The sequence below is a fragment of the Colwellia sp. C1TZA3 genome (assembly GCF_007954265.1).
Classification (GTDB): Bacteria; Pseudomonadota; Gammaproteobacteria; order Enterobacterales; family Alteromonadaceae; genus Cognaticolwellia.
The window spans coordinates 1-57,671 of the sequence record NZ_VOLS01000020.1; the positions used below are offsets into that span (position 1 = coordinate 1).

The 57,671-nt window shown below is 39.4% G+C and carries 42 protein-coding genes and 3 riboswitches (1 of these 45 running past the window's edge); of the genes, 21 read left to right on the top strand and 21 right to left on the bottom strand.

Annotated elements, in window-relative coordinates; all coding sequences use genetic code 11:
- On the top strand, positions 1 to 207 hold a 207-nt coding region (locus ESZ39_RS17975), incomplete at its 5' end, for a hypothetical protein (RefSeq protein WP_223270290.1).
- A 41-nt stretch (positions 208 to 248) separates the two neighbouring features.
- Here ESZ39_RS17975 and ESZ39_RS07865 read toward each other — a convergent pair.
- Positions 249 to 974 (bottom strand): alpha/beta fold hydrolase, encoded by a 726-nt coding sequence (locus ESZ39_RS07865; RefSeq protein WP_146879366.1) that lies wholly within the window; start codon positions 972 to 974, stop codon positions 249 to 251.
- Positions 975 to 1,015: 41 nt separating this feature from the next.
- Complete coding sequence (gene moeA, locus ESZ39_RS07870) at positions 1,016 to 2,254, bottom strand: molybdopterin molybdotransferase MoeA (protein ID WP_146879367.1); 1,239 nt, start codon at positions 2,252 to 2,254, stop codon at positions 1,016 to 1,018.
- 230 nt (positions 2,255 to 2,484) lie between these two features.
- Positions 2,485 to 2,646, top strand: a riboswitch (molybdenum cofactor riboswitch).
- On the opposite strand from moeA, the gene moaA reads away from it, so the two are divergent.
- From moaA to ESZ39_RS07905, 7 genes are all read left to right on the top strand, one after another.
- A complete protein-coding gene (gene moaA / locus ESZ39_RS07875; RefSeq protein ID WP_146879368.1) occupies positions 2,633 to 3,604 on the top strand; it encodes a GTP 3',8-cyclase MoaA in 972 nt (323 codons plus the stop codon). (Overlaps the previous riboswitch by 14 nt.)
- Before the next feature lie 5 nt (positions 3,605 to 3,609).
- On the top strand, positions 3,610 to 4,302 hold the full coding sequence (locus ESZ39_RS07880; RefSeq protein ID WP_223270291.1) for a molybdenum cofactor guanylyltransferase: 693 nt from the start codon (positions 3,610 to 3,612) through the stop codon (positions 4,300 to 4,302).
- Complete coding sequence (moaB, locus tag ESZ39_RS07885) at positions 4,295 to 4,825, top strand: molybdenum cofactor biosynthesis protein B (protein WP_146879369.1); 531 nt, start codon at positions 4,295 to 4,297, stop codon at positions 4,823 to 4,825. Before ESZ39_RS07880 ends, moaB begins: the two co-directional genes overlap by 8 nt.
- A 35-nt stretch (positions 4,826 to 4,860) precedes the next feature.
- Positions 4,861 to 5,667 (top strand): molybdate ABC transporter substrate-binding protein, encoded by an 807-nt coding sequence (gene modA / locus ESZ39_RS07890; RefSeq protein ID WP_191321726.1) that lies wholly within the window; start codon positions 4,861 to 4,863, stop codon positions 5,665 to 5,667.
- Complete coding sequence (modB, locus tag ESZ39_RS07895) at positions 5,660 to 6,358, top strand: molybdate ABC transporter permease subunit (protein WP_146879371.1); 699 nt, start codon at positions 5,660 to 5,662, stop codon at positions 6,356 to 6,358. The genes modA and modB overlap by 8 nt, the downstream gene beginning before the upstream one ends.
- A 5-nt stretch (positions 6,359 to 6,363) precedes the next feature.
- Positions 6,364 to 7,584 carry a molybdenum ABC transporter ATP-binding protein gene (modC, locus tag ESZ39_RS07900; protein WP_191321727.1) on the top strand — a complete coding sequence of 407 codons (1,221 nt, stop codon included), beginning with the start codon at positions 6,364 to 6,366 and terminating at the stop codon, positions 7,582 to 7,584.
- Positions 7,577 to 8,323, top strand: a complete 747-nt coding sequence (locus tag ESZ39_RS07905) for a HesA/MoeB/ThiF family protein (protein WP_146879373.1) — start codon at positions 7,577 to 7,579, stop codon at positions 8,321 to 8,323. The genes modC and ESZ39_RS07905 overlap by 8 nt, the downstream gene beginning before the upstream one ends.
- Positions 8,324 to 8,459: 136 nt before the next feature.
- Here the strand turns inward: ESZ39_RS07905 and cgtA are convergent, their stop codons facing one another.
- From cgtA to rplU, 3 genes are all read right to left on the bottom strand, one after another.
- Positions 8,460 to 9,620 (bottom strand): Obg family GTPase CgtA, encoded by a 1,161-nt coding sequence (gene cgtA, locus ESZ39_RS07910; protein WP_146879374.1) that lies wholly within the window; start codon positions 9,618 to 9,620, stop codon positions 8,460 to 8,462.
- 168 nt (positions 9,621 to 9,788) lie between these two features.
- Positions 9,789 to 10,046, bottom strand: a complete 258-nt coding sequence (gene rpmA / locus ESZ39_RS07915; protein WP_146879375.1) for a 50S ribosomal protein L27 — start codon at positions 10,044 to 10,046, stop codon at positions 9,789 to 9,791.
- Positions 10,047 to 10,062: 16 nt separating this feature from the next.
- The gene (rplU, locus tag ESZ39_RS07920; RefSeq protein ID WP_077285540.1) at positions 10,063 to 10,374 is read right to left on the bottom strand and encodes a 50S ribosomal protein L21; all 312 of its coding nucleotides are present in this window, start codon (positions 10,372 to 10,374) and stop codon (positions 10,063 to 10,065) included.
- Positions 10,375 to 10,615: 241 nt separating this feature from the next.
- Here rplU and ispB point away from each other — a divergent pair, with 241 nt between their 5' ends.
- Complete coding sequence (gene ispB / locus ESZ39_RS07925; protein WP_146879376.1) at positions 10,616 to 11,587, top strand: octaprenyl diphosphate synthase; 972 nt, start codon at positions 10,616 to 10,618, stop codon at positions 11,585 to 11,587.
- Positions 11,588 to 11,732: 145 nt separating this feature from the next.
- On the top strand, positions 11,733 to 12,827 hold the full coding sequence (locus ESZ39_RS07930; protein ID WP_146879377.1) for an aldose epimerase family protein: 1,095 nt from the start codon (positions 11,733 to 11,735) through the stop codon (positions 12,825 to 12,827).
- A 577-nt stretch (positions 12,828 to 13,404) separates the two neighbouring features.
- Here ESZ39_RS07930 and argR read toward each other — a convergent pair.
- The 3 genes from argR to ESZ39_RS07945 form a co-directional block, all read right to left on the bottom strand.
- Positions 13,405 to 13,884 (bottom strand): transcriptional regulator ArgR, encoded by a 480-nt coding sequence (argR, locus tag ESZ39_RS07935; protein ID WP_146879378.1) that lies wholly within the window; start codon positions 13,882 to 13,884, stop codon positions 13,405 to 13,407.
- A gap of 123 nt (positions 13,885 to 14,007) precedes the next feature.
- Entirely contained in the window at positions 14,008 to 15,099 is a 1,092-nt protein-coding gene (locus ESZ39_RS07940) for an ACP S-malonyltransferase (RefSeq protein ID WP_223270292.1), read from the bottom strand.
- A complete protein-coding gene (locus ESZ39_RS07945) occupies positions 15,096 to 17,300 on the bottom strand; it encodes a dehydrogenase E1 component subunit alpha/beta (protein WP_146879379.1) in 2,205 nt (734 codons plus the stop codon). Before ESZ39_RS07945 ends, ESZ39_RS07940 begins: the two co-directional genes overlap by 4 nt.
- 211 nt (positions 17,301 to 17,511) lie before the next feature.
- On the opposite strand from ESZ39_RS07945, the gene ESZ39_RS07950 reads away from it, so the two are divergent.
- Together ESZ39_RS07950 and ESZ39_RS07955 are read left to right on the top strand one after the other, a co-directional pair.
- The gene (locus tag ESZ39_RS07950) at positions 17,512 to 18,342 is read left to right on the top strand and encodes a LysR family transcriptional regulator (RefSeq protein ID WP_146879380.1); all 831 of its coding nucleotides are present in this window, start codon (positions 17,512 to 17,514) and stop codon (positions 18,340 to 18,342) included.
- A 1,024-nt stretch (positions 18,343 to 19,366) separates the two neighbouring features.
- Positions 19,367 to 20,470, top strand: a complete 1,104-nt coding sequence (locus ESZ39_RS07955; protein ID WP_191321728.1) for a phosphotransferase enzyme family protein — start codon at positions 19,367 to 19,369, stop codon at positions 20,468 to 20,470.
- 101 nt (positions 20,471 to 20,571) lie between these two features.
- On the opposite strand, the gene ESZ39_RS07960 is transcribed toward ESZ39_RS07955, so the two are convergent.
- Together ESZ39_RS07960 and ESZ39_RS07965 are read right to left on the bottom strand one after the other, a co-directional pair.
- The gene (locus ESZ39_RS07960; RefSeq protein ID WP_146879382.1) at positions 20,572 to 22,425 is read right to left on the bottom strand and encodes a TonB-dependent receptor domain-containing protein; all 1,854 of its coding nucleotides are present in this window, start codon (positions 22,423 to 22,425) and stop codon (positions 20,572 to 20,574) included.
- Positions 22,426 to 22,480: 55 nt separating this feature from the next.
- A riboswitch (cobalamin riboswitch) is annotated at positions 22,481 to 22,655 on the bottom strand.
- A gap of 25 nt (positions 22,656 to 22,680) precedes the next feature.
- On the bottom strand, positions 22,681 to 23,133 hold the full coding sequence (locus tag ESZ39_RS07965; RefSeq protein ID WP_146879383.1) for a hypothetical protein: 453 nt from the start codon (positions 23,131 to 23,133) through the stop codon (positions 22,681 to 22,683).
- A 276-nt stretch (positions 23,134 to 23,409) separates the two neighbouring features.
- Positions 23,410 to 23,609, bottom strand: a riboswitch (cobalamin riboswitch).
- Between the two features lie 573 nt (positions 23,610 to 24,182).
- Between ESZ39_RS07965 and ESZ39_RS07970 the strand changes: the two genes are divergently transcribed.
- The 8 genes from ESZ39_RS07970 to ESZ39_RS08005 all read left to right on the top strand — a co-directional run bounded on the left by ESZ39_RS07970 (position 24,183) and on the right by ESZ39_RS08005 (position 40,474).
- Positions 24,183 to 24,995, top strand: a complete 813-nt coding sequence (locus tag ESZ39_RS07970; RefSeq protein WP_146879384.1) for a cobalamin-binding protein — start codon at positions 24,183 to 24,185, stop codon at positions 24,993 to 24,995.
- A gap of 1 nt (position 24,996) precedes the next feature.
- Complete coding sequence (locus ESZ39_RS07975; protein ID WP_146879385.1) at positions 24,997 to 30,663, top strand: ABC transporter substrate-binding protein; 5,667 nt, start codon at positions 24,997 to 24,999, stop codon at positions 30,661 to 30,663.
- Between the two features lie 744 nt (positions 30,664 to 31,407).
- Complete coding sequence (locus ESZ39_RS07980; RefSeq protein ID WP_146879386.1) at positions 31,408 to 32,445, top strand: helix-turn-helix transcriptional regulator; 1,038 nt, start codon at positions 31,408 to 31,410, stop codon at positions 32,443 to 32,445.
- Between the two features lie 873 nt (positions 32,446 to 33,318).
- Positions 33,319 to 35,169 carry a TonB-dependent receptor plug domain-containing protein gene (locus ESZ39_RS07985; RefSeq protein WP_146879387.1) on the top strand — a complete coding sequence of 617 codons (1,851 nt, stop codon included), beginning with the start codon at positions 33,319 to 33,321 and terminating at the stop codon, positions 35,167 to 35,169.
- Position 35,170: 1 nt separating this feature from the next.
- On the top strand, positions 35,171 to 35,674 hold the full coding sequence (locus tag ESZ39_RS07990) for a YfiR family protein (RefSeq protein WP_146879388.1): 504 nt from the start codon (positions 35,171 to 35,173) through the stop codon (positions 35,672 to 35,674).
- Positions 35,675 to 35,679: 5 nt separating this feature from the next.
- Positions 35,680 to 38,265, top strand: a complete 2,586-nt coding sequence (locus tag ESZ39_RS07995; protein ID WP_146879389.1) for an ATP-binding protein — start codon at positions 35,680 to 35,682, stop codon at positions 38,263 to 38,265.
- Positions 38,252 to 39,289, top strand: a complete 1,038-nt coding sequence (locus ESZ39_RS08000) for a two-component system response regulator (protein WP_146879390.1) — start codon at positions 38,252 to 38,254, stop codon at positions 39,287 to 39,289. The genes ESZ39_RS07995 and ESZ39_RS08000 overlap by 14 nt, the downstream gene beginning before the upstream one ends.
- Before the next feature lie 300 nt (positions 39,290 to 39,589).
- Positions 39,590 to 40,474, top strand: a complete 885-nt coding sequence (locus ESZ39_RS08005; protein ID WP_191321729.1) for a GGDEF domain-containing protein — start codon at positions 39,590 to 39,592, stop codon at positions 40,472 to 40,474.
- Between the two features lie 1,026 nt (positions 40,475 to 41,500).
- Here the strand turns inward: ESZ39_RS08005 and ESZ39_RS08010 are convergent.
- The 3 genes from ESZ39_RS08010 to ESZ39_RS08015 form a co-directional block, all read right to left on the bottom strand.
- Positions 41,501 to 43,192 carry an RluA family pseudouridine synthase gene (locus ESZ39_RS08010; protein WP_146879392.1) on the bottom strand — a complete coding sequence of 564 codons (1,692 nt, stop codon included), beginning with the start codon at positions 43,190 to 43,192 and terminating at the stop codon, positions 41,501 to 41,503.
- A 106-nt stretch (positions 43,193 to 43,298) separates the two neighbouring features.
- On the bottom strand, positions 43,299 to 43,511 hold the full coding sequence (locus ESZ39_RS17755; RefSeq protein WP_191321730.1) for a hypothetical protein: 213 nt from the start codon (positions 43,509 to 43,511) through the stop codon (positions 43,299 to 43,301).
- 378 nt (positions 43,512 to 43,889) lie between these two features.
- Complete coding sequence (locus ESZ39_RS08015) at positions 43,890 to 44,174, bottom strand: hypothetical protein (protein ID WP_146879393.1); 285 nt, start codon at positions 44,172 to 44,174, stop codon at positions 43,890 to 43,892.
- 707 nt (positions 44,175 to 44,881) lie between these two features.
- Between ESZ39_RS08015 and ESZ39_RS08020 the strand changes: the two genes are divergently transcribed.
- The gene (locus tag ESZ39_RS08020) at positions 44,882 to 45,991 is read left to right on the top strand and encodes a GGDEF domain-containing protein (protein WP_146879394.1); all 1,110 of its coding nucleotides are present in this window, start codon (positions 44,882 to 44,884) and stop codon (positions 45,989 to 45,991) included.
- A gap of 260 nt (positions 45,992 to 46,251) precedes the next feature.
- On the opposite strand, the gene ESZ39_RS08025 is transcribed toward ESZ39_RS08020, so the two are convergent.
- From ESZ39_RS08025 to ESZ39_RS08060, 8 genes are all read right to left on the bottom strand, one after another.
- Positions 46,252 to 46,503, bottom strand: a complete 252-nt coding sequence (locus ESZ39_RS08025; RefSeq protein ID WP_146879395.1) for a TIGR03643 family protein — start codon at positions 46,501 to 46,503, stop codon at positions 46,252 to 46,254.
- A gap of 1,016 nt (positions 46,504 to 47,519) precedes the next feature.
- Positions 47,520 to 49,070 (bottom strand): cryptochrome/photolyase family protein, encoded by a 1,551-nt coding sequence (locus ESZ39_RS08030; RefSeq protein ID WP_146879396.1) that lies wholly within the window; start codon positions 49,068 to 49,070, stop codon positions 47,520 to 47,522.
- Positions 49,071 to 49,161: 91 nt separating this feature from the next.
- On the bottom strand, positions 49,162 to 49,344 hold the full coding sequence (locus ESZ39_RS08035; RefSeq protein WP_146879397.1) for a DUF2256 domain-containing protein: 183 nt from the start codon (positions 49,342 to 49,344) through the stop codon (positions 49,162 to 49,164).
- A 6-nt stretch (positions 49,345 to 49,350) separates the two neighbouring features.
- On the bottom strand, positions 49,351 to 50,919 hold the full coding sequence (locus ESZ39_RS08040; RefSeq protein ID WP_146879398.1) for a cryptochrome/deoxyribodipyrimidine photo-lyase family protein: 1,569 nt from the start codon (positions 50,917 to 50,919) through the stop codon (positions 49,351 to 49,353).
- A gap of 6 nt (positions 50,920 to 50,925) precedes the next feature.
- Positions 50,926 to 52,272 carry a DASH family cryptochrome gene (locus ESZ39_RS08045; RefSeq protein ID WP_146879399.1) on the bottom strand — a complete coding sequence of 449 codons (1,347 nt, stop codon included), beginning with the start codon at positions 52,270 to 52,272 and terminating at the stop codon, positions 50,926 to 50,928.
- A 316-nt stretch (positions 52,273 to 52,588) separates the two neighbouring features.
- A complete protein-coding gene (locus ESZ39_RS08050; protein ID WP_223270293.1) occupies positions 52,589 to 54,307 on the bottom strand; it encodes a Mur ligase family protein in 1,719 nt (572 codons plus the stop codon).
- A gap of 173 nt (positions 54,308 to 54,480) precedes the next feature.
- A complete protein-coding gene (gene cphA, locus ESZ39_RS08055) occupies positions 54,481 to 57,300 on the bottom strand; it encodes a cyanophycin synthetase (protein ID WP_146879400.1) in 2,820 nt (939 codons plus the stop codon).
- A 233-nt stretch (positions 57,301 to 57,533) separates the two neighbouring features.
- Positions 57,534 to 57,671, bottom strand: the final stretch of a protein-coding gene (locus tag ESZ39_RS08060) for a cyanophycinase (protein ID WP_146879401.1). The gene runs 687 nt beyond the window's last position; the window shows 138 of its 825 coding nt (coding positions 688-825); the start codon falls outside the window, past its right edge; its stop codon occupies positions 57,534 to 57,536.

Genomic DNA, 57,671 nt, shown 5'->3' on the forward strand with positions numbered 1-57,671 from the left:
CTTACCTTGAATTATTTTTCCTGCGCACAACAAGATCACAAACTTAATGGAACTGGTATAATACCAATCCCATTAAGTTATTGCTCACTTGTACTAGTTAAAATAGCTCAAGGCTGTGTTGCTCTCAATCCCAATAGCCAGCTATTGCTTAATCGAGCGCCTTACCTTGAGTTATTTTTCTTGCGCACAACAAGATCACAAACTTAATGGAACTGGTATAACAACTTTGCAGCTAACAAAAAGTAGCGTTAACTGGCCAATAAATACAGTAGCATTGTAGCGAGCGCTTGCGGTGATTCTAACGGTAGCATGTGACCGGTATGAGTAATTTCTTTCAACGAGACATTGTTTGCGCCATGCTGCTCTTGTTTTAATGAGGCAAGATCAACTAAGTTATCCGTATCGCCAACGAGTAAGGTAATAGGTAGGGATAATCGAGTTAAACAAGGCAATAAATTGGGCCGGTGCATAGAAACCTTGAGTTGATGCAATAAGACATCAACACCGAGCTTGCGGTCCATAGCGACGATAACTTGCTTAATATCTTGATAAACTTGTGGGTTAAGTTGCTTAATTTCTGGGTGTAATAAATTATCAACACGCTTATCTGGAATACCACAATAACCACGCTGGCTTATGCAATCGATAGTACGTTTACGTTGCTTTATTTCTGCTACAGGTAAGTTTTTTGGAAAATTAGATACTATTAATAAGTGTTTAAGTTTATTTTCCAGCTTTAACGCTATCGCGCTAGCAATATAGCCGCCCAATGAAAAACCCACTAATATCGCCTTATGTTCAACAATTTGATCTGACAAGGCGCTAACCACTTCATCCATGCAACCAGTACTTGGGATCACCAAAGAGATCAACTGGTGATCTTCATGACATTGCTCTTTTAACAACTGCCATACCGGCAACCACAAATGCTGATCGCACATAGTACCGGGGATAAAGTAGATAGTTTGTGACATTTTATCCCCGGTAGCTTTTTTTAAGCGCTACTTTGTATAAATTATGATGCAAAGTAACGCTCAAACAAGCGCACATTAACCGTTTCTCCCGCTGGCACTCGGCCTTGCTCAGCAGGTAAAACGATGTAACAATTGGCTGACGAGATACTGGTTAAAATGCCTGAGCCTTGACTGCCGGTGCTATTAACCATTAACTCGCCTGTATTGTCATAAGAGAGAATACCGCGCTGAAAGTCCATGCGCCCAGGTGACTTTTTTAACTCAGTGATAGTTTTTGCTTTTAAGGTTATTGGCGGTGTTGCATGGCAATTTTGCAGCTTAACCAGTGCTGGCATGGCTAGTAAGTCAGCGGTTACCATGGCAGAAACTGGGTTACCCGGCAGGCCAAAAAAAACACTGTTCGGCAACTTACCAAAGGCAAAGGGCTTACCTGGTTTCATGGCTATTTTCCAAAAGGCAATTTCACCAATTTGTTCCAGCACAAGTTTGGTATAATCCGCATCACCTACCGACACACCGCCAGAGGAAATAACCGCGTCAGCTTGGGTATCTGCTTGAATAAACGCTGCTCTAATGGCGTTTTCATCATCAGCAATAACGCCAAAATTAATCACATTAACATTCAAGTTTTTTAACATCGCCGCTAGCGCATAACTGTTACTTTCAAAAATATCGCCGCTGCCTAAAGGCTCGCCTAATGCTTTTAGCTCATCACCCGTGGCAATTAATGCGACATTAAGTTGGCGAAATACTGTTAGCTGGTTAATACCAAGAGAAGCTAATACACCAATATCAATCGCAGACAAACGCCGACCTTGAGTAAAAACTATCTGCGCTTGCTTAATATCTTCACCAGCGTAACGTACATTGTCAGCCAATTTACTGTGCCCTAAAAATTTAACGCTCTCGCCTACTAGTTGACAATTTTCTTGCATTTCTACGCTATCGCAACCTACTGGCATTTTAGCGCCGGTCATAATGCGAATACATTCACCTGCACCACAAGTCCCTTGATAAGGCTGCCCCGCCATAGAGCGACCTGCCAAAACCAGGCTCGTTTGCTTTGTTAAACTGGTATGTGCAAAAGCATAACCATCCATGGCTGAGTTATTATGCGGTGGCACATTAATTGGGCTAGTTATGTCCGTTGATATTACCCTACCTAAGCTTGCAGCTAAGCTAATATTTTCAGTGTCGGTAATCGGGGTAATAGCCGCTAGCATTGTTTCTAATGCTTGTTCAAAGGGCATTAATCCAGGTGCTGAATAACAATCAACCATAATAAACTCTTCCAACTTATATTGTGTTTTATCTCGCTAGCTTTAACTAAACGCGTTAAGACAGCGCATTCAAGCAAGGTTTGATTTTACTTAGTTATCTAATTTTCAAATAATCATTATATTATTGAATGTCATTTACTTTAACCAAGGTCTTTCTCTGTTATAGTGATTACAATCATACTATGCTTGTAAGTAGATGATATAAAATATTTAGATAGATGATATAAAATATTATTTTTTTTCGCCGAGCTATCTTAGCTAAATTGGTTGCAGTGCAACTAGCATGCTGTTTTAGCCGTAAACCAAATTTAACTTTGAATTTGAGTTTGCCAGGGTTAACAAGGAAACTTGTTTACCTCCCGACTTTGGAAAGGTGACATGTTAACAGACAACTTCGGTCGCAAGTTTTACTACTTGCGCCTATCAATCACTGACGTATGCAATTTTAGTTGCGACTATTGTTTACCTAATGGCTATCAATGTGATAACGATAGAAAATTTCTCTCACTGCCTGAAATAGCCCGCTTAGCTTCGGCATTTTCTGCTATGGGTACGGAAAAAATTCGTATTACCGGTGGTGAACCTTCTTTACGTAAAGACTTACCTGAGATTATTGCGCAATGTAAGCAAACGCCAGGCATTAAAAAGGTTGCTATCACCAGTAATGGTTACAAACTTCCTGAGCATTTACCTGCTTGGTTAGATGCCGGCATTGATGCTATAAATATCAGTATTGATACTTTAGACCCAAGGCAATTTCATGCGATTACTGGCCACGACAAGCTCAAACATATCCTCAAAGGTATCGATATGGCGGTTGCGGCAGGCAATATCGATGTTAAAGTGAATACCGTATTAATGCGCGAGTATAATGGCTACGACATCGCCAGTTATTTAGCCTGGTTAAAAGACACACCAATAACCTTACGCTTTATTGAATTAATGCAAACCGGTGATAATAAAGAGTTCTTTGATGCTCAACACGTTCAAGGCTCACGCATAAAGCAAAATCTGATTTTAGATGGTTGGTTACCGGTGATTAATGACCGGGCGTCAGGACCCGCGCAGGAGTTTTATCACCCCGAATATGCCGGTAAAATAGGTTTAATCATGCCTTACTCAAAAGATTTTTGTAATACCTGTAATCGCTTACGAATAAGTGCGATAGGTAAGTTGCATTTATGCTTATTTACTGAACAAGGCTTGTCGTTGAAAGACTACTTGCAAAGTGATGATGTTGAGCCTTTAAAAGCGGCTATCACCAGTATGTTGACTGATAAAAAGCAAACGCATTTTTTACATGACAAGCTTACTGGCGCAACGAAAAACTTAGCTATGTTGGGTGGTTAATAGCGGTGGCAAACACTTTATTTCAACCCTGCTTAGGCGTGGTTTTAGCCGGCGGTAAATCTTCCCGTATGGGACAAAATAAAGCCAGCTTGCAACGGGGAAAACAAGACATGCTCAGTTATAGCATGTCTTTACTCAAGGCGGCTGGTAGCTCACAAGTACTGGTTAGTGGCGGTGAACAAGGTATTGGCGATCTCGTTGCAAACCTGGGCCCACTCGGTGGCATACAAAGTATTATCAAACAATTTAAACCCCAAGCACTATTGATTTTACCGGTAGATTTACCTTTAATGACCTCGGTAGAACTTGCAACATTAAAGCAAGTGGGCGAATTGAGTCAGCAAGCATGCTACTTTACTGATCATTACTTGCCTTTGTATTTACCGGTTAATGCCTTTGTTGAACAGTTTTTTCAACAACTTTTAACCAAGCCGTATTCACAAGCTTCATCACGACCTGATTCACCACTAAAGTCAGCAACAAGCTTTAGTCATGAACAAGTCAATACCAATAAAACAGCCAATAAAGCAGCCAACAAGCGAAATTTAACTGGGCCTTCTGTGCGCAGTTTGTTAGCGCAAATTCCGCATAAAGTGGTGACACCAAAAAACAGCAAGTGTTTATTTAATACCAATACGCCTGAGCAATGGCAACAGGCACAACATTTACTATCTTTGCAAAGGAAATCTCATGTCTAGCAAATCTTCTACTCATTGTGGCGATGACTTCGTGCCATTAAATATTGCTGTATTAACCGTTTCTGATACTCGAGAAGAGCACAACGACACCTCGGGCCAAGCACTGGTTGAACGATTACAAGCAGCGGGTCATACCTTAGCCGCTAAAGAAATTTCAAAAGACGATGTTTACCAACTACGCGCTGTAGTTTCTCAATGGATTGCTGATGACGCTATACAGGTAATATTGACCACTGGCGGCACGGGCTTTACCGCGAGAGACAATACACCAGAAGCGTTATTACCTTTATTTGACAAAAACATTGAAGGTTTTGGTGAGGTATTTAGAGCGATTTCTTTAACTGAAATTGGCACTTCAACCGTTCAATCTCGTGCCTTTGGTGGCATGGCAAATAGCACGGTCATTCTATCAGTACCTGGTTCAACCAACGCTTGTAAAACCGCTTGGGACAAATTAATTGTTGAGCAGTTAGATTCTAGCCATCGCCCATGTAACTTTGTACCACACCTAAAGTTTACCTAGCATTAGCTTTATCGATAGCACTTATGCAGACGTTAATGCCAAAACTACGACAAAAGTTACTCCCACTATGCATTATTTGGCTGGCCTTACACGCCAGCTGTGTCTCTGCACTCGAAAAACCCAAACAAACTAAGCCCTTACGTATCGCGGTGGCCGCAAACTTTGCACCGGCTCTTAAAATATTATTGGCTGAGATGCCAAAAAAAGATGCTATTGACCTGCAAATTATCAGCGCAGCAACCGGTACACTCTACTTACAAATAAAACACGGCGCACCCTTTGATTTGTTTTTATCTGCCGATTCAAGCCGTCCTGAACTACTTGAGCAAGAGCAGCTAATAATCGCTGATAGTCGCAAAACTTATGCTTATGGGCAAATTGCCTTGTGGTCGGCTACTCGACCATTATCTAGCTTAAGCGAGCTTAATCATTATTCAGGCAGATTAGCTATTGCCAATCCAGATACCGCCCCTTACGGCAAGGCTGCTCAGCAGGCGCTACAAAAACTATTGTTATGGCCGCAGGTGAAAAATAAATTAATCACTGGCATTAATATCAACCAAACCTTTCAGCAAGTTCGTAGTAAAGCGGTGCCGTTTGGCATTGTCGCGTACAGCCAATTAGCCATAAATAAATATCAGGGCATCATTATTCCACCTGAGTATTATCAGCCTATTGCTCAACAATTAGTCATTGTTAAATCTAGCCAACAAGTCAAATTAGCACAGCGGATCAGTGATTTTATTTTACAGGCAAGTAACCAAGAAAAATTAGTCCCACTCGGTTACTTACCGATACAATCGCTACAAAAAAATAGCCAGGTCAATACACAATATGACTGATATTTCAGCCGACTTACTCGCACTTATTACCACCTTGAAAATGGCAGCGGTGACTACCGTTATCTTGCTGATAATTGGTACGCCAATGGCATGGTATTTAGCAAAGTGGCAAAGTCGATTCAAAGTGTTTTTTGAAGCCGTGGTCGCTTTACCCTTAGTATTGCCACCAACCGTATTAGGCTTTTATTTACTCTTAGCCTTTTCACCCAGCTCCTTACCGGGACAGTTGTGGCAAAGTGCGACGGGTAGCCAACTCGCCTTTAGTTTTAGCGCCATTGTTATCGGCTCAGTGCTCTATTCTCTGCCCTTTGTTGTACAACCGTTGCAAAAAGCGTTTGAACAGCTCGGCGATCACCACCTTGAAGCCGCGGCTATGCTAGGCGCTGGCCCGATAGATCGTTTCTTTAGTGTGGTACTGCCGTTAACTAAAGCCAGCTTTATTACCGCAACCGTATTAGGCTTTGCGCATACCGTGGGTGAGTTTGGTGTGGTACTGATGATTGGCGGCAATATTCCGGGCGAGACCCGAGTATTATCTATCGCTTTATTCGATCATGTTGAAGCCTTTAATTACGCTAACGCCCACTTTCTCTCGGCTGGGTTATTAATTGCCTCACTGTTACTCTTGTCTTTGGTGTATTTATTAGGTGATAACCTCAATAAAAAGCACCAAGGGACTGTAAAGCTATGAGCAACATGAGCAACATAGACAAATCAAATAATTTAAACGATATAAGCGATGAACAGCTCACTGTTGAACAGCCAAAAAATGCTCCCCCTTCAACCTTAGCCTTGGCATTTAAATTGGCCTTCACTCATCTGGAAATAACGATTGAGCAAAACATTAGTATTTCAGCTATTACCGGTATTTATGGCAATTCTGGCTCAGGAAAATCGACCTTACTGCGCGTTATCGCCGGCCTTGAACAGCGAGCAAAAGGGCAGGTATTGTTAAATGGTGCAGTGCTACAAAATAGCAACAACAAGAGTTTTATTAAAGCTGAGAAAAGGCAAATCGGGCTAGTTTTTCAAGACAGTCGTTTATTTCCACACTTAAGTGTTTACCAAAATTTAGCTTATGGTGCCAAACGCCAAAGCAACCGCCAACTGAGCATTGAAAAGGTACTGGAGTTAACGCAATTAAAGCAACTACAGCATCAAAATGTCACGCTGCTTTCTGGTGGTGAAAAACAAAGAGTGTCGATTGCTAGAGCGCTATTAGCCGAGCCAAAATTATTGTTATTGGACGAACCTTTTAGCGCCTTGGATAAAAGCACTAAATCACAAATGTTAACTATTTTAAAAGCGATTCAACAACAGCTTCAGCTGCCGATGCTTTATGTCAGCCACAGTTTAAGTGAATTGCAATATATTGCCGATCAGTTGGTGGTAGTTTCGGCAGGGAAAATAAGCCAAGTAGCGCCAATTCACCAAGCGATTCACCAGTTAAACAGCCATAGTGAAACTAACCCTAAAACCAGTTTGCTATTAACTATCGCTGAGCATTTACCTGATTACGGCCTAACGCGACTATTACTACCCGCAAGCCAAAACACCAGCAAAAACACCAGCAAAAACTATAATATCTACTTACCGATACTAGAACAAGGCCATAGTCAGCGCTTAATTGGTCAGCAGTTGCCTTGCATTATTTATGCTCGAGATATTAGTATCAGTAAGACCAAACCTGAGCATAGCTCGATTGTAAATCACCTACCGGCAACTATTAGTGCAATACAACAGGGTAAAACCAATGCGTTAGTGACATTAAACACTAGCGAGCAGCCGTTTTATGCCCAAATAAGTTTATGGTCAGCAAAACGTATGGCGCTAACCACACAGTCAAGGGTGTATATTCAATTTAAAGCCAATGCAGTACATAGTTATCATTATACGGAGCCCACACCCTATGCTTAGCAACCAGGAAAAATTGCGTTTTAGCCGTCAAACCATGTTAAAAAACATTGGCGAACCAGGTCAACAAGCCCTTAAAAATGCCAGCGTGTTAATTGTCGGTGTCGGTGGTTTAGGTAACCCGGTTAGTCTTTATTTGAATGCCGCCGGTGTCGGCAATATCTACTTAGCTGATGGCGATAATATTGAACTTAGCAACCTACACCGGCAGATATTGTTTAACGAAACGGATATTGGTCAAAATAAAGCTGACACTAGTGCAGAGAAATTACAGCAACTGAATAGCAGTACCAATATCGAAGTGCTAGATGAAATGCTCGACGCAGAATTAGCTGATTACTATCTGCCACTGGTTGATTTAGTGCTTGATTGCACCGACAACATAAACACCCGTTACCTGATTAATCAAAAGTGTATTGAACATAAAAAACCTTTAATTATTGGCGCGGCAACAGGCTTTGACGGACAACATATGTTTGTTAATCCAAACATAACTGACAGCGCATGTTATCAATGTTTATTTCCTGCTAATAAGAAGCCACCAGAAAACAATTGCCAAACCATCGGCATATTAGGCCCGGTGCTGGCTATTATTGCTGGTATGCAAGCATTGCAAGCAATTAAGTTTTTAACCGGTAATTCAGTGGCAACAAATCAATTGAATATTTTTGATGGTTTAGATAATTCATGGCAGCAATTTACCCTAAAAAAACAGGTTAATTGCCCTATTTGCTCAGTATAAAATTTTATAAGTGACAATACGTTTACTTGGTGGGCTAGTGGCTTATTATTTGAACAAGCCACTGTCTAACACTTAGTACTAACGTTTAAGCCTATTGTTAAGGCTTAAACCATATTTAGTCTAGTTTAAGCTGGTATTACTTACGATATTCAACTTCTACGTCGTACTCGTCTTCGTCCCAATCTTCATCATCAAGATCATCTTCCAGTTCAGCAATGGTATCTTCGTGATAAGTATCCCATTTAAACTCAACCGTTTTACCATCAGCAGGTGCGGCTTCTTCCTCTGGCGGTAAGGCTTCAATAAAGCTCATTACGCCTTGGCACAAATCGTCAGTTCCGGTGCGATTAACCGCTGAAATACTACGAATTTCACCTTTCCAGCCTAAGCCTTCAATAACGCGTTCAGTAATTTCTTTTGCTTCTTCTTCAAGTAACAAGTCTAACTTGTTGAAAACTAACCAACGTGGTTTGCCAGCAAGTTCTGAAGAGTGTGTTTCCAATTCGCCAATAATGGTTTTGGCATTTTCTAGTGGATCTGAACAATCAACTGGCATGACATCAACCACATGTAATAAGATACGACAACGTTCTAAGTGTTTTAGAAACTGTGTACCTAAACCAGCGCCGTCAGCGGCACCTTCAATGAGTCCTGGAATATCAGCAATAACAAAGCTACGTTGAGAGTCTAAACGCACAACGCCTAAATTAGGTACTAAGGTAGTAAACGGATAGTCTGCTACTTTTGGCTTCGCGGCCGAAACACTGCGAATTAAAGTGGACTTACCTGCATTTGGTAAACCCAATAAACCAACATCAGCGAGTAATAACAACTCAAGTCTTAAGTTGCGAATTTCGCCTGGAGTACCATCAGTTTTTTGACGTGGTGCACGATTGGTACTACTTTTAAAGCGGGTATTACCCAAACCATGCCAACCGCCTTTTGCGACCAGTAACGCTTGCTCATGGTGAGTTAAATCACCGAGTTGCTCACCGGTGTCAATATCTGCGGCACGTGTGCCGATAGGAACTTTCAAGTACAAGTCTTCTGAGCCTCTACCGGTACAGTCACGGCTTCTGCCATTTTCACCACGTTTCGCGCGATGAAATTTTTCAAAACGGTAATCGATTAGTGTATTCCAGCTTTCATCAGCAATTAAGTAAACGTCGCCACCATCACCGCCGTCGCCGCCGTTTGGTCCACCGAACTCAATAAACTTTTCTTTACGAAAGCTAGCTAACCCATTGCCGCCATCTCCGGCTTCTACGCGAATTTCTACTTCATCTACGAATTTCATGGTGTTTTAAAACACTCCAAAATTTTATCTTCTGTCACATATTATAAATGATTTATTTCAAATAGTTTTGAAAAATGTCATTTTTTATACAATTTGTAACGAATAACTATAAATTACCTGCAAAAAAAAACCCTGCGTAAAAGCAGGGCTTTATAAGTTTGCGTATTGCTACTCAGCAACAATGCTTACAAACTTGCGGTTTTTAGGACCTTTAACTTCAAATTGTACTTTACCAGCAGATAAAGCAAATAGAGTGTGGTCTTTACCGATACCCATGTTACTACCAGCGTGGAAACGAGTACCACGTTGACGAACAATGATGTTACCCGCTAAAACAGCTTCGCCGCCAAAACGCTTAACGCCTAGGCGTTTAGACTCTGAATCACGACCGTTACGTGTACTACCCGCAGCTTTCTTATGTGCCATTGTAAATCGCTCCTAGTTAGCCGTTGATGCCAGTAATTTTCACTTCAGTGAACCATTGACGATGGCCCGCTTCTTTACGTGAATGCTTACGACGTTTAAATTTAACAATTTTAACTTTGTCAGCGCGACCTTGGTTTACAACCTCAGCAACAACTTTACCACCAGCAATGTAAGGCGCGCCTACATTGATGCTCTCGCCATCGGCGATCATTAAAACGTTTTCGAACTCTACTGCAGCACCAATTTCAAGTTCAATTTTCTCTAAACGAACTGTTTGGCCTTCAGTTACACGATGCTGTTTACCACCGCTTTGGAATACCGCGTACATAGCTACTCCGTACTGCGTCATCATCTATGGACGACGCTTAAATTTAAAATTATAGGGCGCGAATTCTACGCGAAGAAATTAATGAGAGCAAGTATAAAAGTAATGATTTATTGTTATTTTTACTAATTTAAAAACTTATCACTCAGAAAACTTCTATCGTCATGAATTTCGTGTAAAATTACCCCGTGAAATTACTAGTATTCTAACACTAAAGTATATCTAAGGTAACTTGTTACGTTCTATGAATATCAAAAATATCCAAACTCTGGCTCAACAAGACATGACAGCTGTCAACGATCTTATCTTTTCAAAACTTCATTCTGATGTGGCGCTTATTAATCAATTAGGCGTCTATATTATCAATGGCGGCGGCAAACGTATGCGCCCCCTACTGACAGTATTAGCAGCAAGAGCCATTGGCTATCAAGGCAATGAGCATTTACAACTTGCAGCAATCGTTGAGTTTATCCATACCTCAACCTTGCTACATGATGACGTTGTCGATGAGTCAAATATGCGTCGTGGCCGTGAAACCGCCAATGCTATGTTTGGCAATAGTGCTAGCGTGTTGGTAGGTGATTTTTTATATTCTCGTTCATTTCAAATGATGAGTGAACTACGCAACTTAAAAATCATGGATATTTTATCCGATGCAACCAATATTATTGCTGAAGGTGAAGTGCTGCAATTAATGAATTGTAATGACCCAAATACCACAGAAGATAGCTACATGAAGGTTATCTATTGCAAAACAGCTAAATTATTTGAAGCCGCCACGCGACTTGCTGCGGTTATTGCCAAGCAAGATGAAGCAACAGAAATGGCCATGCTAAATTATGGTAAACATTTAGGCACTGCCTTTCAGCTGGTTGACGACATTATGGATTATACCGCTGACGCAAAAGCCATGGGAAAAAATGTTGGAGATGATCTCGCCGAAGGTAAGCCTACTTTGCCACTTTTATATGCGATGGCACATGGTAATGAACAACAAAAAAATATGATCAGCAGCGCGATTGAGCATGGCGATGGTATGGAGCATTTAGACGATATACTCGCCGCGATGAAACAAACTGGCGCTTTAGTTTATACCCAAGATAAAGCCGAGCAAGAAGCGGATAAAGCCATTAGTGCCATTGCCATACTGCCTGAATCAGCATATAAACAAGCCTTAATCTCATTGGCGCATATAGCGGCTAATCGCAGTCATTAAGTATCCAGGCAAAAAAAACAACAGTTAGTTTTATCACTCACTGTTGTTTATTTAAATTAGTGCCTGACAATAATTTTGTATCGCTAGTAAAGCCATAAAAATATTTGCTATAGTGTCCTTATTATCGTCGATAGTGGTACAGATCATGCCAAATAAACCCAATATAAACCGCCTAAGCATTACTCAACAGGACTTTGGCACCTTAAGTAATGGCCAAAGCGCAGCACTTTTTACCTTATCAAATGCTAATGGTGTGCGAGTAAAAATTAGTAATTACGGCGGCATTATTGTTGCTTTAGAAACCTTAGATAAAAATGCGGTTTCAAGCGATATCGTGTTGGGCTACGATGACGTGGAATCTTATGAAAGCGACCCTTACTATTTAGGTGCTATTATTGGCCGTTATGCCGGTAGGATCGATCAAGGGCTGTTGTCTATTGACGATAAAATTTATCAGCTCGATATCAATAATAATGACAATCAACTTCATGGTGGCCATCAGGCGCTAAACAAACAACTTTGGCAGGCAACAAGTGAAAGTTTGGCTGAAAAGGTCAGCTTAATACTGCAACATACTAGTCTTGATGGTGATAACGGTTTTCCGGGTAATGTCGAGTTCAAAGTAAAATATAGCCTCAATTGCAGCAACGAATTATCAGTGGAATACTTTGCCAATACTGATAAAACCACTGTGATTAATTTAACTCAGCATAGCTATTTTAACCTCGCAGGACATCAATCTGGTGATATCTATCAGCACCAGATTCAAATAAACGCCACGCACTTTTTACCGATGAATGAAACTATTTACCCAACAGGTGAAATTAGAGCCGTGCTAAATAGCGCACACGACTTCAGCCAGTTGACGGCTTTAGCTAAAAATATTAACTCAGACGACGAACAAGTGGTTATCGCTAAAGGATACGACAATTATTGGTTAATCGATGATAATGCCATCCGTGGAGAGGTGTTTGCAGCAAGAGCCTTCGAGCCTAACTCTGGCCGGCAATTAACGCTATATAGCGATCAGTCCTGCTTGATTTTATACACAGCTAACTATATTAATGGCAGCCAAACCGGCAAAGAGCACTGCGTTTATCAACAACATTCAGCCTTTTGTTTTGAACCACAACGCTTAGCTAATCGTGTTACGGGTGCTAATATAAACAACACCATTGTACGGCCAGAACAACCTTTTTATAGTCAAACTCGCTTGGTGTTTGACACAGTATCGATATAGAGCCATGCTAATAACTAAGCCTTGTGGACAGGTATTTACGTTATTAAAGAGGCGGTTTAACATAATGAGCCGCCACACTAAATATACTTATAAATCAATGCGATGGACTAAAGCCTGACCTACAAAAACAATGACTTAAATTTACATTATTACCCGTAGGCTCGATGTTAGACGTCAGTCCATCAGGTTAAATAAAATTTAACCGTCTTCGCATCAATGCGAACGACAAAAACAATGTGCTGCAGATGTTTGTTGGCACATCTTGTTAATTACTTGCTTAACAGTTGACGGACTAAAGTCCGACCTACAAAAACAATGGCTTAAATTTACCTTATCACCCGTAGGCTCGATGTAGGTTGGACGTTAGTCCATCAGGTTAAATGAAATTTAACCGTCTTCGCATCAATGCGAACGACAACAACAATGTGCTGCAGATGTTTGTTGGCACATCTTGTTAATTACTTGCTTAACAGTTGACGGACTAAAGTCCGACCTACAAATACTGATAGCTTAAAACTATTTTCAGTTGATGTTTATGCCTATCAGGTTAAGCAGGCATTTAATATAGTAAGCTAAATTATTGTGTTGATACCCCTAACAACAAGCTGATATCTTTAGTTATTTCATCAATACGATGCACATCTGTTGGCGCGATAAAAATAGTATCGTCACCGGCTAACGTACCTAAAATACCGGTTGATTCACCTAAACTATCTAACATTCTTGAAATTAATGGCGCGCCACCAATCCCTGTTTTTAAAATAATCTGCATATTATTATGTTTAACACTGATCACCACAGATTGAATAGCTTGTTTTGATTTTGGTACCGCTAACTCGTCTGGCAGAATATAGACCACTTGATCATTAGCATTTCGCATTTTCACTGCGCCAAGTTTAGATAACAAGCGGGAAATTTTCGCCTGCGACATGTTCTTAAAGCTTTGCTCGGCTAAAGCATCAGCAAGTTGACTTTGCGAGCCATAACACTGTTCTTTTAGTAATGCTTTAAAGGCGAGTATTAACTCTGCTTCATTTTTTTTACGGCTTGTTATCATTAATTAACTCGAAACGGAAATTGCTTTTGTCTATTGTATAAAATAAATATTTTTTCGGCTATTTTATTTTACATGAAAATTGTAACCGCTACTTAGCCTAAAATAATACCTGTCGAAATCGACTTATTTTACAACCTTTTTACGTTGCTCTGCTAAACCCATAGCGAGTATAAAAGGATCTTGTTTTTGCTGAGCAATAAAGTCAGCCTTACTTTGTAAATTAAGCCAATGATGACTGATCAAGCTTTGGGCTACAGCACCGCCTAAGGTCGCACCTGGGCCTAAAATAATCAGCTTATCAGGTGCAAACTCTTTAATTGCCACTGCTATCGCTTTTGAAAAGTTATAAGGCTCAACAACTTGAGTAGCAAGCGTGTAACGATGTAACTGCTCAACGTCACAACTATAAGGTTGCCACACTTGTCCTAGACCGTCGATTAACGGTATTTCAGGGGCATTAAAAAGTTCAGCTGACATTAACGACATTGCACGTTTTGAGACATCACTAAGCAGCGGCGTATGAAAAGCCGCATGGTTAAACAAATGCATGGGGTAGCGGTCTTGCACTACAGGTAATAGGCTTTCTAAGGCTTTTAAACCCGCTTTATTACCGCCAAAAACAAGGTAGCCACCTAAATTAATTGACAGATAAACCTCACACCCACTTTGTTGATTTGCCTCTGCTAGCCATTGCATTATTTTTTGCTCTTGCGCTGGCTCAATTTGCCAATCGTCGTTAATGATCGGGTAAATCATTTGCCCGCCAATAAGCTCTGTCGTCATCATCGAGCCCATGGTATTAATTAACTCAATAGCTTTAGCTGGTTTTAAAGCGCCCGCTACAGCCAACGCGATATACCAACCCATCGAGTTTCCTGTCACTGCGACAATATCAAACTCGGCTTTATTAATCGCTTGAAAGTCTGCTAGCGCACAAGCATAAATAAGCGCAGAAGCATTTTCGCCCGCGGTATGTGTACGCATGCTATAATTTTCCATACCGTCAAGTTCAGAGACTTTTGTTTGTCCTTGGCACTCACGAAAATCATCAATCAAAGAAATTATTTCGGTTTTATCACTATGTAAACGCTGTAAATAACCTAATTCTTCTTTATTGTAAGTACCACGCCCTGGACAAATCACTACCGCTCTTTGCTTGGTGTTATGCATTTTTTTCACGCTTGTTTCAGCGCTATTTTTGACTGACGAATTCATTGGCACATCTCCTTGGCGGCAGCGATAATATTTTCAACCGATGGCAACACTTCATAAGCGGCCGCGCCAAGAGGTATAAAGCTGTCACTGGCAGTAACGCGTTTTATTTTTGGGCACTGGCTTATTTGTTCATGAATTAAGGTCACTAAGGCTTCACTAATTGAGCCGGTTTGACGACATTCGTCAACAATAATCACATGCTCACAAGCATTTACTTGCGCCAAAATACCTGGCTCATCTAGTGGTGCTAACCAACGTAAATCCACCACACGCACATCAATACCCTGCTCCGCTAACTTGGCTTGTGCTTGGCGCGATAAGTAATTGCCATTACCATAAGTTAAAATACACACTTGCTGACCTGAGCCTGCGACCTTAACGCCTAAATCAATGCTCTGATCTGCCAATGCTGGCGCTTGGTATTCAAAAGTCCATAAGCCATCACCTTCTTGATGTAAATCTTTCGCCATGTACAAGGCTATTGGCTCTAAAAATATCACCATGCGTTGCTGCTCTTGCGCTAAGCGCACACTGGCGCGCATCATTTCAACCGCGTCAGCGCCATTTGACGGACAAGCAATGATCAAGCCTGGAATATCACGAAATACGGCAAACGAGTTATCATTATGAAAATGACCACCAAAACCTTTTTGGTAAGCTAAACCGGCAATACGAATGACCATAGGATTGGTAAATTGGCCGTTAGAGAAAAATGGTAAGGTGGCCGCTTCACCACGAATTTGATCTTCCGCGTTATGCACATAAGCCAGAAATTGAATTTCAGGAATAGGTAAAAACCCGTTATGCGCTAAACCAATCGCGGTACCTAAGATCGTTTGCTCATCTAATAAGGTATTGATCACTCGGTTCTTACTAAAACGTTCGCATAGTTTAGCCGTAACGTTATAAACGCCACCTTTTTTGCCAATGTCTTCACCGCACATTACAATACTGGGGTATTCAGCCATCAAGTCCATCAATGTCCAATTAATCAATTTGGCTAAATGCTGCTTTTTAGGCAGATTATGTTGCTCATGACTAAAAATTGCTGCGCGAGTTTCATCACTGACCGCTATTGAACTTAGTGCTTTGTGGTTCTGGGGGACAATGCTCGCCATTATCGCCTCAGCGCTGGTCAGCTTTGCTTTGCTAGCGGCATTTTCAGCAATAACCGCAATACGACTTTCAACGTCTTGGTAAATTTTAATCAGCTCTTTTGACATTAAAATATTGTTTTCTAAAATAATGCGCGCGGTGTGTAGTAGCGGGTCTTGAAACTCTGTTGCGGTAATATCGGCGATATCACGGTAAACGAACTCAGCATCAGAGCCCGCATGGCCCAGTATACGCACGGTGCGAATATGTAAAAACACCGGTTTGCGTAATTCTCGAGCAATACGTTCGGCTTTTTTGGCGGTTTGGTAAGTATCTAAAATATTTAAGCCATCACAATAGAGGTAAGTTAAACCGGCTCTATTGGCATAATTAGCCGCAATCCAACCTTCCGGTGTTGCGGTTGAAATACCAATGCCGTTATCTTCACAGACAAAAACAATCGGCATAGGGATCGACTGATACGCCGCCCAAGCCGTGCTGTTAATTGCCCCCTGTGTGGTTGAATGATTCGATGAAGCGTCACCAAAATTACAAATAATCACGCCATCGTTTGGAATTTCGCCTTGATGCGCTAAACGCTCTGCTAGCGGAATACTAAAAGCAGCGCCCATGGCTTTGGGTAAATGTGAAGCTATGGTGCTGGTTTGCGGTGGAATAGCCAATGCTTTGCTACCCAGCACCTTATGACGACCACCAGAGATAGGATCATCTTTTGATGCGGCAAAAGACAACAGCATGTCGTATAAAATGGTTTGTCCCGGCACTTGCTTACTACGCTGAATAACAAACGCGGCACTGCGATAATGTAGAAATGCCATATCTGTCGGCCGAAATGCCTTGGCATAAGCGGCATTGCCCTCATGACCCGAGCTACCAATAGTATAAAAACTTTGGCCTTTTTTCTGCATCACCCGTGACTGCAAGTCAAGGTGGCGACTCATGACTTGCGTTTCAAATAGGTCAATAACTTCAGCTGAACTTAATCCAACATCACTAGGGCTTAAAACACAAGTTGATTTAGGTAACGTTCGAGCTCGAACAAAATTGATAAAATTTTCTTTCACCAATTGATTGCGATCAGACATCTTATCTCCACGGGGAATAGTTATTATTATGGTGGTTTAAAATTAGTGTTGTAAGACGATTTAAGATATTAAAAAATAAGCTAAAAAAAGTTATACAACATAAAGTGCAGAAATAATAAGCAAAAACTAGCCAAAGTTAAAATATTCTTTTCCTTTACCTGTTATAGTTTTTTTCTATACATATAAAAACACCAAAACAGCAAAGGCCGCTATGGATTTAAAGTCACTCAATTATTTTATTTCAGTATACGAACTAAAAAGCTTTAGTGCTGCCGCAAAAGCGTGCTTTATTGCCCAACCTTCAATATCGGCAGCAATAGCACAATTAGAGCAGCAACTTAGTGTGCAACTCTTTATTCGTCATGCCCGTGGTGTAACGCCGTCAGAGCAAGGGGAAAAGCTTTTTCCGTTAGCCAAGCAACTGCTAGGACAAGCGGGGGCAATCAAAAGTATTTTTTCAGAAAAAACTGATAAACAAGCATTTAACTTAGGAGTAACCCGAGGCTTAGGTGTTGAGCGCATGAGTCTGCTATTAAAAGATTTTACCTCCGCCAACCCCATGGTTGAGCTGACTTTAGTACCTCATACCGAAAAGGTTGACGCACGTATTATTTTAAAAGACGAACGCCATGAGAATGAACAATATATCAACATGTGGCAAGAAGACTACTTGCTGGTATTGCCTTATGATCACGTATTAGCACTCAAAGATACCGTAACTTTAAAACAGCTCGATGGCTTACCTTTTATTCAACGTACACCTTGCAGTGCTTGGAATAACTTACAAGATACCTTAGCGCTGGCCGGTATTAGTCTTGACGTGCGAGCAAAAATAACCACCATAGATTATGCCCTTGGCTTGGTCCATGCTGGTTTAGGTTGTGCATTTTTACCGGCACACAGTGAGATTATTAAGCGTAATGACGTGGTGTTTAGGCCAATAGTCGGCCTGCAACTGACCCGAGAAATTGTCCTCGCCTATACCGAGTCATCTAAAGCTATTAATAATTTAAAACGTTTAGCGCGTAAACATGGGCATTAAAGTGGGTTATCTCTGCTTGTTTTCTCATGGTTTCTTCCCTGTAAAGATAAAACCATCTCACAGGGAGAAAAGAATGAGAACTGCAGGAGGTAAAGCACAGCCAAATACAAGGTGCTTTTGTCTTTAAAATACCACCCTGGCAGCTCTTCAATACGTTAAATTTTTTCTCCTTGTTTTCTCATTGTTTCCTCCCTGTAAAAATCTTGCCTGAAAAGTATGACCTATAAAAATAAAAAATATCTCACAGGGAGAAGATAATAAGGACTGCAGGAGGTAAAGCACAGCCAAATACAAGGTGCTTTTACTTTCAGCTTAAGGCCCTTTCAGCCCTTAACCTCTTAAATACCTTCTCCTTCTTTTCTCATTGTTTCCTCCCTGTAAAAATCTTGCCTGAAAAGTATGACCTATAAAAATAAAAAATATTTCACAGGGAGAAGATAATGAGGACTGCAGGAGGTAAAGCACAGCTAAATACAAGGTGCTTTTACTTTGAGATTAAGACCCTTTCAGTCCTTAATCTCTTAAATACCTTCTCCTTGTTTTCTCATTGTTTCCTTCCTGTAAAAATCTTGCCTGAAAAGTATTACCTATAAAAATAAAAAATATCTCACAGGGAGAAGATAATAAGGACTGCAGGAGGTAAAGTACAGCCAAATACAAGGTGCATTTACTTTGAATTTAAGGCCCTTTCAGCCCTTAATCTCTTAAATACCTTTTCCTTCTTTTCTCATTGTTTCCTCCCTGTAAAAATCTTGCCTGAAAAGTATGACCTATAAAAATAAAAAACATCTCACAGGGGGAAGAGCATGAGGACTGCAGGAGGTAAAGCGCGGCTAATATAAAAATATTAATAGTAAATGAAGACTTTTCATCTTGGCGACTATCTCTTAATATGTTGATAACTTAACATTTCGACCACTTAATTTGTCGAACTCTTAATATGTCGAACTTTTTATATGGTCAAACTCTTCATATAAACAAAGTTTCGTGTATTTATAGTGCCTTATGGTCAATAAAAAATCATATGACTTCAGCCTTACCTTATAAATTACTCGCAAAAGTGTTACCGCAATTTGGTTATGCTATAGACGATTGCAAAATTACTTTGCTCGGCAATGGTCTGATCAATAACACTTACTTAGTGCAAACGACTAATAAAATCTTTGTCTTACAATGTTTAAACCAACAGGTTTTTAAGGCGCCGCTGCAGGTAACCCATAATGCCGACCTGATCAGCGCGCACTTAAAAATTAAGTCTGACCATAAAAGCTACCCTCTCACGCCAATTTATCAGCTGCGCAGCATAGATAATAAAAACCATGTCAAAGTACAAGGGCAATATTGGCGTAGCCTGCATTATATTCCCCAGTGTTATACCCTAGAGTCGATCACTAACCTCGATCAAGCCAGTGCGGTTGCCAGTGCCTTTGCACAATTTACTGCCGCATTCAGTGATTTTGACAGTGAAAATTTAGCTGAAATCATAGTAAATTTTCATGATTTATCAATGCGAATAAAGCAATTTCAACAAGCACTAGCAAACGCTGCAGATACATTATTAATAGCCGCTCAGACAAGCATTAACTTTGTTCAATCGCAGCAAGACTTTATCGACAGTATCGCTGAAATCACTAAAGACCTGCCGTTACGAGTTACCCATAACGACACTAAAATTAACAATCTACTTTTTAGTAAAGCAACCAAGCAGCCCGTGGCAGTGATTGATCTAGACACCTGTATGCCAGGTTATGTGATGCATGATTTTGGCGATATGATACGCAGCTGCTGTGCGTCAATTGCCGAAGATAGTGCTGAACTCGGTAATATGAGCCTTAATTTTGACATATTGACCGCGTTAACCAATGCCTACATTGCCGGTTTTAATGGCTCGCTCAGCGAAATTGAACGCAAAAGTTTAATATTTGGCATTAAGTTGATGCCGTTTATGCTCAGTATTCGATTTTTAACTGATTTTTTAAATGGCGATCAGTATTTTAAAACCACTTACGCCAGCCATAATTTAGTCAGAGCAAAAAATCAATTACAGCTGTATCGATTGTTTTGCCAACAAGAAACATTATTAACTAACATAGTATTATCAGCTCCCGCATCGAACACGCTCGGATAATATAAAAAAGGCACCCTACGATTACAGAGGGTGCCTTTTTTATTTAAAGCGCTCTTTCACAAAAGCTTTAAGCGACATTAACCCCGAAAGGTCAATACAACCTAGTTATGGTAAGTAATACCAAGATAAAGTGCACGTTCTTGGCTGTTGTAGCTACTCGCCGTTTGATACGCTTTATCTAATAAATTAGTGATACGAGAAGAGACACTAAAATTGTCAGATACATCGTAGTTCAGCCCTAGGTTAATTAATTGATAACTCCCTAAGTCAACCTTACCAATGCCAAATACGGCATCTTCTCTTGCGCCAACAAATTGATATTCTGCGTAAACATCTACTGCGCTCAGCGTTGTCACAAACTTATAGTTAAATTTTTCTTTCGCGCGACGAATTAGCTGCTCATAGCTTAAGCGCCCAGTACTGTCTGTGGTCGACTGATCTTCAGCATCGGTATAAGAGAGATTAAAGTCATGCACACCGCCAAAGCCAGCATAGTTGCCTGAGAGTTCAACACCATTAATTTCAACTTTTGCAAAATTTGCTGCCACACCATCTTTTTGACCAATTAGGTCATCAATTTTTGAACGGTATAAACTAACACTGGTATTAACCTGAGCAATTTTTGTTTCAAAAAACAACTCTACTGTTTCAGAAAGCTCTGAATCAAGTGTTGGCGTACCAAAACCTGGGTAAAATAAATCATTATAAGTCGGTACTTTAAAACCAGTACCATAATTAAGTACCACGCGAGTATCTTCATCAACTTTATGACCAACACCGAAGTTATAAGTATTTTCTGAGTTAACATCTTCAACACTGTCGTGTCTTAATGTCGCTTCAAATGTCCAGGCATTTTCAGTATATAAGGTATGAGCGAAAACACCTGTGGTGTCTCTTTCTTCTTTGTCAAAAATGATGCTACTTTTAGAGACATCGTCTTGATAATAATCAACACCAATATTAACTTGCAGATCATCAGAAAGTTGGCTGTTATTAACAATAGAATATTGATTGCGACGGGTTTCGAAAACCCCTTGTGAAAGACCATCACTTAAACTGTCGATACTGTCACGACTTTGCCCAACAGAAAAAACAGTCTGGTTATTTACACCCTTAATACTCGTGGCATAATTGGCACGAACTAACCACGCATGATTTTTAAAGTCAGAGCCATTATAATAACCGTCATATTCATTGTCGCCGCTATCACTTGATAACAACCACTCGACTGAAAAGTCTTCCGTTATTTTTTGCTGACCTCTAATCGCGACCGAGGTAAAGTCATAACCGTCATCATCAGTTTCCATACCTTCTTGCACATCATAACCATCACTTTCTTCTTTACTGATGCTGATAGTAGTTTGGCCATCGCCGTGGCTAATGCCTGCACCCGCTTTATATTTTTGATAGTTGTCAGTACCAAAACTAGCACCCGCAAACAACTCTCCTGCCGATAACTGACGAGTAAATATTTGAATCACACCACCAATAGCGTCTGAGCCCCACAATGCTGCACGTGGGCCTTGCACGATTTCAATGCGCTCAATCATCTCTGGCGAAATAGTATTTAAACTTGTGCCACCGGAGGTAGCAGAGCTAACACGCACACCATCAATTAGCACTAAGGTATGGTCTGAGTTAGTGCCGCGCATAAAAATCGACGCGTTTTGCCCTCTACCACCATTGGTTGCAATATCAATACTGGGTACTGTAGATAATAAATCTAATAAAGAAATTGGGTTAGCTAGCTCGATATCTGCACGTGTAATAACAACTTGGCTAGTCAGCGCATTATCAATGTTCAAATGTGAACGCGTTGCTGTTACGGTTAAGACTTCGATATCAGCTACTTTACTTTCAGTGCTTGCTGAAGCAATAAAAGCTGTCGACATAGCACTGATCACGGCAAGTGATAATAATGATTTTTTAAAAAAATTGTTTTGCTTAATGTTCATATGACCTCATTAACGATGCCCTCCGCACCATTTGTATTACCACGCTTAAGCGCGGTGTAATTAAGCAAGTTAAAGTGCTCGGACTAACATGGCTAAGCTTTCTATAAATATATCTTTATATAAATAAAACGCTTAAAACTATGATCACCATTGCGGGGGCAGTGAAAAAATCTCATTTTCTTCCCTCGAACTTACTATGTAAAACAGTCACCAAAGTATTCAGTTACTGTCGCTATTTATTTTTTTGTCACTAAGTCAATCATTTATGACTTGGCGTATCAATACCTTGATTAATAATGTTATGACAAACTCAACGTTATTAACAATGCTAGCAATGCTTTGGTGTAGCCAGCGAGCTTGGCCAAAAAGTTGACGAGAAAACTCGCCCATCGACACCCAAGCGTGACGTACTTGGTTACTTATTTGCTTACTCACTAAAAACATTAGTTTCTGCGCTACTGTTAGTAATATTAGCCACTCTTTGCTTGCTTTATTGTGCGCAATAGCAACACTTTCGTTAGCAACACTTTGCTCACTAGTAAAGTGGTCACCAATAAAGTGTTTGCCAGTAAAGTGGTCGCCATTAAAGTAGTCATCCGTAAAGTGCTGGCTAGCAAAAGTAGTTAAGTCAGGAGAGTTAAGCGGTAACTTCTGAGGGGCATAATTAGGCGTATAAAAAACCTTCGCTATTAGCTCAATGTTAGCCATTTACTCGGTTAAGTATTCGAGTTTAGCCAAGGCACCTAATGACTTAGCTTTACTCGCGATAGTCGCTAGAGTTTTTTTGAGTGTTCGTTACTAATCGTTTTAATATCAAACATTTCAACACCTAAATAATACCAAGCCAAACATCAGTTGGCCGATATATCTGATTAACGTCGATAAGGTTTAACGCTATAAAGAGCAAATTCATCTTCACCACTGAGGTGGTATAAATGAAAATAGATAAAATATTCAATGCCCGAGTAACCCGCTCGACGTGGTAACTAATGACTATAATTCACCTGGTATCCTGACTTACAGCATTTATATTCCTTCCCAAATCACTTGTTAACAAAAAGACTTAGTGGTTAGTATATCGCTCTGTTTACAGTTGCGGGTACAGTTATGGACTTTCACCACATTCCCAGCTTTATTTTATTACACTTTTAACACATAAAAAAAATAAACTTGAAGATAACATTATTTAATTAATGGCGCGATTATCGACAGCTAGAGCTAAATAGCAAGGTTTATTTTTTCTTCACTTAGCTGTTAAGAATATAAATACCTTCACTTTTTCAGCTTTATGTCAGCGTGATATAAGCTGGTTTTTCAGCATAACAGTTAACTTATTAGCTTTATTTTTCGTTTATGCCCGTTAAACTAAACAGCTCACTATTTATGGTTAAGGCATCCATTAAACCACTTAATTAATCAAATTAGTATTAAAGCCAATTTTAACCCCATAGGCGGCAAAATATAGCAAACAAGCTTAGCGCATTAAACACTTAATTATGATGCGTTAATATCGAGTATGCCGATAATAGCCAGTAAATTAATTAAAAAATTAATCATTGTGTCTCTGTTTTTGATAAAGTAAAAAACACTAAACATCATGACCACTAGCTGATGGCGAAACATTGTTCATGGTATTGCTTGTAATAGTGCTACTGATAACGCTGCTGACAATGCTGCTGACAATGCCTTTTCATAGCAAAGCAAATACCGATGACAAAACTGATCACAAGACCACAAGCAGTCAACAAGGAAATTACATGACCCCAGTACCTGAACCTAAATGGCCAGAGCGCATAATCTGTTTAACAGAAGAAACCACCGAAGCACTTTATTTGATGGGAGAAGACCACCGCATTGTTGGCATTTCCGCTTATACCATGCGCCCTGAACGGGCTCGAAAAGAAAAAACAAAAGTCAGTGCTTTTATCACAGCAAGAACCGATAAAATATTGGCATTAAAACCCGACTTAGTCTTAGCATTTTCTGACATGCAAGCCGATATTGTTGCTGACTTAATCAAGCAAGGCATACAAGTACATTGCTTTAATCATCGCAGTGTTAGCGAAATTTTGCAGATGATACGTACCTTATCGGGCTTAATCGGCCAGCCAGAAAAAGGTGACAAACTAGTCAACGATTTACAAAGTAATTTAAGCAAAATTAAACAACAAGCAGCTAAGTTACCTGCTCAGCCAAAAGTTTATTTTGAAGAATGGTTCGATCCTATTATTACGGGTATTGGCTGGGTAAGTGAGCTAATAGAAATTGCCGGTGGCATAGACTGCTATCAAGAGTTTTCAACACAATCATTGGCAAAAAATCGTATTGTAGCAGAGCCCAGTGACGTTATTGCCAAGCAGCCTGATATTTACATTGCCTCATGGTGTGGCCGTAAATTTGATCAAGACAAGGTTACGTCTCGCGAGGGCTGGCAAACAATACCAGCGATAAAAAATGGTGACATCTATGAAATAAACTCTACTGATATTTTACAACCAGGACCCGCCGCATTAACTGACGGCGTTGAACAACTCGCCAAAATCATCAAGCAATGGGCTGAACGCGCATAATATGTTAAATTTTTGCACCATTAAACACAGCTTAATCACAATATTGTGTACCTTATCTTTCATTTTTAGTGGCCAAGGTTTGGGGCAAGAACTTGATAAAGTGTCTATTCAACTTAACTGGCTGCATCAATTTCAATATGCCGGCTATTACGCAGCAAAAGAACAAGGCTTTTATCGAGCATTGGGCTTAGAGGTAGAGTTAAGAGAGTTAAAAGAATTCAAAGGTTCAAGCGCTATTGAAGATTATGTTGTCGACGGCAGAGCTGATTATGGCATAAATGATTCGAGTTTAATTGTTGCCAAAAATAATGGCAAACCCGTTGTTATCGTCGCACAAATATTTCAACATTCTCCCGCTACTCTCGCCACATTACGCTCTTCAGGCATTGCCCGTCCATTTGATCTAATTGGTAAGCGCATTATGATAGATGCAAGGTTGAAAAATTTTGCCCCTATTACTGCGATGCTTATGCAAGCAGAACAAGATATGTCAGCCTTTACTTGGCAAGAACAAAGTGACCGGTTTTCAGCGTTAACTACCGGTAAAACTGATGCTATTTTAATTTATGATACTAATGAACCGTTTGAGTTTGACCAAGCAAATATTGGTATATGGACAATTAGCCCAAGAGACTATGGTATTGATTTTTATGGCGACAATCTTTTTACCAGTGAGTCAGAGGTAAAAAACAACCCTCAACGTGTACAAGCAATGCGTCAAGCAACTATTAAAGGTTGGCAATATGCGCTCAACCATAAAGCAGAAATCATTAAATTAATTGCAGAAAAATATAATAGCCAAGGCAAGTCTTATCGCCACTTAGCTTTTGAAGCTGACGAAATTAGTAAAATAATTTTAGCTAAATTTATTCCTTTAGGCTCAATCGCTCGCACCCGCATGGAAAAAATAAGTGAGATTTATTATCAATTGGGTATGATAGATAAGCCTTTCATTCCCAATAATCTATTACTAGAAGACGCTATAAGTAGCTTTGCACCTAAACAACTTACCCTTGATAGCAGCACGTCATTAATTATTGTTATGGTACTGATATCACTGTTATTAATTTTCTCAACACTGCTACTACCAAGATTAATTAGTCAACAGCACCTAGCTTCCTTTATGGCATCAAAAAAATTCCCTTTTATCGTCCATGCGGTGTCGATATTAAATGTTGTAATTATTTTTAGTGTTATTTATTTATCCTTGCAAGACAATGAAAAAATTAGCCAAGCCAATATCAAAAAAGATCTTGAATTTGTCGTTGAAGCAACAAAAAACCGACTTAATGACTGGCTAAGTGAGCAAGAAAATTTATTAGAACAAATCGCTAAAGATCACAGCCTAATTAACCTCACTAAAAATTTACTGGTGCAATCCCCGATACACGACACGCTCATCACCGCGAGATCAATGGCGAATATTCGTCAATATTTGCGTCAAAAATTTCAACAACATAATATTGAAAGCCAGAGCTTTGCCATTATTAATCAAGACTTCATCAATATTGCCACTGCTCATAATGACAACTTAGGTAAAGTTAGCGTAATAGCCCAACAACACCCTGATATTATCGCCGCAGTTTTTACCGGAAAAAGTCGTTTTGTTCCCTCGATAGCACCTGATGTTAAGCAACCCGTTAGTCATTCGCTCGGCACGATAGATCAATACAGTATGTATATGATCACGCCAATCCTCGATGAAAATAATCAGGTTATTGCCGCATTGTCTATCCGCATTCAAGTTAGTGGCCAAATCTCTACTATTATACAACAAGGTCGCATTGGCGCCTCAGGCGAAAGCTACTTAGTCAGTCGACTAGGCCAACTACTTTCCAAAAGTCGCTTTGACGATGAATTATCATCACTAAACTATTTTCAAGAGCACAGCAAAAACAAGCAACTGATCACACTTAAAGACCCACAGGTTAATGTCATGCAAAACCCTGATGCGGTGATTAACAGCCAACAATTGCCCTTTACTTTTATGGCAAACCAACTGGTCAATAATGCCCGTTCAGACAACATTAGTTTAATCACCGACCATAAAATTTCCAGCAATGTCTTGGGTTATAACGACTATCGCGGTGTCACCGTTTACGGTGCTTGGTTATGGAACCATCAGTACGGCTTTGGTATTGCAACAGAGATTAATACAAATGAAGCGATGGGTGGCGTAAATTCACTACGTAATGAATTGATGTTAATTGCTTTTATTACTTTACTATTAACCTTAACCTCTAACGTATTTACACTCACAGTTGGCCAACGTTCAACAACATATATGCGCCACTCAAAAGCAGAATTAGAGCAACTCGTTGCGCAACGTACCGCTGAATTACATCAACGTGAACGCGCAATGTGGCAGTTATATGAGCATGCACCCGTTGCTTATGCGACCTTAAATGCTCAAGGCAAATTTATTAAACACAACCTTGTATTCGCACAAATGTTTAAACGCCCACGAGGCACGTTTTCCTCCTTAAATTGGCAAAGCTTTGTGGCGCCAGTACACTACGTACACCAAATATTTCAGACCAAATCTCGGCTTTTAGAGTGTGAAGTTCCAGTCAAAATAAATGACACAAAAACTATCGACACCATGATGTCTGCCCTTCCCGTTTATAATGAAGATAATAAGTTAACCGAAGTGCGGTTAACTTTAATAGATGTTACGCAAAAAAATGCCGCCAAAGCACAATTTGCCGCCTTAATGGAGTCAGCACCTGACGCTATATTGATGTTAGATAAACATCGAGAGCACAGCATTGTAAACTCGCAAGTATTAACCATGTTTGGCTACGAAAAAACTGAGCTTATTGGCGAAAAAATTGAGCGACTATTACCTGAAGAAACCAGCTTACATATTTTTCACCATTTACTGCATGAGCCTACCTTAGAAAAAAAGCTACTCGAGCTTAACGGTAGACGCAAAAACGGCAACGAATTCTTTGCCGAAGTAACGGTCAGCGCTGTTGATATTCATAATGATCGCTTTATTGTTGCCATTATTCGAGACATCACCAAACGCAAGCAACGTGACGCCGAATTAGCTGAGCACATTCTTTTCCAACAAGCACTGGCTGATACTATTCCATATCCGATTTTTGTTAAAGACCCCAACTTAAAATTTATTAACGTTAACAAAGCTTATGAACAAACCTTTAATGTTGAAAGAGCAGATATTATTGGTAAAACGGTGCTAGACCTCGCCTATTTACCAGTAGCAGACCGAAAAGCCTATCAAGCAGAAGATAGAGAAATTATTGCTTCAATGGGCATGGTGCGAAAAGAAATACCGCTGATTTACGCTGATGGCTTAGAACACACCACCATGTATTGGGCAAAAAGCTTTGCTAAAGTTGATGGCTGCGCTGGCGGCTTACTAGGTACCTTTGTTGATATCAGTGAACAAAAAATGGCCGAGCAAACATTGGCCCATGCAAAAGCATTAGCAGAAGAAGCCGTTAAAGCTAAATCTAATTTTTTAGCCAATATGTCGCATGAAATTCGCACGCCAATGAACGCTATTATTGGTATGTCAGCATTAGCATTGAAAACCAATTTAACACCTGAACAAAAAAATCATATCGCCAAGGTCAATCTCGCGGCCGAGTCATTATTAGGTATCGTTAATGATATTTTAGATTTTTCAAAAATTGAAGCCAATAAACTCGACATTGAATCCATCCCGTTTTGCTTAGATGACATTCTTGATAACCTCAGCATGATGTTAGTGGATAAACTTAACGAGACACAAACTGAGTTGATTTTTGATGTCGAAAATAACGTCCCCATCGACCTTATTGGTGACCCACTGCGCCTTAGCCAAATATTAACTAACCTCGGCAGTAATGCCGCTAAGTTTACCGAGCAAGGAGAAATAAAAGTTCATGTTTCGTGCCTAAGTAAGCATGATGATAACGTTACCTTAAAGTTCTCTATTTGTGACACTGGCATCGGAATGAGTGCGCAACAACAAGAAAAATTATTTCAATCTTTTAGTCAGGCCGATGCCTCAACAACACGAAAATATGGCGGAACCGGTTTAGGATTAGCAATTTGCAAACGCCTTGTTGAATTATTGGGTGGTGAAATATGGCTAGAAAGCGAAACAAACCAGGGTAGTCAATTTCATTTCACCCTTAGCTACCAAAGCCAATCACTGAAAGATATCAGCGCTAAAAAACTGAATTTAGCCTCAGTTGAAGATTTAAAAATCGCCTTAATCACCGACAATAAAATCTATAAAGCTATTTTACAGCGGATGTTAAGGTCATTAGGTTTTATCGTCGAGAGTTATAGCTCTGTCGCCGAAGCGCTGCCGGAGCTAAAAGACAAAACCAAGGTTTTTGATGCCTTAATATTTGACCTTATCAATTGCAGTGATAATCAACACTGTAACGATTTGGGCTTAATTCTAGCTGCTCACATTGGTTTGCCCATATTACATATTCTCCCTAACAAGCAAAAAATGTCAGAGCTAGCACTTAAAGGCGATGAAAAATATTCCACCCTTTGTAAACCAATAACCTCCTCTAATTTACTCGACAGTCTATTACTAGCTTTGGGTCAGGAAAATCTGCGTAGTGTGCAATATAACTTTTCGCCACGTGAAGTCCCCTTGGCAATAGATACACTACAAGGTGCAAAAATATTACTTGTTGAAGATAATGAAATAAATCAAGAACTAGCGACTGAGTTATTAAATCAACATGGCATTGCAGTGGTGGTCTCCAATAACGGCCAAGCCGCTATAGAGCGCCTTAACCATGAGCACTTTGACGCGGTATTAATGGATGGCCAAATGCCAGTTAAGGACGGCTACACCACCACACGTGAGTTGCGTCAAGACCCTCGCTTTATCGACTTACCTATCATCGCTATGACCGCCAATGTGCTGGTGGGCGATCGTCAAAAAGCGCTAGACTCAGGCATGAATGAACATATTGGCAAGCCTATCAATACCAATGAATTATTTGTCAAACTGTCAAAGTGGGTTAAAGCTAACCGTCCAAGTAATACCCATACTGTAGATAAAATAGCGAAAACAACAAACAATAGAGCCCAGCCATTAGCTAATAAAAATAAACCGATGACTATTCCTGAACTCGACGGCATCGATATAAAAGCAGGTTTAGCAATAGCGCAAAATAATCACACACTATATTTGCGCTTACTGCTTAAATTTAAAGCTAACTATGTCAATGCTATGACACCAATAACCCTGGCATTTAACCACCATGACTTTACTCACATAGAACTACTAGCACATACCCTAAAAGGTGTTGCAGGCAATATTGGTGCTACACCGCTTTGCAAGCTTTGCCAACAGTTAGAAAGCAACGCTGTTCAACGTGATATAAAACCACTGCTTTTAGCACAGTGCCAAGATGAACTCAGTCGTATTCAACTTGCACTAGCAACACTTGAGCCTCAAGAGCCCATTGATATAAATTTTGATATTTCAACCTGTAAGGCACTTATAGCTCAATTAATCATTGATGTAGAACATTGTGATGTTGCCGCTATTGATACCCTGTATAGTTTACTGTCAATGACCCAACAGCAAACCTATTATCAAGCACTAAAGCACATTATGGCAAGAGTGGCCGTTTATGAATTTGACGACGCCGCAATACTGCTAAAAAAAATTGATATTTCGTAAAAAAATCACGCCAATAGCAATAGCACATAAACTATTGAATATTAAAGACTGTACGTAAATTATTGAGTCAAACTAGTGAATGGAGCTGTTATACCAATCCCATTAAGTTATTGCTCACTTGTACTAGTTAAAATAGCTCAATGCTGTGTTGCTCTCACTCCCAATAGCCAGCTATTGCTCAATCGAGCGCCTTACCTTGAGTTATTTTTCCTGCGCACAACAAGATCACAAACTTAATGGAACTGGTATTAGTTGAAACTGTTAAATAAAATTAGCCGCTAAGCGGTAACAGGATAAATGCCGAAGAATAACCACAATATTCACTCTCCTTACCAAGACGACTTTTTTAGATATAAAACGAAGTATTAAAGTTTGTTGATACAAAAGTGGCCATAATAAAATTATATTTTAATAGCTATTTTTCTTGATGATATAAAAAAGCAGATGCAACCAGGGTCACTTCATAATTAAAAAGCTAAAATTTTCTCAACATCATGATCTAAATAAATTTAATAGCTAGGTAACTTAGTAACTTAGTAACTTAATGGCCTCAACTGTATAGATAAAGACTTGACAGGCTAACATTAATTTTAAAGAAAAATTTACTTTGATGTATAATTTAGCAGTATGTACATTATTATACTGAAGTAGGATCTAAATAAGTTACTAAGGAGTATTACGGCAGTAATTAGTTTTATCAATACTAATTATGAATTATATAAGATAAACCTATGTTGGATACTTATGACACCTGCTAAGCAATTTAATGCTGAAATCACCCTCCCTGAACAATATACTCATGGTGTTAAACAACCAATCGATGCCAGTTGGATCCGACTGCTCTATGTCGCCTTACAACAACAAAATTTACCCGCGAATGAACTATTAGCCTCGGTAGGTATTGAGTCAGCTACTTTACATGAATTAGCTTATGTTCAAAGAGAAGTGGTGCTAAAGCTTTACGAGAATATTGCCATACATAACGGATTAGATACCTTACCAAGTTCAATTGCTAAGGTTTTTCAACCACATTTTTTGCGTCATACCGGCGCTATCATGTCAGATGCTAAGTCGGTGAATGATTTACTGGAAAAATTTATTTTTGCTAGTGATCAAATGAACAAATTGATTAAAGTCGTCATGATCATTAAGGCAGATTACACTTGGCTAGTGATTTCATCGCGGGTAGAGTCGCTTAACATACACAAAGTATCGTTAGAAATAGGGCTTTGTTTAGTCTATAGATTGATAAAGCAAATATTTCCTGCTGATTCGGCTATTATCGGCAATATTATTCTAAGCGTAAAAAGTAAAAGAAACGATTTTGAAAATATATTTGATTGTCCAGTTGGTTATCATAACAAGGACGAATATATTATTGTAATTAACAACAAGGCGTTAACTACAAGGAATATCTTTTCTACCCATTCAATTGGTTTTGAGCCTTTTATAGATAGTAAATTTTCAACCACAGTGTTTAAAAGGTTTTCTGATATTGAGCGTTTAATTGTGGAAAATATGGCTTCGAGTAATTTAAACATCACCTTTATAGCCGATAAGATGAACGTCAGCGTTAAAACCTTGCAACGCCAATTAAAGCGCTTTAATACCGACTTTAGTACCTTATTAACAAAACAAAAAATCAAACATGCGCAAATGTTATTAAGTGAAAATAAATTTACCTTAACCCAAATTAGTTATAAATTAGGTTTTAAATCGCCATCAAGCTTTTCTAGATCGTTTAAACAATGGACCGGCGTTTCGCCCTCAAATTATCAATAAATAATCTAAAAAACCATAGTTTTATAATATTTTTCACCTCCAAAATCATCCATAATTGTCCAAAATTAGTTGCTCGTATTGGCTCGGGCATAACATCATAGGATACTCCTGAAATGAGAATATCAAAGCCTAATTAATCTATATATACCCGCTACACTTCAAGCTGCAGGTTGCAGAGTGCGGGCAAAATTCTTTCAGCTAAAGGCCAGTCTCTAATCCAACAATTTACAAATTGGTATTAGGTGTTGAATAAATCCTTCTTGACAAAGTTCACTTGGATAAAATGCAGCAAGCATTAATACTGCCCACCATAGAGTAAACCTAGGCATTTAATTAACAATATCTTTATTATACAACCTCACTAATTATCTGATCATTTTTACTGGTTAAAACAACCCACTACTGCGTTATTTATTTAATAACCAGCACAACGAGTTATTAAATAAATGCCTTACATTTGGCGGTTTTCCCTGCATATAAAGTAGACCACCTAATTAATCAAATGGGTATGATGTTCAGCCAGATACTCTAGTTGAGCATAATAAAAATTCTATGTTAAGCCCATATTTGTGCCACCGTCATAAATATCAGATTTAAAAAAGCTAAATTTGATAAGTAAATGACCTTAACTGTTTAAATAAAGTCGTCACAAGTCAAAGGGAAGCTTTTATAATCGCGTTTATAAGTTAGTTCATAAATGACTCATTAGTTTCATCTAATCTTAGTTCAAGCAGTCATAGCCGTTAAGGCACATCAATTAATTCAAGTATTGAACAGTGCTTGAGGTCATCCTGTCGTTTTCTATAATTATCTATAGTGTTGGATAATAAATCTTTGCGACAACAAAAAGTAATACAAAGGCATATAATAATAATGAAAAAATTGCTTGTCTCACAAATACTTGCTTTAATATTTAGTGCCAATGCGCTGGCAAAGGCCAACAATTCAGCGATCGATATTACCGGCACTAGCCTAAGTGAACTATTTAACCTTAAAATAACCTCATTATCGAAAAAGAAGCAGGCGCTAAATAAAGCGGCGGCGGCCGTGTATGTGCTAACCCACGATGAAATCGACCGTCTGGGCGTAACTACCATTGCTGATGCACTGCGTTATGTGCCAGGGGTAGAGGTGGCGAATATTGATGCTAGTCGATGGGCTATCAGTATTCGGGGTTTTAACGGTCTTGCCGCCAATAAATTGTTAGTGATGATCGATGGCAGAAGTATCTACAGTCCTTTGTTTTCAGGCGTGGTGTGGGCAGAAAAAGATGTCGTATTAGCCGATGTTGATCGTATCGAAGTGATCAGAGGCCCCGGAGGCGCTATTTGGGGAGCCAATGCCGTTAATGGTGTGATTAATATTATCACTCGCAAAGCCCAAGCTACTCAAGGTGTTTTACTCGAGGCCGGCGTGGACTTTAAGCAGAACAAGGTAGTAACCGCCCGTTACGGTTGGCAATTAGCCCAAAATGCTTATATGCGCATTTATGCTAAACATCGCCAACATGACAGTACCAATGAGCAATTCAGTAATGATAATAACCGGCATAATCAAGTGGGCTTTCGATTTGACTATGACATTGCCAACGACAATGCCTTAACCTTACAAGGTGATCTGTATTCTGGGGTCATTGGTAACGTGGCTAGTCAGGCTGCGCCTGATGGTCAAACACAATCTGGTGGCAACTTGCTAGTTAACTGGCAATTTACCGGTGACGATAATGGCCAACATAAATTGCTCAGTTACTATGAGCAAACTCAGCTCAGCGTACCCATGTTGGATGACCAGCGAGAGATATGGAATGTTGATTATCAAGTAGAGCAGCAGTGGCAGCAACATGCTTTGGTAGGCGGAGTGGGTTATCGCTCATTACAAGATCAAGTGGACACCAGGCCATTCGACTTTATTGCACCAAAATCTCGCCATGATGAAGTGATCAATGCCTTCATTCAAGATGATATCGCTTTGCTTGATGATGATTTACACCTAATTGTTGGTATTAAATACGAACATAACGATTATTCTGCTAATGAATGGCTACCTAGTGTGCGTTTATCTTACCAATTGCCCGACGCTATGATTTGGGCAGCATGGTCAAAGGCGGTTAGAGTACCCACTCGAGTTGAAAGCGATATACGCTATGGTAGCTTTAGTGGCGAACATTTAGCGTCAGAGCGCGCCAATGTTTATGAATTAGGTTGGCGTAAAAAGTGGTTTGATGTTTGGCAATTGGACGCAACGGCTTACCGCTCACAGTATGAAAACTTGCTGTCGTTTGAAGCTAATGGTTACCGTAATAAAGTGTCAGGCAAGGTTCAGGGTATTGAGTTAAGTAACAGTATTCAGCTGCAGCCCTCTTGGCTAGTAAGGGTTAACCTTTCTCATGCCACTATGGATCTTTCTACGGCAAGTGATAGTTTGTCACCGGCCGGAGCAAAAACAACACAAGGACAAATGCCCCGCAACACCGCACAAGTTATTTCAATGTGGGATATCAACAAGCAATGGAAGTTCAATGGCTATTTACGCTATGTTGATAAGCTCACCAGTAATAATATTGATAGTTACTGGACTATAGATGCGACCCTGCAATGGCAAGTTACTCAGCGTTTTTCAATTCAATTAGCGGCGCGCAATATCGGCGATGGCTCACACCAAGAGTGGGATGCCTTGGTGCCGATAGAACAACAAGTTATGATTAATTTTAGGTGGGGAATATAACGTGCGCCAAATATTATTTTTAGTGTTGGTATTCATGACCAGCACAGTCTCCGCAGAGGGGGTGGTCTATCAAATCAAGGCTTCCTACATCTATAATTTTTTACAATTTGTACAGTTCTCAAACAATACGTTATCTGGAGAAGTTAACGTCTGTATTGTCGGTGAAAACAAATTTGGTCACGCTTTGGATGCATTAGAGGGAACCCAAACCCCCCAAGGTAAAATAGCGATAAGTATGTTTGATAAAATTACCCAGCCCATGCAAATCGCTTCATGTCAGGTGTTGTATGTGGTTGGCTCAGACATCCAATTTAGCCAACAAGTATTAGATAAAATTAATACCGAAAATATCTTAACCATAGGTGAGTTTTCTGACTTTATTGCTATGGGTGGCTATATCGAATTGTACCTGGAAGATGACTCTATTCACTTTCGGGTCAATCGACAATTAGTCGGGCATACCCAATTTAAAGTAGCAGCACAGCTACTAATGTTAGGGGTCTAGTGCAAATGACTAGACAAATTTCTCAGAAATTTTCCTTATGGAATACTATCTCTATTGATAACAAAATTCAGTATAGCATTTTCAGCTTTGCTTTTATGGTTCTACTGATCACCACCATTACTATGTCTTTATCGACCAATTCCCACTTTCATGACAGTAGCCAACGACAGATAACAGTATTAGCAGAAGCACTGGCCGGTAATAGTGGTGCAGCACTGACCTTTAATGATGCCAATGCCGGACTAACCATATTATCGGCCTTAAATAATAACCCTTATATAGTGTCGGCGATTTTGTATAAAGATAAGCAAGTATTTGCCCAGTTTCCGGCTAGTGCTAAAACGCCACTATTTAGCGATACTATTTTTGATGAAAAAATCCGTTTTGATGAAGGTTTTTATTACTCAGTAGCGCCAGTAATGGTCAATGGCAACCAGTTAGGTTGGTTACGTTTACAGACACAATTTGATGCCTGGCAACTGATTTGGCAGCAATTTATAATCACTTTTTCTGGTTTGTTAGCCGCTATTGTGCTGTTAACGCTCTTTATGTCTTATTGGTCGAAGAAGCAGATCACACGTCCGCTGTTAGCCCTATCAAAATGGGCGACAAGTGTTTATCAACATAAAGACTTTTCTGCTCGAGCAACAAAACAAAGTGACGATGAAATTGGTCAATTAACCGATAGTTTAAACGCGATGTTGAGCGAGCTATCGAAACAAGAATCGATAATATCGTTGAATCAAAGCTTAGAAGAAGAAATAACAGAACGTAAAAAAACTGAGCACGCACTGATCGCTATGTGCGACAAAGCGGAGCAAGCCAATCGTTCTAAGGGCAATTTCTTAGCGAATATGAGCCATGAAATTCGCACACCGATGAATGCCATTATAGGTTTTATTGACATTGTATTGGAAGGTGATTTGAATGATAAACATCGTAAACACTTACGCACTGTTAGAAATTCAGCCAAAGATTTACACAACTTATTGAATGATATTCTTGATGTAGCCAAACTTGAAGAAGGTAAGGTTGAATTAGAACAAGCGCCATTTTCAGTAAAAAACGTGGTCGATCATGTGGTTAGAACCTTTGAAATGGCTGCAAAACATAAAGGGGTACAGCTTATTCAACGCATAACCCCCAGTTTGCCACAAGGCTTTTTGGGTGATTCATTACGCCTAAAACAAGTGTTGATGAATCTAATGGGTAATTCGGTCAAGTTTACGGATTCAGGCTCAATCACTATTGCTGTTGAGCAGCTTGAAGCCGACAAGTTACAGTTTATTATCAGAGATACCGGCATTGGCATAGCGAAGGATAAGTTAGGCAATGTTTTTGATAATTTTAACCAAGCAGACACCTCCATTAGTCGTAAATATGGTGGTACCGGGCTGGGCACTACCATTTCAAAAAGTTTAGTCGAATTAATGGGCGGAGAAATTTGGCTGGAGAGCGACATTGGAGTGGGTAGTACTTTTTATTTTACTATTTGTATTACCCCTACGGACGAAATGTTGATTGATGAGCATTTTTCTATAGATACCACGTTACTAAAAACGCAAAAATCTTTGCAGATCTTAGTGGCAGAAGACGTTGAACAAAATGCTGAGTTATTACGCATTCGACTTGAAGCACTAGGTCATCACATTACTTGGGCAGTTAATGGCTTAAAGGCAGTGGAAGCTTTTCCTAGCGAGGCCTTTGATATTGTCTTGATGGATATTCAAATGCCGATTATGGATGGCTTACAGGCCTCAAAAGAAATTCGTAAACTGCCAAATGGCAAAAGCACACCAATCATCGCATTAACCGCCAGTGTGCTGCACGAAGATCGTAAGGCCTGTTTTGATGCCGGTATGGACGGCTTTGTCAGTAAACCCATAGATTTTAATGAATTATTTACCGAAATGGCAAAATTATTAAACAGCAGCTTTCCATTAAGTGATAGCGAAAATGACAATGTTCCCACGTTTATTGGCCCGGTTGAAATCCCTTACATTGACATGCAACGCGGCATTAATACTTGGGGTTCTGACCAGGTCTATATCGCCAATTTAAAACAATTTGCGCAACGACACCAAGTCAGCATGTTGCCAATTAAAACTGCAATTAACACAAGGGATTTTGAACAAGGGCTGAGTTTATTACATGCCTTAAAAGGTACCGCCGGTAATTTAGCACTAACTGAGTTATACGGTGAACTGCAAATGATGAATGATCACTTTAAGTGCCATAATATTGAGGCCGCAGAAGCACATATTGCGATTTTAACCCAGACTTTTGAGCGCAGTTTAACGTTAATTGAAGAATTAATTCAACCATCAAGTGATAGCAACATTTACTCGATTATAACCAAACAAGAAGTACTTGAGCAGATTAAACATTTGCAGGCATTATTCGAGCACTGTCAGTTAGATGACACTCTGTTTAAAAAGTTACTGCATCAATTACCCAGTTTAAAGACCCCTGATGAGCTAACCACCAAATTAGGTTGTGCGATTGAAGACTTTGATTTTGATATGGCAACCATAACACTAACCGATATTGAAATATTATTAAACAAGGAGCCAGTAAATGAAGTCAGTTGATAGTGTTAAAGCTAGAATTTTAGTGGTGGATGATGAACCTAATAATTTACAGGTTATCAACCAAGTTTTAGGCGAAGAACACCAATTGTTGTTTGCCAAAAATGGTAAAAATGCCATTAAAATTGCTATGCAACAGCAACCAAATTTAATTTTGCTTGACATCATGATGCCAGAAATGGACGGATTTGAGGTTTGTAAACAGTTAAAAAGCTCTGAAGTCACGGCTCATATCCCGATAATCTTCGTTACCGCAATGTCCGAAAATGAGGACGAATGTAAAGGCTTTGAAGTAGGTGGCGTCGATTATATTACTAAACCTATCTGCCCAGCCATTGTGCGTGTCAGAGTAAAAACGCATTTAACTTTGGTGGGTATTAATGAGCTTAAAGAAACTAGAATGCATATTATTCAACGGCTAGGACGAGCCGCTGAATATAAAGACAATGAAACCGGGTTTCATGTACTGCGCATGAGTCATTACTCAAAGCTAATTGCAAAGGCCTCGGGTTTAGATGAGTGTAGCCAAGAGAGTATACTGGGTGCTGCTGCCATGCATGATATCGGTAAAATTGGCATACCTGATCGTGTTTTATTGAAACCGGGTAAATTAGATGCTGATGAATGGGCAATCATGAAAAGCCATACCAGTATTGGCGCCGATATCATAGGTGAGCATGACTCTGCATTGCTAAAAATGGCGCGTAGCGTTGCCTTAAGCCATCATGAAAAATGGGACGGCTCAGGTTATCCTAATGGCTTACAAGGCAAAGAAATTCCTTTGGCTGGGCGTATAGTTGCTATTGCTGATGTCTTTGATGCGTTGATGTCTGTGCGGCCCTATAAAAAAGCTTGGCCTCTAGCAGAAGCAGTTGCTTATATGAATGCAGCAGCGGGTAGTCATTTTGATCCTGAACTTATTAAAGCATTTAACAAAGTTTTGCCTGAGATATTAGCCATCAAAGAGAAGTGGGCAGAGTCAGAAGATATTCCACCTTTTGTGCCCGAGCCAGCACACGTAGGATAATATAAATATTTAATAAAGTAGCTGCCAAACCACTGGATTTATAGCCGTTAAAATAGCCATACAGCTTTTAGGCTATTGGTTCAGTAAAAATTGTCCAGTAGGTATAGGTATTGTTTAGAAAAAATTTAACTTAACCCAAATCACTGAGCAATTAAATTTTAAATTGCTCTCGCGTTTTGCTAGAGCACTTAAGTAATGGACCGGTGTTATTCCTGCAGATTATCAATAAATAATCTAAAAGATGACACCTTTATAAAAGGATAAAGTAGTTATGATTTTATTAACCACAGTAGTACACACTTGTTTAATTTAAGTAATCGAGTAAACAAACCGATTGCATGGTCTAGCAGTATTTTGGATGTTATGCCTATCCCAGCCGCCATATTTGATAACGATGGTAAGCTACTTTATGTCAATATAAAATTTTCTCAGTGGTTTACGCTTACTGCAGTTGAACTTGAGAGCCTTGACCTGACCTTTAATATTATTAATGAGTTAATGTCTGATGAGCTGCAAATAATATTGGCAGACGTGATGATGAATAATGACAGTAGTTACATCAGAGAAATAGACATTAGAACTAAAATTAATGACCATAAAGCCTGCAAAACTTCTTTTGCCAGCATGTGTTGCGATGATAAAAGTAATGGCGTGATCCTGTTTTTTGAGGATAAAAAGCCTGATATTGAAAATATAACACTTTATAAGCAGCAGGCTCAATCAGATCATCTCACCGAGACACTTAATCGTTTTGGCTTTTACGAAACGTTCAATCGATTGGCTGATCAAAGTATCAATCATAATTTTCTTTATGCTGTAATGATTGCCGATATAGATAAATTGAAATTATTCAACGATATTAAAGGTCATCAATATGGCGACTTGGTGATAAAAAACACCGCGAAAGGCCTGCTAAAAGAATTGAGAACAGAAGATATTTTGGCGCGATGGGGCGGAGATGAATTTATTATTGTACTCACTAATATATCTTCTGAAAGACATGTGAAAAAATTGTCTCAACGACTGGCGGCGAGTGTAGAAAAATATAATATAAGCCAAAATACACCTACTTCAATTTCTTATGGTTTCGCTGTTTCGAAAAAGCACGGTGAAACATTAGATGATTTGATTGGTTTCGCTGATAAAATGATGTATCAGCAAAAGAAACTTAAACAATACGGATAAGTTGTTGCTATAAGCACTATGTTATTGTCGCTATATCGTGATAAACAGCGACAATACCAGTGAGTAAAGGGCTTCTAGTGTCAGTTACCCTTGAAGATACAGGATATTAAAATAGTGGACATTAAGTGCCAGTAATGAACGTCGCTCTTGCCAAAAAATTTAGCCTGTAAAATCACCTACTAATAACATATTTTAGCGAAACAACAGTGATAAGATCTTCAATGATGCCAATGGCAGTATTGAAAAGCCTCCGATAGTGAAACAGGCTATATCATCCGCTAAGCTTACTCTCCAGACTGTAGACCCTACATACCGGATCTACAGTCTGTGCATCTCTGATAACACTCATTAAAAAAATGATAAAATTTGATATTAGCTTTGGCCAAGCTAGGTTAATTAGTTGTTCAATTAATCGGTTCATCGGTTAACACCTAGACAACTTAAGCTAATAGAGCTACCCCCTTATACCCATTTCATTAATTAAGTGATCACCTTTTTCATGAGGAAAAATGGATAAATACAAGGCATAAAATTTAGTCAGTAGTTATTCACCTTATAAATTTTATAACGCTGTAGTGATTCATTTTAACCATTAAAAATGAGCAGGTAATTAATCAACTTGGTATTATACCAGTTCCATTAAGTTTGTGATCTTGTTGTGCGCAGGTAAAATAATTCAAGGTAAGGCGCTCGATTGAGCAATAGCTGGCTATTTGGATTGAGAGCAACACAGCCTTGAGCTATTTTAACTAGTACAAGTGAGCAATAACTTAATGGGATTGGTATTATACCAGTGCCATTAAGTTTGTGATCTTGTTGTGCGCAGGTAAAATAATTCAAGGTAGGGCGCTCGATTGAGCAATAGCTGGCTATTCTGGCTATTGGACTTGAGAGCAACACAGCCTTGAGCTATTTTAACTAGTACAAGTGAGCAATAACTTAATGGGATTGGTATTACTTCACTCTTATTGGCTTGTACTTTTATTAAGGATAAATCAAACGCTGCATTTTATGCTCAATTGATCACTAAAAGTCTGCAGCAACTTCAAACGTTAATCGGCTATGGTTGATCGGATGACAGAATGACAAATACTCGGCATGTAAATGTAAGCGATTTGCTTTTAAACCGTAATGGTCATCACCAACAATCGCCATATTCAAGCCCATTTTATGGGCACAATGCACTCTTAGTTGATGCGTTCGCCCAGTTTTAGGGAACAAATGCACTCGTGTGGTGTTATTTTTGCGTTCAAGTACTTGCCAAGTAGTTAGTGCGTGTTTGCCATGTTGATAACACACCATTTGTCGTGGTTTATCATCAAAATCTAAGGTCAGTGGTAAGTCAATGCTGCCGCTGTCTTTAACAAGGTTACCATTAACCAAAGCCACATAGCGTTTTTCTATAGTGCGTTCAATAAACTGTTTTTGCAGCGCTTGATGCGCCCTTTTATTGAGGGCAATAATTAATAATCCTGAGGTCGACATATCTAAACGATGGACAATAATTGGCCCAGAGGCCTGTGGAAATTGGCTTTTAATACGTGAGTAAACCGAGTCTGTAATATTTTTACCCGGCACCGACAAAAACTCGGCCGGCTTATTAACCACCAACATATCGCTATCTTGATAAACAATCGCTAGATCTTTACCCAGTGCAGGATTGATCAACAGCGGATTATCATCAACCTGTAGACCTTGCAGCATATGGGTCAAAATGGGCTGACATTTACTGTAGCAAGACGGATAATAATTTTTGTGTTGTCTAATAGCAGATTTTGGCGCCGCGCCCCACCAAAACTCAGCCATAGCCAATGGCTTTAAGTTATGTTGATAAGCATATTGTAATAACTTAGGTGCAGCACAATCGCCCGCACCTGCCGGTGGTGTATGATCAGGTAGCTCAGCAAAAATGGCATTTAAGTCTTTAGCCTCACCCTTAGCATTGAGAAATTGGTACTGAGCAAAAAGTTTTTTCTGTAAATTTTTAGAACGTGATTTTCTCAGCTTTTTTAACTTGGCAATTGCACTGGTAATTGTATCGACTGCTTGCTGCAATAACTCGAGTTGCTCTTGCCAAGATTTTTTCAGCGCTTGCAGTTGCTTTTTTTCTTGAATGCTTTGCCCGGCTAACCTTGCTTTTAACTGTTCAAAGTCGTTATCCGCTAATCGTTCAATAGCTTCGCTGCGTTGTTGTTTTCTTTGCTGACGACTTGCCACCATTAAACTTTGCTGTGCTAATAATTGTTGCTGATAACTTACGGTGGCGGCACTGAGCTGATGATTAGTAACCCTAAGCTCTTGGCTATGCTCTAACTGCTCAATTTCGGCATTAATATTATTAATAATGTGATTTTCTGCCAAAAAGGCTGCGTCTTGCAATTGCATATTAGAAACTGCTGGTACAAAATTAATATCAGCCGTGTCGTCTTCAGTTTGTCCAGAATAAGCACTTAAAAAGCCTAACTCTTGTTGGCTGTTTTGCACGACCAACACGCCAAACATTTTGCCAGCGTTGACTTCTTTTGACTCAACTGACTTATTTAATACTGTTTCCTCCAGCCATTGTGGCAGTGCGGCAAGCTGTTGCTGTAACTGCTCAACGGCTGTAACCGCTAAAGGGTGTGGTTGATAATAAAATGGGAAAGTAAACTTTGCTGGCAGCGTAGTAGAGTCAACAGCTTGGGGGAATAACGTAAAACAAGGAGCAAGATTTTTCATGGCGATGTACTGATAAAATGTTCAATGAGGCAGTTAATCGAGATAATAACATAATCAGCGTTACCTCACTAAATAACCCGAGCAACCTAGTGGTGATAAATTAATCTTAAATACTATCCAGCGCATACCTAAGCTGATATTCCAAAGCTTGGCCAGCATTTATAACGATAAATTTTTTCAAGTGGCTGCCAACGCTGTCATAAAAAATCAGCCTCTGGTAAAAATATGGTGAGCAAAAAAACAAACGCCCTGCTTTATCTACTGTCGCAGCAATTAGCTTGCAAGTCACTTTAAACAAAAATGCGATAGCTATTGCCATTACACACAGAAAATTGTTTTGATGATCCTTATTGTTTGACGGTTTATTGTTTGCCTTGTTAGGGCAAGATTATCAGCGTATAAAAAACAGACAGTCACATTTTGTGTGGCATAAACCTTTGCAATTTAGCCCAATAAAGCGCGAGTATTCTTATACTTTTGGGGATTTTAGTTGATAATTGACTTTAAACTATTCTCATGTCCCCCCTGTTTGCCTTGTCTATAAGTTACCTGCAGCGCTAATACTGTGCTGACTTGTGCCACTATAACTTAGGCAATAGCTCAGCTGTAAATGGGCTCTAACTGATTGCTGACAGCTTAGTACGAGCCATATTTTATAAATATTACCCTGACGAATAGTCAGCGTTATTCGCTACTGTTATTTAATTTTTGCCACACCTGCCACTTCGATCACCGTTTTTGCCTCTGCTCGCTCAATAACTTTTACGATGGTGGTTTGGACCGTTTCGTCTTTTCTAATATTACCGGTGCTAGAAAAACGTTCTTCTTGGGCATCAGCACCGGCTTCTAACATAAAACTCACCACCACTTGTGTCGCGCAATCTTCCACTTCACCAAAGTAAGCCAAGGTAATTTGAGGATAGCCCTGAAAACCCGCTTTAACTTTTTTTGCTATACGTTTTGTTGATTTATCTAAATTCATAATATCTATCCAAAAGAAATTTAACCCAATTAATGGGCTAATGATGTTTACTAAAGTATGCAGCGAAATAAAAATCAGCTAATAATTAGCCGACTCGCTTAAGTTATTTGCTAGTTTGCATTACTTTTCAGTTATTGACTAATAGAGTTTGTAATATTGTTAGTTAAGCTGGGTAGTCGATTAATGCTGGTCACAAATTTAAATTTAAGCCAATAGTTTTTTCTCTGTCTTATTCAGTACATTTTTAAGCCACTCTTTTAAAGCCGCTTACTGGTAAGTAAAACGTAGCGAATAAAATGGTCGTCAAGAGACTTAAAGATAGAGTCTATTGTCGACTAATAGTTAAGCAAATGCTGACTAAAATGGCTAAAACATTCATCAGTTAACGCAGCACTAGCACAGCTTAAAATTAGCCTAAATTGTTGGCGGCTAATATTGAGTCAAACGTGCATTTGCTCTTTAAAATAGATAGAAATTGGATATCTGATACTTAGAAGTTTTATAAATATTCTCTGATTATACTGTTAAATCGCACGCACATAATAAAAGCATTAATAATAGCTTTATACAGAAAAAAAGTTATATACTTAAAGATAAAAAATTAAATTCTTGTTAGTTTTTAAATCATTAAACTTATGACGTTATTAATTTTAGCGCGACAAAATATGAAAAACTTCACCTCATAATTCTTATAAAGTTGATATTATATGAATACAACCCTTCACCATAAGCATATTAATAATCGAGAGAAGTTCTCACATTTTTTGATGTCACAATGCTTAAGTGTCAGGCGTGGAGCTTTAATGGTTGGCTTACTCTTGTATATTGCATTTGCCGTTATGGACGTCATTAAATTCCCCAGTGAAGTCTACACGCTAACACTAACCGCCCGGCTGACCTTGGTGATTCTGCCCTTATTGTATTTAAATTTTGTATATTGGTATAAGCCACCGTTATCGATACGCTCAGACGTATTTTTACTGTTGTTTATCTATTTAGGCGCAGGCTTAAATCATACGATAGTCTATTACGTTTCTCAATTGCATGGTTTTGAATTCTCTCAGCTCGGTTTAGTACTTCTTATTATGTTTGGCTGTTTACTTATGGTACTGCCGATTAAACCTTCAGGCATAGTGACTGTGCTTATTCTTTCCATATTTACAGCGGTAAATATTTATATAAATCATCCATTAGCTGACTTAATATTTGTACTTGTTATCTTGGGTTTTGTTACGGGTATTTGTCTTACAGTTAATCGGATAGGTCAAAAAAGACTTTATCAAAATTATATATTAATCAATAGGCTTTATAACGAGTCGATCACAGACGGGTTAACAAAATTAAACAACAGAAGAGCCTTTCAAGAGCAAGTGGTAAGATTAAACGCGATTGCCGTTCGTGAAAAAGCAACGCTGGGCCTTATTTTTGTTGATGCGGATTATTTTAAAATAATTAATGACTCTTTTGGGCATGGCATGGGTGATGAGGTATTAAAAAAATTAGCTGAGGTTATAGAGGCGAAATGCCGCCGCACTGAAGACATTGGCTTTCGTATAGGGGGAGATGAATTTGCACTAATTCTCTATGGCGTAAATAAAGAAAAACTGACAGAAACCTGTTTAGAAATAGTCGAAGATGTTGCAAATTTCAATTTAAATAATAATGGCCAGATTATTAAAACCTCGGTCTCTGTCGGAGCCACTCTAAAATTTGCTAATACTAAAATCACTAGCGAAAACTTAGTTAAAACAGCAGACAAATATTTATATCAAGCAAAGAGAAACGGCAGAAATCAGCACTATTTAAAGGCTATTTAAAACGGCTTAATAGTCGCTTTTTATTTTTTAAGCTTACACTTAAAACTTTTAAGCTTAATCAAAAAATTGCAGCCACTAGACAAAAGAAATTGATTGCTCTTTAACCTAAAATAAAGTCACTATTAAACCCTGATACCATCATTGAACCAAACTTAGGCTATGCTTATGTCAAAGTTAAGCTAGACTTAGGCCAGAGCTAGGTCAGAATTAGGTAATAATTAGGTAATAATTAGGTAAGAATTAGGTAATAATTTTCTTTATCAACGCTGCTTATATTGTGTCGGGCAGTAACCTCTTGTTACATCATCACTTCGAAGTTGCAGATGTTTTGTCGCTCGACCACCCACTCTTTTACGCCATAATCTAAAGCTTTTTGGCTTTAAGTGACTACGCATAAATTTTATCACTTCGGGCTCTCGTAAATTAAACTGATGTTCTATCGCTTCAAAGGGAGTTCGATCTTCCCAAGCCATTTCTATAATTCTTGATTCTTCGTCCATCAAAAATGCCATAAAAGCTATCCTAATATTGCTCAATAAGTTTTCTAGCTATACGAATAACAGATAAGAAAAGACCAATTACCCATAATTTATTTTGCCTATTTTAAGTTGGAATAAAACCCAAGCGATACTGCTTGCAACTATTTTTGCATTCACGGGTATAAGTTCACTGATATAAACTTAAGTAAATTTATAACTCTAGTGTTAGCCGTTGCTTTTAATATTAAAATGAATCAATGTTATAACTGATAAATAATCAAAACATAGAGTAAAAATAACCATTAATCGCCCGCTGCACGCTTGACGGACTGAAGTCCGACCTACAAAAGATTACAAAAAAATAGCTCAAGGCTAAGTGCTCACCCGTAGGTTTTATATATGCTCAATACAGGTTCAATGTATGCTCAGTGTATGCTCAGTGCAGGTTCAATGTAGGTTGGACTTTAGTCCATCAGGTTAAATGAAATTTAACTTTTTTTGGTATTAAAACTGTTAAGCAGCATAATAATCGCTGGATATTTTTGTTCAGCCATAACGTTAATCGCCCGCTGCACGCTTGACGGACTGAAGTCCGACCTACAAAAGATTACAAAAAAACAGCTCAAGGCTAAGTGCTCACCCGTAGGTTTTATATATGCTCTATGCGGGTTCAATGTATGCTCAGTGTATGCTCAGTGCAGGTTCAATGTAGGTTGGACTTTAGTCCATCAGGTTAAATGAAATTTAACTTTTTTTGGTATTAAAACTGTTAAGCAGCATAATAATCGCTGAATATTTTTGTTCACCCATAACGTTAATCGCCCGCTTAAGGCTTGACGGACTGAAGTCCGACCTACAAAAAATCAGCAAAAAAATCACCTAACCCGGCATTGTTACTTACAAAAATATTTGGCTAACATCGTTATTTTATCTTTTAGCCTTTAGCCTTTAGCCTTTAGCCTTTAGCCTTTAAGCAGTAGAATTCATAACTTAACCACGATATTTAAAACAATGACTTTTAATTTACGCCACACAGCTATTGAGTAAATTTATAACTTATCTAAATCATTTAATAACTCGGCCGCTTTTTCTCTAATGGCAATTTTTTGCGCCGGATCGACTTTATCCCAGTTACGGATAGGAAAGCTCATACGATGGTTTGAAGCAAACTTGTCATAGTTTTGGTCGATAAAGTTCCAATATAAACTATTTAACGGGCAAGCATTTGAGCTAACTTTTTCTTTCACTTTATAATGACAGTTTTTACAATAGTCACTCATTTTATTCACGTAGTTGCCACTTGCCGCATAAGGCTTTGTTGCAATCCAACCACCGTCAGCAAACAGTGCCATACTGCGAGTATTGGGTAATTCTACCCATTCAATCGCGTCTATGTAGATGCCTAAATACCAATCATCAACTTGGCTAGGTTCTATACCGGCTAACAAAGCAAAGTTTCCCGTGATCATTAAGCGTTGAATATGGTGGGCATAAGCATGCTCTAGTGATTGTGATATCGCGCTTTTTAAACACTGCATTTTAGTGTCAGCGTTCCAGAAAAAAGCAGGTAAATTACGCTTAGCGGCTAAAAAATTTTGCTCTGCGTAGTTCGGCATATTAACCCAATACATGCCTCTAACATATTCTCGCCAGCCTAAAATTTGCCTAACAAAACCTTCAATTTGAGCCAGTGTGATTTTACCCTCAGAATCTTGATAAGCGGTAAGTGCAGTTTCAATTACCTCCATTGGGCTGAGCATTTTACAGTTAAGTGAAAAGCTTAGCCGCGAGTGATATAAACTCCAAGCGTAAGGCGACGCTACGGTCATTGCATCCTGAAAATTGCCAAAATTAGCCAGCTGATGTTGACAAAAGTAATCCAGTAGCGCTAACGATTGTTGGCGATTGATTGGATAAGCAACATTAACCGACTCCTGCCCTATGGTATTAATATTATGGTGTTTTATCCGCTGTAAGTACTCATCTGCTGAGTTGTCAAATACCAAAGGTTTAGGAATAAGTTTGAGATCAGCTTGCTTAAATGATTGACGATTATTAGCGTCAAAATTCCATGCACCACCTTCCGGTTTTAAGCCCGCCATCAAAATAGAAAAACGCTTACGCATCAAGCGATAAAAGTTTTCCATTCTGACATGCGTTGCCGCTTTAAAATGATTAGCTAACTCATCAAAGGGCAGTAAAAAATGTTCACTGTCGACTTCAACTACAGGTAAAGCTAACTGCGCTGACATGCCAGCTAATTGCGCTCGTAAGCGGTATTCGTCAGGCCGTTGAAAGGTAAAACTCTGACAAGCATAGCGTGCAACTAATGCTTGTATTAGCTGTGGAAGATCTTGATATGCTGCACTATCATCTAAAGTTAGGTAACAAACCCGATGGCCTTTACTTTCAAGGTCTTGAGCAAAATCAGCCATGGCAGCAAAAAAGGCGCTTATTTTTTGCACATGGTGTTTAGTGTAGCTTGCCTCTTGGTGAAGCTCAGCGATGACATAAACAACATCAGCGTCGATATGTTGAAACCAAGTGTGCATAGGGTTGAGTTGATCACCCAATATGAGCCTGAGGTGTTTTGCCGTCATAAATTTACCTTACCTTTATTTGAACCCTAGATGGAGCCAGATTTTAGCTCTTTGTTTAGCTCTTTGTTTAGCTCTTTGTTTAATTTTAAGTTTAGCTCTTTGTTGAACTATTAATTGAACTATTAATTGAACTATCGATCGATTTTTTATTGCGCCGACATCGCTCTGAGCAATACAACACATGCTGCCAATTGGCTTGCCATTTTTTGCGCCATAAAAAGTCTTTTTTACAGGTGAGACAGTTTTTATGGGGTAACAATAATTTTTTATGCATCGCTGATCATATTAACTTTTCTGATGGTTTAGGCTTTCTTGCTTTCGTGGGTTTTTTAGTCGCTCGAACATGCTTTGCTACAATGCGCTGACCTTCCTTTTTACTGTCAAATCGCTTTCGAAAACCCCAGAGTAAATCGCGGGCAATCTTTCCTGTTTCGTTGATGTCGACTATAGGTAAGGGGTAGTTTTCGCCTAATTGACATCGATAAAGCTGTTGCTCCATTGGCGATAATTGCCAAGGGGTATGAATAATTTCATTCGGCAATTCTGATAATTGTGGTAACCATGTTCTAATAAATAGGCCATCTTTATCTTTCTCTAATGACTGTTTCACTGGGTTATAAACCCGAATAATATTAGTGCCCGTTACCCCTGACTGCATTTGAAATTGTGGATAGTGAATGCCTGGTTCAAAATCAAGAAATAATTTTGCTAAATACCTAACCCCTAAACGCCAATTAAGCAGTAAGTGATGGCATAAAAAACTGACTAGCATCGCGCGCATACGAAAGTTTACATAACCTGTTTTTATTAAACAAAGCATACAAGCATCAACTAACGGATAACCTGTTTGGGCGGTCTGCCATTTATTTAATCGCGTTTCAACACTCAAACCACAGTGAATATCAGGATAAATAAAATCACTGTAAGCACGATTTACCGGACGCCATTGCATTTGATGTTCACTTTCAAATTTTTGCATAAAATGACAATGCCAATGCAGTCGAGATGCCAGTGCATCTATTGGCCGTTTCCAACCACTTTGTGGTCTTTTGGTTAATATAGTTTGATAAAACTGCCTTAAGCTTATATTGCCCCAGGCTAAATAAGGCGATAACCGTGAGCAACTTTTACGACTTGCCTGTGGTTTAGAGATATCAAAATGATAATTTTTGCCTCGGCCATTTAAAAATGATTGCAGCATTTTTTGCGCCCAAAGCTCACCACCTTTTAACATGAAATCGTCAGGTTTTGACCAAGAAACAGGTAGAAAAGACTGAGGTAACTGTTCTAAACATTGCTTACTTACTAGTGTAGTACAAGATAATGTTGGCTGATATAAATCAGCTTTCATAATCTTACGCCAATCTTTGTCCCAGTTATTTCTATTTTTTTTACCGCGACTTACCGCCCCTGATGCACTTTCATGCCAAACAATATTTTGTGCTTTACACCATTTTTTAACCGCTTTGTCGCGCTCGAAGGTAGACAATAAGCCGACTTCTTCATGGCTAAATAAACCAGTAATATTAAAGCGCTGCTGAATTTCATTAAGGCCAGCAATCGCATCACCAAAATAAACATAAACTTGGGCATTAAAAGCACTGAGTTGAAGGTTAATATCTTCAATTGATTGCCAAATAAAACGCCAATGTCGTTCATCGTAATGCGGGTCTGCTATCAATAAAGGTTCAAAAACGTAATACAGCAATGTTAAACCCGATTGAATTGACTCAGTCAGTGGCTGATGGTCACTAAGTCGCAGGTCACGCTTTAACCAAACAATATTGACCGCACTATCGGCTATGATATTAGCTGCCACGATATCGCTTGCCACTATGTTAGCTGCCATTTTAGCTTACTGTCGCACCGGCCAATCTGAAGCATCGACAGAGTCTAGTGCTTGATTCGCTTGAGCGCTTTGCTGACTTTGATCTATCCATTTAGCTTGGTAATCACCTTTAGGGTCATAAAGTGTGGTTTGCTTTTCAATATTGAAGTGTCTACCACCTCTAGGGTCAACACCTACGCCAGCAATGTATTGCCAATTACCCCAATTAACCGCAGCGTCATAATCAATTAACTGCTCTTCAAACCAGGCCGCACCGTAGCGCCAATCAACACTGAGTTCATTAACTAAGCAACTTGCAACAATTTGGCGTCCTCGGTTACTTAAATACCCGGTTTGCCTTAACTCATGCATAAAGGCATTAACCAAGGGATACGGGGTATTACCTAAACACCATTTATTAAAGCGTTCAGGGTAGAATGTTGTCAGAGGCGGGCTTTTAGCAAGGCCTTTGAACTGATAGGTTTTAGCACCCACTTTACAATGCACCCATTGATAATACTCTCGCCACAATAATTCTAGATATAGGCATTCAGTTGAATCATTTTTTCCGCGCTGCTGTTCAAAATCAGTAAGAAAACGGATCACTTGGCGCACAGAAATGCAGCCAGAATTTAACCACGGCGATAGCTTACTGCTATTTTTCCAACCGTCTAAATTATTCCTGACTTGCTTATATTCTGCGGGAGAATTTGATGAAAAATATTGCCTAAGATGCTTTAAGCCCTGTTGTTCGCCGCCTTCAAATTCAAAGCCTTGTTCGGTCTTTGTAGCACTTGCAGTCGGCAGCCATTCAGGCTTAAAGCGAGTTGGCGCCGGTAGGGTGTCAAACATGCTAGGCAGAGATTGCACGGTTGGCACTGGCTCAGCAATAGTGACTTCAGCCATTTTCTTTCGAAATTTGGAATAACTAACCGGTAATTGCTCAAGCTCAAAAGGCAATGAGTCTTTGGTAAATAAAGTAAATTGGTCTACTTGATTAATAATCAGTTCAGGTAGCTGCTCACTCAACTGAGTCATAAGCCTATTTTCATAAGTACTGGGTAATTTAGTGGTGATTACATCAGTAATTTGATAGTTTTCACAGAGTCGAGTTAAGGTAGATAAGGTATCGCCATAAACAATGTATAACTCTTGGCCAAGCGTTGATAAGCTCTGATTAAAATCATCTAAACAGTCTTGTAAGAATCGCCACCTAGTAGCTCCTAAAGGCTTTGACTGAAATTTATTTGCTGCAAAGGACTGTTTATCGACAACATATACACAAAGCAGATGATCACTTTTACTGGCTAAGTTAAGCGCGGCGTTGTCATTGATACGAAGATCTTTATTCACCCAGTATAAGGTACGTTTCATGGATATAATTCAGTTAGTTAAAAAAAATTATACGAATAAAACTAGCGCTTAGATCAAAATAATTTAGTTATGGGCTGTTTTAACTTACCCGCTTACAGGCCACGCACTTATAGGCCACGCACTTATAGGCAATGCACTTAATCAGAAAATAAAGCAATAGCCAAAAAGTAAAGTGTATGCAGGTATTTTGAATAGGAGCTGTTAATTTTTTGAATAAATTTTAAATAGTTTGGACTAAAGGTTAAAAGCCTCTGTTACTACAGAGGCTTTACATCTAATTACTGTGAGTTAATTGATAAAAAAACAGTAAGCCTAATTACGATTTCTCAAGTAACAATTCGGTGATCTCAGCTCGCTCAGATAACACCATCAGTAACGCTAAATCATCGGCTTGTAGCTGTTCTACAATATATTTTGCGCCAGCAAAGGGGCTGTCAAAAAAATAAATATCAGTTTTTTTAAGTCCGTGAGCCAGCGCTGTCTCGGCAATTAACTGCGGTACTTCTCCTACAGCCCTGCCACGTAAATAAGGTATTAACTCAGCCGCGATAATAAAATCAGGCTGCATTTTTAATGCTGTTTTTGTCATATTGATGATTTCAGCGTCAGTTCTGTCGCCAGCATGACTTAACATTAAAAATTTACGCTGGGCTTTAATGTTCGCTGTAGTGACTGCCATGGCCTCCATGCTATGAACATTGTGGGCAAAGTCCATAATCACTTGCGCGTTATTAACGCTAAACTGGTTGCCTCTACCGGGATTATCTTCACTGTTGCTAGCAAATTTCGACAACGCCTTGGTAATCGCCTTATTTTCAATATCTAAGCTCTTAGCTAAGCCAATCGCGCCCAGCGCATTTTGAATATTGTGCAGCGCCGCGCCATTTAGCGTCATGGGAATATCGTTGACAGCAATAATGTTTGTTTCTTCATTAGCGTCTGAATAAAGCAATTGCTGGTCTCTAACAAAACAAACCGCGCCACCCTTTTGTTTATGTTGCTGTAGTGTGCTGTTGTTTTCATCTAAAGAAAACCAACACTTATTCACCAACAATTCAGGCGCTAAGGCTACTAAATGCTCATCGTCAGCATTTAGTACTAAGATGCCTTTACTTTCGCCGTTATGCTGTAAGCCTTTGGCAACCACTGCTTTAGCTTGGGCAAGTGCGGCAACGGTATTAATACCATATTGCCCTAAATGATCTTCAGCAATATTGGTGATTAAAGCCGCATCAACATTATCTATCGGTAAACCCCGACGTAAAATACCGCCACGCGCTACTTCTAAAATAGCGGTTTGGGTATCAGGATGGCGCAATAACATTCTTGCCCCGCCCGGGCCTGAATAATCACCATGATCAATAATATTGTCACCAACCCGAATAAAGTCTGTTGAGGTAACACCGCAACATTTACCAGCTTGCTCAATAATTTGCGACATAATACGCACACTGGTTGATTTACCATTGGTGCCGGTTACATAGGCAAGCGGTATCGATTGGTATTGCGACCAGTTTATGCTGGATAATTCAGGCAGTGCCGATATCGGCCAACATTGCGCTGTGGTGCCATAGCCCAATGAAAACTCGTCATCATCAACCAAATAAACAATACCTTTAGCTTTTGATTGTTTAATTAATGCCAATAAATCTGGATTAACTTCTTCTGCTATCGTGGCTTTTAAGCGTGCAATGGCTATTGAAATTTCTTCTTCATTTGCTGTGTTAGTTAATTCTTCACAGGTCAGTTGCCATGCTATTTCATTTAAATCGCAGGCGGCATAAAGTGCATCAATTGGCGCACTAATGGCAATAGTGATGCCATCTTCAAAGATACGTGAGTATAGTTTTTCATTTGACCAATTAACCGCTTTAAGTAGCCGATTAGCATAAACAGACCATATATTCACCACGATAAGTTTATCAATACCCGAAACAAAAGCATCAATGATAGCGCCTGGCTGATCTGATAATAAATTTTTACCCGTCAGCCGACGATTATCATCTAAGCTCAGTGTTATATTTTCTATATTCATATATACCCAAACGATTTCAAGATGTGAATTTGACGACCTCTGAGCAAATCATGATCAGCTGCATGGTATTATTAACCGGTTATTTTATTAAAAATAGCCCATTAAAAATACCCGCAACAATCGACATGGTTCACTCAGTCGCCCCAAAGGTTTTTAGACCTTCTTAACTGAAATCAGTCACTTTCTTCATCGTGTTCAGATACCACACGCACACCGCGTTCATCGGAAACAATTCGCATGCCAGTTTCCAAGACAAAAGTATCAGGCTCACTAGTTTCTAGCATAGAAACAACGGTTTGACGTGGGCTTTGCTCTGTTTCATGCTCAGCTTCATTAACGCCATTGAAATTGATGATTTGTTTCCAGCAGCGTGTTATCGCATCACCAAAAACCATTAACAAGTCATCATTACTAGCGAGTTCTAAGCCTTTATTTATCGCTTCTACTTCATCTGAAATACAATAAATTTTTGACTCATCAATACCTTGAGCTTTTAATGCTGCCGCTAATAGTTGCGGCACTTCATCAACACCACGACCACGGCGATTATCATCAGCCTTACAAATATAGAGATCAAAATGTCCAGCCGCCGCTTTAGCAATATTAGCGATATCTTCATCACGGCGATCACCTGGGCCTGCCAATACAGTAATGCGCTTGCCCTTAACTTCTAGCTTGCTGGCTAACTCGCTCATACAACGCACACCATCAGCATTGTGAGCATAATCAAGTATTACTCTAAAGTTGTGCTCATCAAACACGTTCATTCGACCCGGGGCTTGATAAAAGGTGGTTGTAAAAGTTCTTAAGCCTTGTTGAATTGCCTCTAACGGTTTGTCTAAGCAATAAGCTAGCGCAGCAGCAAACATAGCGTTTTGTACATTGTGCAGTGCTTTACCTTCTAAAGTCGCCGGAATTAAATGTGTCCACAGTAGCGGGATATGGGTACCGTTATCAAAAATGGTGATCATGTCACCGTTAATACCTTTTTCTAATACCACGGCTCGACCACCAGCACGGATATGCTCGCGTACTAAACTATGCCCTGTGTTCATGGTGACATAACATAAATGTTTAGCTTTGGTGTGATCAGCCATTTTTAAACACAGCGGATCATCCGCATTAAGCACAACACTGTCGGTGGCAACTTCAACCACAATACGTTTAACTTCAGCCAGTTGCTCAAGTGTATCTATACCTCTGAGCCCTAAATGATCTGCTTGAACATTAAGGCAAGCAGCAACATCACTTTCTAAGTAACCAAGACCTGAGCGTACAATGCCGCCACGCGCCGTTTCTAATACCGCAATATCAACAGAGGGATCACGTAACACAATTTGTGATGATACTGGACCTGTCATATCACCTTTAACCGATAACTGGCCATCAACATAAACGCCATCGGTCGAGGTCATACCGACAACATGCCCGGCACTTTTTAATATATGCGAGAGCATTCTTGAGGTGGTGGTTTTACCGTTAGTACCGGTAATACCGGCAATAGGAATACGTTTAGGTAATGTCGGCGGGAACAGCATATCAATCACTTTACCAGCAACATCTCTGGGCTTACCTTCACTTGGCGCCACGTGCATTCTAAAGCCAGGTGCCGCATTAACTTCGACAATACCGCCACCAATATCTTTATAAGATTTTGTGATATCTGCGGTTAAAAAGTCAACGCCACCCACATCTAAACCAACGGCTTGTACTGCACGTTCAGCCATAGTTTTGTTATCAGGATGTACTACATCAGTCATGTCAATTGCCGTACCACCGGTGGATAAATTCGCGGTTGAACGTAAGTAAAATATTTCACCTTGGGGTAATACTGTTTGCTCAGTAAAGTCTGCCTCGCCTAATAATCGCATCGCTTGAGTATCTAACTCTAATTGCGTTAATACTTTTTCATGGCCAACACCTCGGCGTGGATCTTCATTAATTATATCAACCAATTGGCTAATACTGTTAACGCCATCACCAATAACATGGCCGGGTACACGTTTAGCCACAGCAACTAATTCACCATTAACCACCAACATCCGGTGATCTAAACCGGTTAAGAAAGATTCAACTAAAACTGCTCGACTAGTACCGTGTTCACGAGCAAAAGCAAAAGCGGTGATCACTTGTTCATCCGTGGTTAGATCAATAGATACGCCGCGACCATGATTGGCATTTAATGGTTTTAGTACTACAGGAAAACCAATGCGCTTTGCCATTTTGACCGCTTGGGTATCTGAATAGGCCATACGCTGTTGAGGCACAGGTAAACCAAGATCGTTTAATAAATTATGCGTGTCTTCTTTATCACAGGAAATTTCGACCGCAATGTGCCTAGTTTCACTAGTAATAGTGGCTTGAATACGCTGTTGATATTTACCGTGACCAAATTGCACTAAACTATATTCGTTTAATCTTAACCAAGGAATGTCACGTTTTTCTGCCGCATCAACCAGTGATTGGGTACTAGGGCCAAACTCTTTACGTTGTGCAAAGCGAATAAAATCAGCCATTTCTTGCTGAAAATCAAAATCGTCTTCAATCAAGGTTTGCAATTTGGCTTGAATATTTTCAGGCATTAATGAGATTAATAATTTTCGGGCTAACAAGGCGGCTTCAAGACCTACATCTCTTTGCTTATACTGGAATACCATATTGTATTCACCCGTTTTGCCCGTACCTCTGGTTTTACCAAAGGTCACCTCAGTACCTGCTATGCATTGTAATTCGAGCGTAACATGCTCCCAAATATGGGCAATCCAAGTGCCTTCGTCTTCTTTTAAACGTCTAAGAAAACCGCCGGGCTCACCATAGGAGCAACCGTGCTGATCTAAACTGGGCAGATTAGTGATTAAGCCATCGATAAATTCATTACCTAGCTTAACTGACGGATATTGTTCCAAAATCCCTATATCAACTATATGGCGAATCACTGGAAAATGAGCATAAACATTAGGGCCAACATAAACGTTGGAAGATAGCATTTTCATCGTGATTTCCTTTTATTACTCTGAGGAGCATTTTTTATTATTTATTATTTATTATTTATATCAGACTACGCTAGATGCGCTCTAGAAAAGATAACACGCTTTGAATAACGAAAATACTACTTGCGAAAAAATATTATTTTACTAACAATGGGGATATTAAGGAAGACTTTAAGTAATTGTAATAAAACAAAAAAGCCCACCTAAGATTAGGTGGGCTTTTAAAAGAAATTAGCTTAAATTGCCGGTGTCGCTATTCTTTCGTTAATGCAGTAAGTCGCACCTGGGCCAAGCACATGCAACTTGAGGCCGATTAAGGTAATAGCTTCACCTCTATTAGCGTCAGCCATTGAGCTATGCGATAAGTCTGACGG

Excerpts from the sequence above, each read along its gene's own strand:
- ESZ39_RS07865 (WP_146879366.1), bottom strand. The coding sequence starts at position 974 with ATGTCACAAACTATCTACTTTATCCCCGGTACTATGTGCGATCAGCAT.
- moeA (WP_146879367.1), bottom strand. The coding sequence starts at position 2,254 with ATGGTTGATTGTTATTCAGCACCTGGATTAATGCCCTTTGAACAAGCA.
- moaA (WP_146879368.1), top strand. The coding sequence starts at position 2,633 with ATGTTAACAGACAACTTCGGTCGCAAGTTTTACTACTTGCGCCTATCA.
- moaB (WP_146879369.1), top strand. The coding sequence starts at position 4,295 with ATGTCTAGCAAATCTTCTACTCATTGTGGCGATGACTTCGTGCCATTA.
- modA (WP_191321726.1), top strand. The coding sequence starts at position 4,861 with ATGCCAAAACTACGACAAAAGTTACTCCCACTATGCATTATTTGGCTG.
- modB (WP_146879371.1), top strand. The coding sequence starts at position 5,660 with ATGACTGATATTTCAGCCGACTTACTCGCACTTATTACCACCTTGAAA.
- modC (WP_191321727.1), top strand. The coding sequence starts at position 6,364 with ATGAGCAACATAGACAAATCAAATAATTTAAACGATATAAGCGATGAA.
- ESZ39_RS07905 (WP_146879373.1), top strand. The coding sequence starts at position 7,577 with ATGCTTAGCAACCAGGAAAAATTGCGTTTTAGCCGTCAAACCATGTTA.
- cgtA (WP_146879374.1), bottom strand. The coding sequence starts at position 9,620 with ATGAAATTCGTAGATGAAGTAGAAATTCGCGTAGAAGCCGGAGATGGC.
- rpmA (WP_146879375.1), bottom strand. The coding sequence starts at position 10,046 with ATGGCACATAAGAAAGCTGCGGGTAGTACACGTAACGGTCGTGATTCA.
- rplU (WP_077285540.1), bottom strand. The coding sequence starts at position 10,374 with ATGTACGCGGTATTCCAAAGCGGTGGTAAACAGCATCGTGTAACTGAA.
- ispB (WP_146879376.1), top strand. The coding sequence starts at position 10,616 with ATGAATATCAAAAATATCCAAACTCTGGCTCAACAAGACATGACAGCT.
- ESZ39_RS07930 (WP_146879377.1), top strand. The coding sequence starts at position 11,733 with ATGCCAAATAAACCCAATATAAACCGCCTAAGCATTACTCAACAGGAC.
- argR (WP_146879378.1), bottom strand. The coding sequence starts at position 13,884 with ATGATAACAAGCCGTAAAAAAAATGAAGCAGAGTTAATACTCGCCTTT.
- ESZ39_RS07940 (WP_223270292.1), bottom strand. The coding sequence starts at position 15,099 with ATGAATTCGTCAGTCAAAAATAGCGCTGAAACAAGCGTGAAAAAAATG.
- ESZ39_RS07945 (WP_146879379.1), bottom strand. The coding sequence starts at position 17,300 with ATGTCTGATCGCAATCAATTGGTGAAAGAAAATTTTATCAATTTTGTT.
- ESZ39_RS07950 (WP_146879380.1), top strand. The coding sequence starts at position 17,512 with ATGGATTTAAAGTCACTCAATTATTTTATTTCAGTATACGAACTAAAA.
- ESZ39_RS07955 (WP_191321728.1), top strand. The coding sequence starts at position 19,367 with ATGACTTCAGCCTTACCTTATAAATTACTCGCAAAAGTGTTACCGCAA.
- ESZ39_RS07960 (WP_146879382.1), bottom strand. The coding sequence starts at position 22,425 with ATGAACATTAAGCAAAACAATTTTTTTAAAAAATCATTATTATCACTT.
- ESZ39_RS07965 (WP_146879383.1), bottom strand. The coding sequence starts at position 23,133 with ATGGCTAACATTGAGCTAATAGCGAAGGTTTTTTATACGCCTAATTAT.
- ESZ39_RS07970 (WP_146879384.1), top strand. The coding sequence starts at position 24,183 with ATGACCCCAGTACCTGAACCTAAATGGCCAGAGCGCATAATCTGTTTA.
- ESZ39_RS07975 (WP_146879385.1), top strand. The coding sequence starts at position 24,997 with ATGTTAAATTTTTGCACCATTAAACACAGCTTAATCACAATATTGTGT.
- ESZ39_RS07980 (WP_146879386.1), top strand. The coding sequence starts at position 31,408 with ATGACACCTGCTAAGCAATTTAATGCTGAAATCACCCTCCCTGAACAA.
- ESZ39_RS07985 (WP_146879387.1), top strand. The coding sequence starts at position 33,319 with ATGAAAAAATTGCTTGTCTCACAAATACTTGCTTTAATATTTAGTGCC.
- ESZ39_RS07995 (WP_146879389.1), top strand. The coding sequence starts at position 35,680 with ATGACTAGACAAATTTCTCAGAAATTTTCCTTATGGAATACTATCTCT.
- ESZ39_RS08000 (WP_146879390.1), top strand. The coding sequence starts at position 38,252 with ATGAAGTCAGTTGATAGTGTTAAAGCTAGAATTTTAGTGGTGGATGAT.
- ESZ39_RS08010 (WP_146879392.1), bottom strand. The coding sequence starts at position 43,192 with ATGAAAAATCTTGCTCCTTGTTTTACGTTATTCCCCCAAGCTGTTGAC.
- ESZ39_RS17755 (WP_191321730.1), bottom strand. The coding sequence starts at position 43,511 with ATGGCAATAGCTATCGCATTTTTGTTTAAAGTGACTTGCAAGCTAATT.
- ESZ39_RS08015 (WP_146879393.1), bottom strand. The coding sequence starts at position 44,174 with ATGAATTTAGATAAATCAACAAAACGTATAGCAAAAAAAGTTAAAGCG.
- ESZ39_RS08020 (WP_146879394.1), top strand. The coding sequence starts at position 44,882 with ATGAATACAACCCTTCACCATAAGCATATTAATAATCGAGAGAAGTTC.
- ESZ39_RS08025 (WP_146879395.1), bottom strand. The coding sequence starts at position 46,503 with ATGGCATTTTTGATGGACGAAGAATCAAGAATTATAGAAATGGCTTGG.
- ESZ39_RS08030 (WP_146879396.1), bottom strand. The coding sequence starts at position 49,070 with ATGACGGCAAAACACCTCAGGCTCATATTGGGTGATCAACTCAACCCT.
- ESZ39_RS08035 (WP_146879397.1), bottom strand. The coding sequence starts at position 49,344 with ATGCATAAAAAATTATTGTTACCCCATAAAAACTGTCTCACCTGTAAA.
- ESZ39_RS08040 (WP_146879398.1), bottom strand. The coding sequence starts at position 50,919 with ATGGCAGCTAACATAGTGGCAAGCGATATCGTGGCAGCTAATATCATA.
- ESZ39_RS08045 (WP_146879399.1), bottom strand. The coding sequence starts at position 52,272 with ATGAAACGTACCTTATACTGGGTGAATAAAGATCTTCGTATCAATGAC.
- ESZ39_RS08050 (WP_223270293.1), bottom strand. The coding sequence starts at position 54,307 with ATGAATATAGAAAATATAACACTGAGCTTAGATGATAATCGTCGGCTG.
- cphA (WP_146879400.1), bottom strand. The coding sequence starts at position 57,300 with ATGAAAATGCTATCTTCCAACGTTTATGTTGGCCCTAATGTTTATGCT.